52 protein-coding genes (2 of these 52 cut by a window edge) are annotated in these 57671 nt (G+C 43.4%); 30 read left to right on the top strand and 22 right to left on the bottom strand.

Going from position 1 to position 57671, the window contains the following annotated elements; translation table 11 throughout:
* On the bottom strand, positions 1-1294 hold the 5' portion of the coding sequence (locus tag AOC03_RS07725) for an McrC family protein (RefSeq protein ID WP_227514209.1). Its footprint begins 188 nt before the window's first position; the window shows 1294 of its 1482 coding nt (coding positions 1-1294); the start codon lies at positions 1292-1294; the stop codon falls past the left edge of the window.
* A gap of 34 nt (positions 1295-1328) precedes the next feature.
* Positions 1329-2768, bottom strand: coding sequence for an McrB family protein (locus AOC03_RS07720; protein ID WP_062534804.1), 1440 nt, complete (start codon positions 2766-2768; stop codon positions 1329-1331).
* A 290-nt stretch (positions 2769-3058) separates the two neighbouring features.
* Here AOC03_RS07720 and AOC03_RS07715 point away from each other — a divergent pair, with 290 nt between their 5' ends.
* Together AOC03_RS07715 and AOC03_RS07710 are read left to right on the top strand one after the other, a co-directional pair.
* Complete coding sequence (locus AOC03_RS07715) at positions 3059-3745, top strand: DUF4442 domain-containing protein (RefSeq protein ID WP_062534802.1); 687 nt, start codon at positions 3059-3061, stop codon at positions 3743-3745.
* Between the two features lie 48 nt (positions 3746-3793).
* Positions 3794-4282, top strand: coding sequence for a RidA family protein (locus AOC03_RS07710; protein ID WP_062534800.1), 489 nt, complete (start codon positions 3794-3796; stop codon positions 4280-4282).
* Positions 4283-4317: 35 nt separating this feature from the next.
* Here the strand turns inward: AOC03_RS07710 and gspE are convergent, their stop codons facing one another.
* Positions 4318-5841 (bottom strand): type II secretion system ATPase GspE, encoded by a 1524-nt coding sequence (gene gspE / locus AOC03_RS07705; RefSeq protein WP_062534798.1) that lies wholly within the window; start codon positions 5839-5841, stop codon positions 4318-4320.
* Positions 5842-6192: 351 nt separating this feature from the next.
* Here gspE and AOC03_RS07700 point away from each other — a divergent pair, with 351 nt between their 5' ends.
* Both AOC03_RS07700 and AOC03_RS07695 read left to right on the top strand, forming a co-directional pair.
* Positions 6193-7029, top strand: coding sequence for a thiazole synthase (locus AOC03_RS07700; protein ID WP_062534796.1), 837 nt, complete (start codon positions 6193-6195; stop codon positions 7027-7029).
* A 127-nt stretch (positions 7030-7156) separates the two neighbouring features.
* The gene (locus AOC03_RS07695) at positions 7157-8551 is read left to right on the top strand and encodes a WS/DGAT/MGAT family O-acyltransferase (RefSeq protein WP_062534794.1); all 1395 of its coding nucleotides are present in this window, start codon (positions 7157-7159) and stop codon (positions 8549-8551) included.
* A 186-nt stretch (positions 8552-8737) separates the two neighbouring features.
* Here the strand turns inward: AOC03_RS07695 and AOC03_RS07690 are convergent, their stop codons facing one another.
* Entirely contained in the window at positions 8738-9565 is an 828-nt protein-coding gene (locus tag AOC03_RS07690) for an inositol monophosphatase family protein (protein WP_062534792.1), read from the bottom strand.
* 387 nt (positions 9566-9952) lie between these two features.
* Positions 9953-12040 (bottom strand): 1-deoxy-D-xylulose-5-phosphate synthase, encoded by a 2088-nt coding sequence (gene dxs / locus AOC03_RS07685; RefSeq protein ID WP_062534789.1) that lies wholly within the window; start codon positions 12038-12040, stop codon positions 9953-9955.
* 530 nt (positions 12041-12570) lie between these two features.
* Between dxs and ribA the strand changes: the two genes are divergently transcribed.
* The 3 genes from ribA (at position 12571) to AOC03_RS07670 (ending at position 15077) form a co-directional block, all read left to right on the top strand.
* On the top strand, positions 12571-13287 hold the full coding sequence (ribA, locus tag AOC03_RS07680; protein WP_062534787.1) for a GTP cyclohydrolase II: 717 nt from the start codon (positions 12571-12573) through the stop codon (positions 13285-13287).
* A gap of 53 nt (positions 13288-13340) precedes the next feature.
* A complete protein-coding gene (hemF, locus tag AOC03_RS07675) occupies positions 13341-14324 on the top strand; it encodes an oxygen-dependent coproporphyrinogen oxidase (RefSeq protein WP_062534785.1) in 984 nt (327 codons plus the stop codon).
* A gap of 288 nt (positions 14325-14612) precedes the next feature.
* Entirely contained in the window at positions 14613-15077 is a 465-nt protein-coding gene (locus tag AOC03_RS07670; protein WP_062534783.1) for a c-type cytochrome, read from the top strand.
* A gap of 197 nt (positions 15078-15274) precedes the next feature.
* On the opposite strand, the gene gloA is transcribed toward AOC03_RS07670, so the two are convergent.
* A complete protein-coding gene (gloA, locus tag AOC03_RS07665) occupies positions 15275-15838 on the bottom strand; it encodes a lactoylglutathione lyase (protein WP_062534780.1) in 564 nt (187 codons plus the stop codon).
* A gap of 87 nt (positions 15839-15925) precedes the next feature.
* Positions 15926-16564: a carbonic anhydrase gene (locus AOC03_RS07660; RefSeq protein ID WP_062534778.1), complete on the bottom strand. Its 639-nt coding sequence runs from the start codon at positions 16562-16564 to the stop codon at positions 15926-15928.
* Between the two features lie 441 nt (positions 16565-17005).
* On the opposite strand from AOC03_RS07660, the gene potA reads away from it, so the two are divergent.
* The 4 genes from potA (at position 17006) to AOC03_RS07640 (ending at position 20979) form a co-directional block, all read left to right on the top strand.
* A complete protein-coding gene (gene potA / locus AOC03_RS07655) occupies positions 17006-18265 on the top strand; it encodes a spermidine/putrescine ABC transporter ATP-binding protein PotA (RefSeq protein WP_062534776.1) in 1260 nt (419 codons plus the stop codon).
* Entirely contained in the window at positions 18265-19143 is an 879-nt protein-coding gene (potB, locus tag AOC03_RS07650) for a spermidine/putrescine ABC transporter permease PotB (protein ID WP_062534774.1), read from the top strand. Before potA ends, potB begins: the two co-directional genes overlap by 1 nt.
* Positions 19143-19982, top strand: coding sequence for a spermidine/putrescine ABC transporter permease PotC (gene potC / locus AOC03_RS07645; RefSeq protein WP_084785805.1), 840 nt, complete (start codon positions 19143-19145; stop codon positions 19980-19982). Before potB ends, potC begins: the two co-directional genes overlap by 1 nt.
* 106 nt (positions 19983-20088) lie before the next feature.
* Positions 20089-20979 carry a LysR family transcriptional regulator gene (locus AOC03_RS07640; protein WP_062534772.1) on the top strand — a complete coding sequence of 297 codons (891 nt, stop codon included), beginning with the start codon at positions 20089-20091 and terminating at the stop codon, positions 20977-20979.
* A gap of 39 nt (positions 20980-21018) precedes the next feature.
* Here AOC03_RS07640 and AOC03_RS07635 read toward each other — a convergent pair whose 3' ends face one another.
* The 4 genes from AOC03_RS07635 to AOC03_RS07620 form a co-directional block, all read right to left on the bottom strand.
* Complete coding sequence (locus AOC03_RS07635) at positions 21019-21390, bottom strand: CrcB family protein (protein WP_062534770.1); 372 nt, start codon at positions 21388-21390, stop codon at positions 21019-21021.
* A 68-nt stretch (positions 21391-21458) separates the two neighbouring features.
* Positions 21459-22508 (bottom strand): tRNA (adenosine(37)-N6)-threonylcarbamoyltransferase complex transferase subunit TsaD, encoded by a 1050-nt coding sequence (tsaD, locus tag AOC03_RS07630; protein ID WP_062534768.1) that lies wholly within the window; start codon positions 22506-22508, stop codon positions 21459-21461.
* Between the two features lie 174 nt (positions 22509-22682).
* A complete protein-coding gene (locus AOC03_RS07625; protein ID WP_062534766.1) occupies positions 22683-23207 on the bottom strand; it encodes a c-type cytochrome in 525 nt (174 codons plus the stop codon).
* Positions 23208-23467: 260 nt separating this feature from the next.
* Entirely contained in the window at positions 23468-24013 is a 546-nt protein-coding gene (locus tag AOC03_RS07620) for a c-type cytochrome (protein ID WP_062534763.1), read from the bottom strand.
* 428 nt (positions 24014-24441) lie between these two features.
* Here AOC03_RS07620 and rpsU point away from each other — a divergent pair, with 428 nt between their 5' ends.
* Complete coding sequence (gene rpsU / locus AOC03_RS07615; protein WP_010195908.1) at positions 24442-24657, top strand: 30S ribosomal protein S21; 216 nt, start codon at positions 24442-24444, stop codon at positions 24655-24657.
* Between the two features lie 152 nt (positions 24658-24809).
* Positions 24810-25259 carry a GatB/YqeY domain-containing protein gene (locus AOC03_RS07610; protein ID WP_062534759.1) on the top strand — a complete coding sequence of 150 codons (450 nt, stop codon included), beginning with the start codon at positions 24810-24812 and terminating at the stop codon, positions 25257-25259.
* A 45-nt stretch (positions 25260-25304) separates the two neighbouring features.
* Here AOC03_RS07610 and AOC03_RS07605 read toward each other — a convergent pair whose 3' ends face one another.
* Complete coding sequence (locus tag AOC03_RS07605; protein ID WP_084785804.1) at positions 25305-26930, bottom strand: M48 family metalloprotease; 1626 nt, start codon at positions 26928-26930, stop codon at positions 25305-25307.
* A 428-nt stretch (positions 26931-27358) separates the two neighbouring features.
* Here AOC03_RS07605 and AOC03_RS07600 point away from each other — a divergent pair, with 428 nt between their 5' ends.
* From AOC03_RS07600 to thiS, 4 genes are all read left to right on the top strand, one after another.
* Entirely contained in the window at positions 27359-27844 is a 486-nt protein-coding gene (locus tag AOC03_RS07600) for a sulfurtransferase TusA family protein (protein ID WP_062534757.1), read from the top strand.
* A gap of 237 nt (positions 27845-28081) precedes the next feature.
* Entirely contained in the window at positions 28082-28945 is an 864-nt protein-coding gene (rpoH, locus tag AOC03_RS07595; protein ID WP_157049348.1) for an RNA polymerase sigma factor RpoH, read from the top strand.
* Positions 28946-29021: 76 nt separating this feature from the next.
* On the top strand, positions 29022-29396 hold the full coding sequence (locus AOC03_RS07590; protein WP_062534753.1) for a DUF423 domain-containing protein: 375 nt from the start codon (positions 29022-29024) through the stop codon (positions 29394-29396).
* Positions 29397-29474: 78 nt separating this feature from the next.
* Positions 29475-29675 (top strand): sulfur carrier protein ThiS, encoded by a 201-nt coding sequence (gene thiS / locus AOC03_RS07585; protein WP_062534751.1) that lies wholly within the window; start codon positions 29475-29477, stop codon positions 29673-29675.
* A 341-nt stretch (positions 29676-30016) separates the two neighbouring features.
* Here the strand turns inward: thiS and hpf are convergent, their stop codons facing one another.
* Positions 30017-30397, bottom strand: a complete 381-nt coding sequence (hpf, locus tag AOC03_RS07580; RefSeq protein WP_062534749.1) for a ribosome hibernation-promoting factor, HPF/YfiA family — start codon at positions 30395-30397, stop codon at positions 30017-30019.
* 384 nt (positions 30398-30781) lie between these two features.
* Complete coding sequence (locus AOC03_RS07575) at positions 30782-32530, bottom strand: RNA polymerase factor sigma-54 (protein ID WP_062534747.1); 1749 nt, start codon at positions 32528-32530, stop codon at positions 30782-30784.
* Positions 32531-32856: 326 nt separating this feature from the next.
* Between AOC03_RS07575 and AOC03_RS07570 the strand changes: the two genes are divergently transcribed.
* Positions 32857-33732 (top strand): nitrilase-related carbon-nitrogen hydrolase, encoded by an 876-nt coding sequence (locus tag AOC03_RS07570; RefSeq protein ID WP_062534745.1) that lies wholly within the window; start codon positions 32857-32859, stop codon positions 33730-33732.
* A 44-nt stretch (positions 33733-33776) separates the two neighbouring features.
* On the opposite strand, the gene AOC03_RS07565 is transcribed toward AOC03_RS07570, so the two are convergent.
* The 4 genes from AOC03_RS07565 to lptM form a co-directional block, all read right to left on the bottom strand.
* Positions 33777-34730: a tyrosine recombinase XerC gene (locus tag AOC03_RS07565; protein WP_084785803.1), complete on the bottom strand. Its 954-nt coding sequence runs from the start codon at positions 34728-34730 to the stop codon at positions 33777-33779.
* A 12-nt stretch (positions 34731-34742) separates the two neighbouring features.
* Positions 34743-35657 (bottom strand): diaminopimelate epimerase, encoded by a 915-nt coding sequence (gene dapF, locus AOC03_RS07560; protein ID WP_062534741.1) that lies wholly within the window; start codon positions 35655-35657, stop codon positions 34743-34745.
* A 294-nt stretch (positions 35658-35951) separates the two neighbouring features.
* Positions 35952-37295: a diaminopimelate decarboxylase gene (lysA, locus tag AOC03_RS07550; protein ID WP_084785802.1), complete on the bottom strand. Its 1344-nt coding sequence runs from the start codon at positions 37293-37295 to the stop codon at positions 35952-35954.
* 79 nt (positions 37296-37374) lie between these two features.
* A complete protein-coding gene (lptM, locus tag AOC03_RS12785; RefSeq protein WP_062534737.1) occupies positions 37375-37731 on the bottom strand; it encodes an LPS translocon maturation chaperone LptM in 357 nt (118 codons plus the stop codon).
* A gap of 658 nt (positions 37732-38389) precedes the next feature.
* Here lptM and AOC03_RS07540 point away from each other — a divergent pair.
* The 6 genes from AOC03_RS07540 to AOC03_RS07515 all read left to right on the top strand — a co-directional run bounded on the left by AOC03_RS07540 (position 38390) and on the right by AOC03_RS07515 (position 45459).
* Positions 38390-39622 carry an acetate/propionate family kinase gene (locus AOC03_RS07540; protein WP_062534735.1) on the top strand — a complete coding sequence of 411 codons (1233 nt, stop codon included), beginning with the start codon at positions 38390-38392 and terminating at the stop codon, positions 39620-39622.
* A 178-nt stretch (positions 39623-39800) separates the two neighbouring features.
* A complete protein-coding gene (gene pta / locus AOC03_RS07535; RefSeq protein ID WP_062534734.1) occupies positions 39801-41948 on the top strand; it encodes a phosphate acetyltransferase in 2148 nt (715 codons plus the stop codon).
* Positions 41949-42145: 197 nt separating this feature from the next.
* Positions 42146-42949, top strand: a complete 804-nt coding sequence (locus AOC03_RS07530) for a nicotinate-nicotinamide nucleotide adenylyltransferase (RefSeq protein ID WP_062534732.1) — start codon at positions 42146-42148, stop codon at positions 42947-42949.
* 107 nt (positions 42950-43056) lie between these two features.
* Positions 43057-43458: a ribosome silencing factor gene (gene rsfS, locus AOC03_RS07525; RefSeq protein ID WP_062534730.1), complete on the top strand. Its 402-nt coding sequence runs from the start codon at positions 43057-43059 to the stop codon at positions 43456-43458.
* A 414-nt stretch (positions 43459-43872) separates the two neighbouring features.
* Complete coding sequence (locus tag AOC03_RS07520) at positions 43873-44529, top strand: MOSC domain-containing protein (RefSeq protein WP_062536597.1); 657 nt, start codon at positions 43873-43875, stop codon at positions 44527-44529.
* Between the two features lie 69 nt (positions 44530-44598).
* Entirely contained in the window at positions 44599-45459 is an 861-nt protein-coding gene (locus AOC03_RS07515) for an N-acetylmuramoyl-L-alanine amidase (protein WP_062534728.1), read from the top strand.
* Between the two features lie 90 nt (positions 45460-45549).
* Here AOC03_RS07515 and AOC03_RS07510 read toward each other — a convergent pair whose 3' ends face one another.
* Positions 45550-47175: an FAD-dependent monooxygenase gene (locus tag AOC03_RS07510; RefSeq protein ID WP_084785800.1), complete on the bottom strand. Its 1626-nt coding sequence runs from the start codon at positions 47173-47175 to the stop codon at positions 45550-45552.
* A 341-nt stretch (positions 47176-47516) separates the two neighbouring features.
* Here AOC03_RS07510 and AOC03_RS07505 point away from each other — a divergent pair, with 341 nt between their 5' ends.
* The 4 genes from AOC03_RS07505 to AOC03_RS07490 all read left to right on the top strand — a co-directional run bounded on the left by AOC03_RS07505 (position 47517) and on the right by AOC03_RS07490 (position 50354).
* Positions 47517-48263 (top strand): type 1 glutamine amidotransferase, encoded by a 747-nt coding sequence (locus AOC03_RS07505; protein ID WP_062534726.1) that lies wholly within the window; start codon positions 47517-47519, stop codon positions 48261-48263.
* Between the two features lie 23 nt (positions 48264-48286).
* Positions 48287-48484: a hypothetical protein gene (locus tag AOC03_RS07500; RefSeq protein WP_062534724.1), complete on the top strand. Its 198-nt coding sequence runs from the start codon at positions 48287-48289 to the stop codon at positions 48482-48484.
* A 90-nt stretch (positions 48485-48574) separates the two neighbouring features.
* Complete coding sequence (locus AOC03_RS07495) at positions 48575-49285, top strand: hypothetical protein (protein ID WP_062534722.1); 711 nt, start codon at positions 48575-48577, stop codon at positions 49283-49285.
* The gene (locus tag AOC03_RS07490) at positions 49275-50354 is read left to right on the top strand and encodes an XRE family transcriptional regulator (RefSeq protein ID WP_062534720.1); all 1080 of its coding nucleotides are present in this window, start codon (positions 49275-49277) and stop codon (positions 50352-50354) included. Before AOC03_RS07495 ends, AOC03_RS07490 begins: the two co-directional genes overlap by 11 nt.
* 89 nt (positions 50355-50443) lie before the next feature.
* On the opposite strand, the gene purL is transcribed toward AOC03_RS07490, so the two are convergent.
* Entirely contained in the window at positions 50444-54442 is a 3999-nt protein-coding gene (purL, locus tag AOC03_RS07485; protein ID WP_062534718.1) for a phosphoribosylformylglycinamidine synthase, read from the bottom strand.
* Positions 54443-54897: 455 nt separating this feature from the next.
* On the opposite strand from purL, the gene AOC03_RS07480 reads away from it, so the two are divergent.
* Both AOC03_RS07480 and AOC03_RS07475 read left to right on the top strand, forming a co-directional pair.
* A complete protein-coding gene (locus AOC03_RS07480; protein WP_062534716.1) occupies positions 54898-55392 on the top strand; it encodes a pyridoxamine 5'-phosphate oxidase family protein in 495 nt (164 codons plus the stop codon).
* A gap of 203 nt (positions 55393-55595) precedes the next feature.
* The gene (locus AOC03_RS07475; RefSeq protein WP_062534714.1) at positions 55596-56090 is read left to right on the top strand and encodes a pyridoxamine 5'-phosphate oxidase family protein; all 495 of its coding nucleotides are present in this window, start codon (positions 55596-55598) and stop codon (positions 56088-56090) included.
* 166 nt (positions 56091-56256) lie between these two features.
* On the opposite strand, the gene AOC03_RS07470 is transcribed toward AOC03_RS07475, so the two are convergent.
* Both AOC03_RS07470 and pgsA read right to left on the bottom strand, forming a co-directional pair.
* Positions 56257-57081 carry a hypothetical protein gene (locus AOC03_RS07470; protein ID WP_062534712.1) on the bottom strand — a complete coding sequence of 275 codons (825 nt, stop codon included), beginning with the start codon at positions 57079-57081 and terminating at the stop codon, positions 56257-56259.
* Positions 57082-57291: 210 nt separating this feature from the next.
* Positions 57292-57671: the 3' portion of a CDP-diacylglycerol--glycerol-3-phosphate 3-phosphatidyltransferase gene (gene pgsA, locus AOC03_RS07465; RefSeq protein ID WP_062534710.1), read on the bottom strand. The gene runs 301 nt beyond the window's last position; the window shows 380 of its 681 coding nt (coding positions 302-681); its start codon lies off the right edge, out of view — the gene reads right to left on this strand; its stop codon occupies positions 57292-57294.

The raw sequence follows: 57671 nt of genomic DNA, 5'->3' as shown, positions 1-57671 counted from the left end.
GATAGGCGTCACTGGCGCTGATATCGCGCGTCTGCGCGAGATGCTTCCATTTAATATCGATAACATGACTGCACTGTAGTACGTGATTGTCATTTTTGCTATTACTATCATTGCTAGTGATGTGAGGAGAATGTTTTTTATTTAACAGGATATTTTTCTTATTCTCATCATATTTATTCACCATGTGATAAATCAAGACATCAGGCTGAATAGACAAACAGGTCTGCCCGCTGTCATCACGCAGCCAAACGTCACGCGGCTGGTACAAGGTCTGATAGAGCGGCTGAGCATGCTCGTCACGCTGATTAAATAAAATAGCAATCCTTTGACTAGCCCACTGCTCAAACGCTTGATTCATATTTATCAATAAGCATAGCCGTAGCTGAGGCGTACTCTGTGTAGGCTGCTTGTCATCGTGTAGGCTGCTACTGGCATTGATCGTCGCTTGTTGCCCTTGCAGCAACCAATAAGCCATCTCTAATAGTTGCTGTGCTTGTTGTAATTGCTGCTGCGTCAACGGCTGACTGCGCAGTTGATGTTTCGCGGATAAGTACAATGGCTGCAATTGCCGCCATTCATGAGGATTCAGCGCGGTTACGTGTTGCCATGCGATTACTGTTTTGGATAATAAGGGCTTGGGAAATAAATTTGCGTTGAATAGCGGTGTCAGCAATAGTAAGGCACTTTTAATCAGGCGATTGCTCAGCATATCTTGGCTCAGCATACTGACTTCACTGACGAATTTATGCGGCTGCGCGCCATTACGGCGCATTTGTTCTTTAATCAATAACTTGCCTTGTAACCGCGACTGATTATAAACCTGCGTTTGGTAGTGTTTGCTCGGTTGGTAAGCAGACAAGCGCTGCAAAAACTGGGTGGCTAACCACTGCGATAAGGGTGGCGTTTGATTCAGCAATGGCGTCAGATGCTGACTGAATTGTCCGAAATTCTTGTTATGTGGCATCTTGCTAGGCGAGTCGCTACCGCCACTGATTAAATCCGTCAGCATCCGTTGTACCCAGTGGCGGGTCAGCGATATATTGTCCTGTTGAGCGCTATGAGTATCCTGCATACTGGCAACGGTTTTGGGTAATATCTCAAGCATCATGCCACTAGGTAGCATAATAATCCCAATATAATGCCCCACTTTTAGCTGCCACTGTCCACGCTGTCGCTTAATCGTAAAGACGGTAAACTCCTGCGCGACTAACCAAGCAAAATCAGCAGCCTGTAAAAAGTCAGTGACCGTTAAACGCTGATGCTCAAATACGGTAATCACTGAGTTAGTCCTCATGATGCCTCTCATTGACACTCTTCATTGATGTTCTTTATTCATACAAGCGCTGGTATATGGCAGCTTGCGCAAATTCACCAGTCTTGGCAATTAAATCGGGATTGATAACATAGCCATTGTTACTCATTTCTTGACCTAAGAATATCTGTTGACTGGCAAACATTTGACTATAATTATCGGTACTTGCCTGCTCACTAAGATGGCGTGATGGATTAAGTGCCGCTTGAATATCTTGAATAAACTGCTCACTAAACGTCTGCTGCTCATCATGAAATAAATACTGCAAAATATGCACTTGCCCAGCAGCAGCTTGCGCTAACTGTGGGATAATTTGCTCAGTTAAAGCGATTTGCAATTGTTCTAAGGTCTGTACTGAGCATAAAAAAGCATGACCCAGTTGCGCCTCTTGTCCTAAGGTTTGGATAATACGATGATTTAAACCCGATAATAGTTTTGCTAAATCAATTTCGTTTGTTGACTGCTTATCGGTGCTGTTATTGGTCAATCTACTATCAGAATTTTTATTGTCCAAGATATTAATAATGGGCAATAATTCAGGTCGTGGTGGACAATCTATGAAGCGAAAACGACGACGCAATGCCATATCAAGGGGCGCTAAAGAATGGTCTTGCGTATTCATGGTGGCATAGATATCAACGTTCGCAGGGACGCTAAAGGCACGCCCAGAATAGGCTAACTGCACCTGCATTTCATTGGCAAGACCAGCGCGTTTATCTGACTCAATCAAACTTAGCAGCTCACCAAATACTCGTGAGACGTTGGCACGGTTAATCTCATCAATGAGCATCGCATAACGCTGCTCTGAGTCATTAGCGGCGCGTTGGCACAGTTGTAAAAATGCGCCGTCTTGAATGTCATAGCGAATTTGCGCTTGGGTATTTGCACCAATAACTGGACGAATGCCTTCAACAAATTCTTCATAACCATACGCTTGATGAAAGCTAACCATGCTAAAACGCTGCTTATTGACGGGTACACTATCACGCTGTGCCTGCCGAAACTCCGCCAATCGCTCAGACAATTCTGCTAATAAACTCATGCTCTCAGCCAATAAAAACCATGCTCCGCTCTCATCTTTATCAAAATAGGCTTGGCTAGCACGCTTTTTATAATCGACCGTTTGAGAATGCATTGGACTATGCATTTGTAGCACTGACCATGCGGTATTGCTTAAATTTTTATCACGCTCGTTATTCATGGCTTTCGCCACAAAAAACTCATGTGCTAAAATTTCAGGCACTTTTACTAAATCCTGTTGCTGCGTTTTTAACTCTAAAAAAATTAAACAGATAACCTCTCGCCAGCTCAATTCGTATAGCAGTTGCGCCAGTAGTTGCTTAGCATCAACAGCCGCTAAATGATCGGTATAGTACTGAGCAATTTGCAGCAATTGGTAGGTTTTTCCCGTGCCAGCGACACCGGTATAGATGATATTGACAGGCGTATTTGGCATAACTTAACTCAGTATTAAAAACACATGATAACCATTTGATGGTTTATTAAATGATAATTAAAGCCATAAAAGGGTAATAACAATAGGGTATAAAAACCCATTAATAAGCACTCGCCGCGCGATTCGTTACGTGACTACTACTTTATGAGCGCACAAGTCTATGCTAATAATAGTGGCACTAGAGCGGTTAATGCTAACATGACTAGACGCAGATAGCCGCCCATTAACGGTTTTTGCTTTCAAGTCGCTACTTCTAAAATTGTCACCATCGTCATTTTGAGGAATATCGTATGTCAGGATTATTAAAAAAAATACCCACTACATCCAATGCTACCTTACCAGCCAAAACTGCTGATACGCTCAACCCTCAAATGGACACTGCCAACATTAAAGTCAAGCCAGTGAAAAATCAATTTACCAAGTTATTATCCGTCACTAAATATTTACCAGCTGCGGTACGCTCAACTGTTTTATCCAAAGCGTTTGGTAAAGTGGTGCCGTATGTGGGCACGACGGGCATCTGTTACGAAACCGTTGAACCCAATAAAGTCGTGGTCAGCTTAAATAATAGCAAGGCGGTGCAAAATCATATTGGCTCTATTCATGCGGTTGCCGTGACTTTACTTGCCGAAACCGCCACTGGTTTTATATTGGGGTTAAATTTACCCTCCGATCGGATATTGCTGATTAAATCCTACTCCGTTAATTTTTATCGCCCGCTTACCAAAGGTCAAGTTGCCGCTATCGCCACCTTATCCGATGAGCAGCGCTTAGATATTTTAAATACGCCTAAAGGTGAAATGGTCATTCCTTGCGTGATTAATGACCGTGAATCAGACCGTGAGCGTGATCCCATCGTGGTTGAGATGACGTGGGCGTGGATACCCAAATCTGAGTTAGAAGCACGCCGACAAGGCAAAGAGGTCAACCAAGAACAAGCCCCTGAAAATAAAGATGAGAATGCTCAGACAGCATGAATTGAACGCACATCAATAATAAAACACTCGAATAATAAGGAAATTATAATGTCTACTCATACTAAAACGCTTACGAGCACTTTATCATCTGTGTTACTGGCGAGCGCGTGTGCACTAACTATGACCATGAGCGCCACAGCGGCTCCGGCAGCAGCACCTATCGCTGTGAGTAAAACCGCCCCAATTTTTTATGGTGATGGCGGCAAGTATCCTTTTTCTGATGCGGTACGCGTTGGCGATACTTTATATATGTCAGGGCAAATTGGCTTTAAAGATGGCAAATTAGTCAAGGGTGGTATCAAAACTGAAACCAAGCAAGCATTAGATAATATCCAAGCGGTGTTATTACAATATGGTTATAAAAAGTCCAACATCATCAAATGTAGCGCTATGCTCACCGATATGGATGACTTTTCTGACTTTAATAAAGTCTATCAAACCGAGCTGGCTAAGCCTTATCCGGTACGCTCAGCCTTTGGTGTGGCAGAGTTAGCAGCAGGCGCGAGCGTTGAGATTGAATGTATCGCAGCAAAATAAGACATTCCATTAAAATATCGAATCAATGTCTTGAATTAAACTATCAAAGCGTCCTCAAGTAGGGCGCTCTCTTTGGTGACGCGCAAGACTTCTTCTAACGTTGTGCGCCCTGCAATCACTTTACGCAAACCATCAGCGCGAATCGAAGGCGTTTGCTTACGCGCATAGGCTTCTAGCTCATATTCTGCGGTATTGCTATGAATCATGCGCCGCATATCATCATCAATGGGCACCACTTCATATATCGCGGTTCTCCCTTTAAATCCTGACTGATTGCATTTATCACAACCAACGGCTTTAGGAAGATTAACCGCAGTCTCAGCGTTAATACCAATTTCAGTAAATAATTTAGCCTGCTCTGTATCCGCAAGTTGCCATGTCAGACAATGCGTACATAGCGTGCGCACGAGGCGTTGTGCCACCACGCCAATCAATGATGACGATAATAAAAAAGGCTCAATACCCATATCTTGCAAGCGCGTAACCGCTCCAATCGCGGTATTAGTGTGCAAAGTTGATAATACCAAATGTCCAGTGAGTGACGCTTGCACCGCAATCTCAGCCGTTTCAATATCGCGAATTTCCCCAACCATCACCACATCAGGATCTTGCCGTAACATCGCACGCAGACTTTTAGCGAAAGTCATATCGACTTTATTATTCACTTGCGTTTGCCCAATGCCATCCAGCTGAAACTCAATCGGATCTTCAGCGGTTAAAATATTGCGCGTTTGGTCGTTTAAGTCTGTTAATGCGGCATAAAGGGTGGTAGTTTTGCCAGAACCTGTCGGACCTGTGACCAAGATAATGCCGTGTGGTCGATGAATTAAGCGCTTCAGCTCATCATAGTCGTTATCAGCAAGCCCCAAATACGTCATATTAAGATGTCCGGCTTGCTTGTCGAGCAGACGCATTACTACCCTTTCACCAAAGCTTGACGGTAACGTCGATACACGCACGTCGACTTCACGCCCTGCCAACCGTAAGCTAATGCGCCCATCTTGCGGCACACGTTTTTCAGCAATATCGAGCTTTGCCATGACTTTAATACGTGATACTAATAATGGGGCTAATTGACGTTTCGGGGTAATAATTTCTTTTAGCTCACCATCAACACGAAAGCGCACCACTAACCTTTTCTCAAAGGTTTCAATATGAATATCAGAGGCATTTAGGCGAATGGCTTCGGATAATAGCGCGTTAATCAGGCGAATGATGGGCGCATCATCTTGCTGATCCATCAAATCTTCGGTCTCAGGAACGCTATCTGCTAAGCTATCAAGGTCAGGGTGATCTTCAAGACCTGCTGCGATATGCTGTGACTCACCCGTATTGCCCGCATACGCCGCGTTCATACGTTTTTCAAAATCGTCGGCGCTGACCCTTTCATATACTGGCACACTGCGTACACCTTGCTGCTGCAAAAACCGCGCTGCCTCATTAATCGCCGATAATGGCGTGGCTTTAGTCAGTAGCACTGTCGGTGGCAGCTCAGGATCCATCGCTAGAATAATCAACAGCTGATGGCGTTTGGCAAAACTGTACGGCAGTTGCATCATAATAAAGATACCCTAAAAGATAAATAGTGCAGGTTAAAAGGTCAAATTTCTTATTAAATAAACCTATAAGAAACCATTGACGCTTAGCCAATGAAACTGAATAATGAGTGCAGGTAAGCGCGCATGAGTTTGTTATACTAACATTTTGTTATGCATTTTGTGCTGTCTGATAAGCAAGGCTATCGCGCCATTTTATGATTTGAAAATTGTGCCTTATTAATGCTTAGCTATTAATTAGTTATAGCTTAATTATTGATTAATTATGGCTTATCAGCGCCCATTTTTACTGTGTTTTTTATTTTTCTGACTCTTTCTATCTTTTATACACCGCCCGTTATTAGGATTCCTGATATGTCACAAGTTTTGACGCCAACCCTAAGCCTTACTAATCATCAATCGCCTCTCGTCAATGATACTTTCACTGTTGGTAGTCGCACGTTTTCCTCGCGTTTGTTAGTCGGTACGGGGAAATATAAAGATATGAACGAAACCGGAGCCGCCATTGCCGCCTCTGGGGCAGAAATTGTCACCGTGGCTATTCGTCGCACCAATATCGGTCAAAATTGTGACGAGCCCAATTTGCTTGATGTCATTTCACCTGATAAATACACCATTTTGCCTAATACTGCCGGTTGCTTTGATGCTGATAGCGCCATTCGCACCTGTAAACTTGCTCGCGAGCTGTTAGGCGGGCATAATCTAGTGAAGCTTGAAGTGTTGGGTGATGAAAAAAGCCTATATCCGAATGTTATGGAAACGCTAAAAGCAGCAAAAGTATTGATTGATGATGGTTTTGAAGTGATGGTTTATACGTCGGACGACCCTATCGTCGCGCAAGAGTTAGAAAGTATGGGCTGCGTAGCGATTATGCCATTAGGTAGCTTGATTGGGTCAGGTTTGGGCTTGCTCAATCGCCATACGCTGAGCCTGATTATTGAAAATGCCAAAGTGCCGGTATTGGTCGATGCGGGTGTGGGTACGGCTTCTGATGCGGCAATTGCGATGGAGCTTGGCTGTGATGGTGTGCTGATGAACTCCGCGATTGCCAATGCGCAAAATCCAGTCATGATGGCACAGGCAATGAAACACGCGGTTTGGGCAGGACGCGAGGCATTTTTAGCCGGACGGATGCCGATGCGTAAAATGGCAACCGCCAGCTCACCGCAAACGGGTTACTTTTTCCAATAAATTTTTGTGATAACTTGATAGCTATAGAATAAAAAAATGGCTAAATACCATTTCATTTAACTGCTGTTCATCGCGCACAGCTCATTGATTTTAAAGATTGTTTCTAATCGTTTTTAAAGGACACGTTATGCGGTTGTTGACGGCAGTTGATCAGTTATTCTTACTTCTTGAGTCGCGTAAGCAGCCCATGCATGTCGGCGGGCTATTTTTATTTGAATTACCAGAAGATGCTCAAGGTGCGAATAGCGATTTTGTGTTTCAACTGGTTCAGCAAATGCAAACGTCTAAAGTACCGCCAAGTTTCCCCTTTAACCAAGTGCTTGAACATTTATTATTTTGGAAAAAAGACGAAGATTTTGTGGTCGAGCATCACTTTCGTCATGTGGCGCTACCTAAGCCCGCGCGCGTTCGTGAACTGCTCATGTATATCTCAAAGGAGCACAGCAGGCTGCTAGATCGTGAGATGCCGTTATGGGAATGTCACATTATCGAAGGTATTTGCCCAGAAAATGAACATAGCCGCGAACGCTTTGCGCTCTATTTTAAGATTCATCATTCGCTAGTTGATGGTATTGCTGCCATGCGTCTGATTCAAAAGTCGCTGTCGCAGTCTGCTACTGAACCGATGACCTTGCCCTTATGGTCACTCATGGCGCGCCATCGCAATCAAGTCGATGCGCTCATTCCTAAAGGACGCTCTGTTGGGCGTATTCTTAAAGAACAGCTTTCTACTATTAAACCCGTTTTTACTGAGCTGCTCGACAATATCAAGTATCGAGGCAATGAGGATTATGTGGGTTCTTTTGATGCGCCAATGAGCGTTCTGAATCAGCGTATTTCGGCATCACGGCGAATAGCGGCACAATCTTATGATATGCAACGCTTTCGCAAGGTTGCAGACGCGCTGAGCGTCAATATGAATGACGTGCTGCTTGCGGTATGTTCTGGTGCTATTCGGCATTATCTACAATCAATCAATGCGTTACCCAGTAAGCCGCTGATTGCCTTTGTACCCATGTCACTGCGTAACGATGATACGGCATCGGGCAATCAAATCTCATTTTTATTGGCTAATTTAGGCACCCATTTAGACGATCCAGTACGCAGGATACATCTGATTCATTGCAGTATGAACTGTGGCAAACGCCGCTTTAGACGTATGAATCAGGCACAAGTGATCAACTATAGTGCCATCGCTTATGCATGGGAAGGGCTGAATGTATTAACCGGCTTATTTCCAAAAAAACAAGCCTTTAACCTCATTATCTCTAATGTACCCGGTGTCCAAAAACCCTTGTACTGGAATGGTGCGCCTCTAAAAGCCTTGTATCCCGCCTCAATAATAGTAGATGGGCAAGCGATGAATATTACCTATACGACTTATTTAGATAAAGTTGAATTTTGTATTACCGCTTGTAGCAAGCTATTGCCTCATGTGCAAGATATACTGGCATTAGTTGATGAAGAGTTGAGCGTACTAGAAGCTATTAGTGAAGAAAAATATTTAGGCTTGCGTGAATAATGTTTGTTATGTGATAAGTCATATAATCAGTAATAAAAGTCGTAATGAATAAATATAGTGATAAAAACTCAATAAAAAAGCTGACTTCAATTATGAAATCAGCTTTTTTATTGTATAGCTTTTTAATAAAATTAAATTATTAGCCACAGCAACGTTGCAAATTTAATGCTTTTTCAAGCTCAGTGCTTAAAGCGCATCGCCCCATGCTGGAACAACCACTTGCATCAAAGGTTTTAGCAGTTTTACGTTACAAGCAAAGATAGAACCTGATTCCATAGAATTATGCGCGCCGGTATGGTCAACGACCACGCCGCGTGCTTCGGTGACAATAAGCTCGCCTGCTGCAATATCCCAAGGCTTGATTGACATCTCAAAATAGCCATCAAAACGACCAGCAGCCACATAACATAAATCAAGGGCAGCTGAGCCTAAACGACGAATTTGACCGCCCGCTTCAGTGATTTTTTGTAAGCTTTCATAGTGCTCTTTAGCGTAAGAGATGATTTCACCATTGCGTTTACGCTCAAGCGGATGTCCAGTGGTAAATAAGCCACCATCGATCGTTTTACGCTCACTGACATTGATACGGCGTTGGTTTAAACGCGCGCCTTTACCACGGCTAGCAGAGAACATCTCATCGCGGACAGGGTCATAGATAACGCCATGTTGAGTCACGCCTTTATGCTGTACCGCGATAGATACACAAAACTGCGGTACGCCGTGCACGAAGTTTTTAGTGCCATCTAATGGGTCAATAATCCAGCACCAGTCAGCATCTTCGCCGCGACCTTCCTGCATACCAAACTCTTCACCCAAATACGAGTGCGTTGGGTAGCTGGCTTTTAGCGTCTCAATCGTCAGTTCTTCACTAAAACGATCAATACGAGTTACCAAACCATCTAGTCCTTTAGACTCGATATCCAGCTCAATTTTATGACGGTTTTGATGCGCGTACAAAATTTCTTTACCGACTTTCTCGGCAGCACGCGCTGCGATGACGACCATGGGTTCCATAAATAACCTATTTGCTTGATGAATGAATACGACTAACTGCGTAATGTAACTAAAAAATACTGCGTAACAAAGTAATGTGCTATGTGATATACGATAGCGCTATAAGATAATTCATATCTCATAATCAATAATCTTGAAATCCGCCGTCATGGCAATCCGGCACGCCATACCTAATGGTTGCTGTCTGCTACTGCCCAAGTTGTCAAATAATTTACACCTACGGCAAGTAGGTGGCACACGTGCGCTTTATTTTCGCCATGCTATTTTATCAATTTTTTACCATGTATGGGTATTTATTATTAATTTTTCAAATTTATTAAAAAATTAAGGTATTTATTATCAATATATTAGCTGATTCAAACGGTTGTTTGTGAACGGAGGTGTTGGCTAAGACAGTAGTTGTTGCAACTGACGCGTTACCCCAGCGACGTCCAATCCACAATCTGTCAGCTGTTCTGCTTGCGAGCCATGCGCCACATAATAATCTGGAATACCAATATTGCAAATTGCTGGACGGCTCGTTTTAAAGGCGGCAGACGCGTTTAATAGATATTCATTTACCGCACTGCCCGCCCCGCCCATAATCATATGCTCTTCTAAAGTTGCGATATGAGTCACACCTTGCATCAATAAGCGCTCGATTAAGCTGCTATCTAAAGGCTTGACCCAACGCATATTCACGACGTGTATCTGACATTCTGTTTTTAAAATATCGTCTTTGATAACAATTTCAGCCGCTTGCTGAGCGGTTGCAACCATCGTCCCAAACGCTAAAATGGCGAGTTTAATAGGCGCAGTATCCACACCCAATACTGACTCTACAACGGCTTGCCCAATTTTATAATTCTGGAACGGTCGTTGAATCATGGCACCTGTACCCGTACCGCGAGGGTAACGTACTGCGGTGCTGCCTTGGTATTCATAGCAAGTATTTAGCAATTGGTAACATTCGTTTTCATCTTTTGGCGCGGCAATCAGCATATTCGGAATACAGCGTAAAAACGCGTAATCAAATACCCCAGCATGGGTCGCGCCATCTTCACCAACCAATCCTGCACGGTCAATAGCAAACATCACATCTAGATTTTGTAGCGCCACATCATGAATCAGCTGGTCGTAACCACGCTGTAAAAAGGTCGAATAAATAGCGACAATCGGTTTAACCCCTTGCGTTGCCATACCAGCAGCAAGCGTCACCGCGTGCTGTTCGGCAATTGCTACATCAAAAAAGCGCTCAGGGAACTGGCGGGCAAACTCAATCATGCCCGAGCCTTCTTCCATTGCCGGCGTAATAGCAAGCAACTTATCATCCTGTGCCGCTTTGTCGCATAAAAATTGCCCAAACACTTGCGAGTATTTTAAAGAAGGGGCAGCTTTTGGTTGGGTAGCAAGTTGGATATCAATAGCTTCATGACTAGCCACTGTACTGTCAGCAGTAGCCGTGTCATCGGCAGGTAACTTACTAATAGCATGATATCCAACAGGATCGGCTTCTGCTGGCGCGAACCCCTTACCTTTAGTAGTATAAATATGTACCAAAACTGGACCATGAACTTGCTTGGCAAGTGACAATACCCGCAACAGCTCAGGAATATTATGTCCATCAAAAGGACCAAAATAAGTAAAACCAACGGCTTTAAATAAATTATCTTCTAACTGTGGCACATAACGCTGCGCGCTGTGGCGCTTACGTCGATCAAAATCTTGCATCATTGGACGCTGGCGCAATACGGGTGCACCTGATTCCGAGATATCAACCTGATAACCCGACTCCCACAGCATGGCTAAATGCCGTGAAAACCCACCAATTGAGCAGGATATCGACATATCATTATCATTTAAAATCACTAGCAAGTCAGCGTCTTGTTGCACCGCATCGTTCATGGCTTCAAACGCCATGCCACCAGTCATCGCCCCATCACCAATCACACAGGCAACTGTCTGCGCCCGTCCTTGATAACGCAGCGCCAAACTCATCCCTAAACCTGCGGAAATAGCAGTCGATGAATGACCAACGCCAAAGGTATCGTAAACGGATTCTGCACGTTCAGGAAAAGCGGTGAGACCGTCTTTTGCGCGGATGGTATTTAGCTTATCTCGACGACCCGTCAGTACTTTATGCGCATAGGCTTGATGCCCCACATCCCAAACAATCTGGTCAAGTGGCGTGTCTAATAGATGATGTAGCACAATTGTCAGCTCGACCACACCTAAATTCGCACCAAAATGACCACCACTTTGACCCGCTGAATACAATAAAAATAAGCGCAGCTCGTCGGCTAAGGTAATTAGCTGTTCAGTCGTAAGCGATTTGAGATCGTCGGGTGTGTTAACAATATCTAGTAAGGGTGTAGTAGGACGTGTGCGTGGTATCTGCACGAATGTCTGTTGCAAGCCGGCTGGAAGTACAGCAGAATCGATGGCTGATGGCGCCGATGGCGCTGATGACTGTGAGGAATGAGTTGACTGCTGCATAAACCGTACAATACCTACCAATCTGCTGACAAGGGAAAGCCTCATCATATCCTAATGCGCCGATATCGTCTTGATATGGCATCATATAACACGCTACAACCTTCGCTTAGCCACCAAATTTGCAGCCCTTAACTCGTGATGTAGATATAACGCTATGCCTATTGCATCGCTGTTAATTATTAATATTATGCACTATTGTCGTGTAACTATATATCACAATAGTGACGACACAGTAATGTAGCGACAAAGACTTGTCACTGTATCTGTTAAAATAGTGTGGCATAATAACATTATTTTTTGACTATCGCTAAAATCATCGGTCGCAGTCTGTGCACTTTATGTGTTTTATAAACAAGCATTATAAATGGGCAATGTACTGTGGTCACCGAGACTATCATTACCCTATAAACTATCAGTACCCTATAAATGGTTCACACGATAAGAATAACAGCATAGCTATTATGCTATAAAATAGCTATCGCTATAACATACCCTCTACCGCCACGATAATCGGTCTATGCAGGACATTCATGTCATATCAATTTATTACCAGTGCCACATTACCGACTCGTCACGGCGAGTTTGATATTCATATGTTTGAAAATAAAGACGGTCAAGAGCATGTAATGCTCACCGTTGGGTTACCTGTCGTTGAGCCAAAGCTAACACAGGATATAACGGCTGATACGGTACTAAAAACCATAACAAATGGTGAGCAAACTAATAATACAGAAACGCCCATAGAAGCTAATAGTCCAGAAACTAAAACTCCAGAAAAATCAATTCCGCTGGTACGTATTCACTCCGAATGCTTAACAGGTGATGCGTTTAGCTCGCTTAAATGTGACTGTGGACCTCAGCTTAATGCAGCAATGCAAGCCATACAAGAAGCAGGTTGCGGTGCTATTTTATACCTACGTCAAGAAGGTCGCGGCATTGGATTGACCAATAAAATTCGGGCTTATGCCTTGCAAGATCAAGGGCATGATACCTTAGATGCCAACCTAATGTTAGGGTTTCCGGCGGATGCCCGTACTTACGAGATGTGTGGCGTTATGCTTGCCCATGTTGGCGTCACCGAGGTGCGTTTGATTACCAATAATCCGGATAAAGTGGCTTATTTAACGAAGCATGGTATTCGTGTCACCGAGCGCGTACCTTTATTGGTTGGCGTCAATGATATCAATGCCAGCTATTTGGCTACCAAGCGCGATCGTATGGGACATCTGTTCGATAAAGAGCTGTAAATAATGCTGTAAATAATAATAAAACCTCATCCATTCTGATAATAGATATTTTTATGAACATTGCTAATAAAAAACAGTCAACAACGACAGAAACCACCCCAACCGAGCAAGATATCGCGCGCGTACGGGCGTTTTTAGTCGATTTGCAAGCGCGTATTTGCCAAGCCTTAGCCGCGCAAGAAGCTGATGGTGGTGGCACGGCAACCTTTGTTCCTGATGATTGGGAACGCCCTGAAGGTGGCGGCGGACGTTCTTGTATTTTAGCCGATGGCGACGTTATCGAAAAAGCAGGCGTGATGTTCAGTCATATTCACGTGGATGACTTGCCTGCTTCTGCCACCGCGCGCCATCCGGATATCGCTGGACGCCGAGCACAAGCCATGGGCGTGTCGCTGGTGGTACACCCCAAAAATCCTAACGTACCGACCAGCCATGCCAATGTACGTTTGTTCGTTGCAGAAGCGGATAATAAAGACCCTATTTGGTGGTTCGGTGGCGGCTTTGATTTAACGCCTTTTTATCCAGTATTAGCTGACTGCAAGCACTGGCATCAAGTGTGTCACGACCTTTGTGCACCTTTTGGTGACACTGTTTATCCCGACTTTAAACAATGGTGTGATGAATATTTTCATTTGCGCCATCGTAATGAGCAACGCGGTATTGGCGGTCTATTTTATGATGACGTGAATACTGAAAGTCGTGGCTGGGACTTTGATACCTGTTTTGAGTTAATGCAAGCCGTTGGCAACGGCTATCTTGACGGTATCATTCCGATTTTTGAGCAGCGTAAAAACGAACCCTATACGGACGAGCAGCGCGAATTTCAACTGTATCGCCGTGGACGCTATGTGGAATATAACTTAGTTTATGACCGTGGCACGCTTTTTGGTTTACAAAGTAACGGGCGCATCGAATCCATTTTGGTAAGTATGCCACCCCTTGCCAGCTGGCATTATCGCTTTGAGCCTGCTGAAGGTACAGCCGAGTTTGAATTAACGGATTACTATTTAAAACCACAAGACTGGTTGACATTATAGTCTCGATTGGCATAATGATAGTCTCGATGTTAAGTAATAAAAACAAACATCTGTAAGATAATAAAGAAAGGTCAGCTGCTAATGCTGACCTTTCTTTATAGAAAAATGAATTTAGCGTAGCGAGCTATTTGTTTACTTATTTATTTTTTTATTATGCAATAATATATTTTGTCATGAGCATTGGTTTTACGACCTATATTCATAAAAAAGATAACTAATAGCCACTTACTTTTGAGCGCATAGTATTCTTATACGCCCATTGATAGCCAATTATAAAGGAGTCTTCATATGACACAGGTTCACACCAAACAAACACTAAAATCAATCTTCGGTATCACGCTGCTGACCGCCATCATAGGTCTAACGGCATGTACTAACCCTGACGTTAAAGCCCGTCAAGACATCATGAAAAACTATGGTGATGCGGCGAAAATGATGGGTGATATGGTCAAAGCACCAGATACTTTTGATATCGATGTCTTCAGAGAGCAAGCCGCGTTTTTAGACAAAGAATCTAAAACGCCTTGGAGTCACTTTGAAGATACCAAAGCCGTTGGTGAAGCTAAACCAGAAGTATGGAGTGATAATGCAGGTTTTATTAGCGCCTCAGAAGACTTCCAAAAAGCAGCAGCTGACTTGAATATGGTTGCTCAGAATTCAACGACACTTGCAGAAGTCAAACCGGCATTTGGTGCGGTGGGCAAAAGCTGTAAGTCTTGCCATGACGATTATCAAGTTAAAAAAGATGACTAATATCAGTACTTGAAGCTGTGTTTGTTATTAAGTCATATATTAAGAAAGCTGAAACCGTTAAGTATTAGAGAAATAAAAAAACCGCCATTTCTATATTGGAATGGCGGTTTTTTTATTTCTAATTTTTAAGTTTCTAATTTTTAAGCGTCCATATTTCTAACTATCTTTTTGACTATATTTCTAACTAAGGCTAAACGCTAACCCATCAAACCAGCTTGTACAATCTCAATCCAGTAGCCATCAACATCTTTAATAAAGGCGATATTTTTCATACTACCGTCTTCAGGACGTTTTTTAAAAGTGACATTATTCTCATCAAACCAAGTAACCGCCGCGTTTAGGTCTGGCACACTAAAGCAAATATGCCCAAAGCCTTGTGGCTGCTCATTACCATCATGATAGCTAAAGCCGTCTTGCGTCTCAGTGCCGTAATTATGGGTCAGCTCTAAAATACCGCGCTGACGAAAGGTATAAATCGCTAAGTCATCGCCCGCTGGCAAATTTTCACGCTCCTCATCAGTGAGCTTGGCGAGAAAATACAAATCAAATTCCATCTTTGGGAATTTCTTTATTGCGAGCAACGTCATACCCAATACACCGGTATAAAAAGCCAACGACTTTTCTGGGTCTTTTACCCGCAGCATGGTGTGATTAAAGGTAAAACCACTCGTCGCAGCAGCAATAGACTGCACGCCTGCCACCTGAATACTGCTCTCAGGTTGGACGATATATGAGGTTACATCAGAGGTAGATTCGGACATATAACAATACTCCAGATATAAAAGATATAAAAGATATAAAAATAGTGATAGTAAAATAAGATTAACGGTATATAAGATAAACCGCTATTAGGTTTCTAAAAAGCGTACTTTGCCCGTATCGATATCATATTCTGCACCAACAATGAGTAGCTGACCACTATTGGTTAATTCCTCTAGCGCCCGTGAGCTGTGCTTGAGCTGACTGACCGACATACGCACGTTGGCACGAATAGCACGATCGATTAAGGCATCGGTATCAACCTCTTTACCATTAGAAGTCGCCAGTTCGTGCAGGTTATAAACGCTTGGACGAATGCGATCAACGATAGATTGCAGATTTGGTGAGTAATTTTTTTCAGGGTCCATAAGCGTTTCTACACAAGCGGTCACCGCGCCGCAATGTGAGTGTCCAAGTACCACCACCAATTGCGTATCAAATTTTTCTGCCGCAAATTCGATTGAGCCAATTTGTGATGGCGCAACGATATTACCCGCCACGCGAATGACAAATAAATCACCCAAGCCTTGATCAAAAACAATCTCTACCGGAACACGCGCATCTGAGCAGCCCAAAATAATGGCTAGTGGATATTGGTCACTGGTCAGTTCAGGACGCCTTTTAGTCATGGGGTCAGGATTGGTCAGGCTGTCTACGTAGCGCTCATTGCCTTGTTTCAAAAGTGCCAGTGCTTCTTGACCTGTTCTTGGGCGAGTGTCTTCGGTCATGGGATATCCTTCTTTATAGTTTTGATTGATAGTGCTGATTAATAGTACTGAGTAGTCCGGTATTGGCAAAATATAAGCGGAGATATTTTTCGATTATAAAATGATTGTATAGCATTCAGCATGGAAACTTGATAAAAAATTTGATGCTAATGCAGCATTTTTAGGCTGATTGATGTTAGCAATCACATAACAATCATGTGCTTCTGATACTACAATATATTACGGATGCAAAAAGTATCATCCACGTAACGGTTTATGAATGCGCCTTAATTTGCGCAGCTGATTTGTTATAATGGATAGCATTAAGCTTGCCATTAAGATTGTCCTTACCTTTCTCACAATGCAGCTTACCTTTATTAAAATACACTTTTTATAAAATACCTGTCCTCAATAGCGATATAACAACGCTACTGAGTTTTTGGTATTTTAGGAATTTATCCCATGACTGACTCGCCTGCCCCGCTACAAACGCCCTCCGAAACTTCAAAAATAACCAATACCCATACCGTACCAGACGATGTGTTATTACAAATAACCCATCTTAAAAAAACGTACGATGACACGATAGTATTAAGCGATATCAATCTTAATATTAAGCACGGTGAATTTTTAACCTTACTGGGACCATCAGGCTGCGGTAAAACCACGTTATTACGTTTAATCGCAGGCTTTGAGCAACCCACGGCAGGCGCGATATATTTAGATGGCGTCCAAATGGCAGGACTGTCCGCTGATAAACGTCCTGTGAATACCGTGTTTCAGCAATATGCATTATTTCCGCATATGACGGTGGCGCAAAATGTCGCGTATGGTCTTAAACTTAAAAAAGTTCCGAAAGATGAGATTCAAACTCGCGTGCGCGAGATGTTGGCAATGGTACAGCTTGAGCATCTTGCCAATCGTCGCCCACAAGATTTATCGGGCGGTCAGCAGCAACGAGTCGCTATCGCGCGCGCTGTGATTAATCGCCCCAAATTGTTATTACTCGATGAACCTTTATCAGCGCTTGATTATAAATTGCGCCTGCAAATGCAATCGGAGCTGAAACGCTTACAGCGCGAGCTTGGCATTACTTTTGTTTTTGTCACCCACGACCAAGAAGAAGCACTGTCGATGTCAGACCGTATTGCGGTGATGAAAGATGGTAAGTTTCAGCAAATTGGTACACCGATTGAGATTTATGAAAATCCGGCAAATTTATTTACCGCCAAATTTATCGGTGAGACCAACCTGTTTAAAGCAGAAGTCAAAGGCATTTATCTCGACCAGCCTGACCGTGATGGCAAGGTGACTAACGGGCGCATTGAAGTTGCCGTCTGCGAAGCGCAAGAAACTCAGGCATCAGGAACGCCAGCAATCTTACGTAATTTACGCCGTCCAAAATTTGATAAAGCAGTTCAAGTCGGTGATATCGTTAATTTATTATTACGTCCTGAAGATTTGCGCATTTATGATGTTAATGACAGCACGCGCACGGGTCTGATTGGGCGCGTGATTGAGAGTAATTATAAAGGCAGCACCTTAGATTCTATTATCAAACTGGACAACGGACATATTATTAAAGCGTCTGAGTTTTTTGATGAAGAAGATCCCAGCTTTGATTATAAAATCAATGAGCCGGTAAAAGTCACTTGGGTTGATGGTTGGGAATGGGTATTGCCTAATGAAGAATCGCTAGCGCAGCATAAGGATAGCTTCTAATGGCGGGCTTTAATGCAAGCAATAAAAGTCCTTTTCGTACGGCAACCTTATGGCTCATATGGGGTTGGCTACTGATTTTTGCTTTATTGCCAAATATTTTAGTTATAGCGGTGAGTTTTTTAAGCCGCGATAGTAGTGCATTTATCAGCTTACCTGTCAGTATTGACAGCTACGTGCGCATGATAGACCCATTATATTTTGATGTATTTGTGCATTCCTTATGGATGGCAGGCATTACTACGGTGCTCTGTCTACTGCTCGGCTATCCGTTTGCATGGATTGTCTCGAAAGCCAAAGCACGTTGGCAGCCGCTGTTAATGATGATGCTCATTTTACCATTTTGGACGAACTCTTTAGTGCGTACGTATGCGCTAAAACTGCTATTTGCCAATAATGGCTTGATTAATAAAGCGCTACTGGCAGTCGGCATGATTGATGCGCCGATTGATATTTTATACACGCAAGGCGCAGTCATTGCAGGCTTAACGTATTTGTTATTCCCGTTTATGGTATTGCCGTTATATGCCGTCTTTACTGATTTACGCAATGATATGCTTTTAGCATCGCAAGATTTGGGCGCAACAAAAACACAGACTTTTTGGCATGTAATCTTGCCATTGACCACACCGGGGATTATCTCAGGTGTGCTGTTAGTCTTATTGCCGGCAATGGGTATGTTTTACGTTGCTGATATTTTAGGCGGTTCACGTAATCTCTTGGTCGGTAATATCATCAAAAACCAATTCTTAGATGCACGTGATTGGCCATTTGGCGCGGCAGCAAGTGTCCTGTTAACGCTGGCAATGGCAGTATTGTTACTTGCCTATCGCGCCAGTAGCCGCCGGATTGGCAAAACCGATTTTAATGAGGTGGCATAATGTCCAATCGTTCAATAGACCGCGCATCATTGGCTGAACAAGCGCCTAAAAAGCGAACATTTAAAATAGCAAGTGCTGGCAGCATCGCCGCTAAAAGTTATCTTGGGCTAATTTACACCTTACTCTATCTGCCTATTATCGTCTTGGTCGTCATGTCCTTTAACAAGTCTAAAATTGGCTATAACTGGGGCGGATTTAGCTTAAAGTGGTACGAATCATTATTTAATAACCAAGCCATGCTCGATGCATTTTGGCATTCTATTGTTTTAGGGTTAGTTGCAGCAACGGTTTCGACCTTGATTGGCACATTAACAGCATTGGCATTACATCGCTACAATTTTCGCGGTAAAGGTTTATTAAACGGGCTGTTATTCGTTTTGATGATGTCGCCTGAGATTGTGTTGGCAATATCGTTACTCGCGCTCTTTTTACTTATTGGGCTACAATTGGGCTTTGTGTCGTTATTACTCGCGCACATTACCTTTTGCTTACCATTTGTGGTAATTACTGTCTTTGCGCGCTTAAGTAGTTTGGATGAGCGCTTGATGGAAGCGGCGCGAGATTTGGGCGCGAGTGAATCCACGATGGTACGCACGGTTTTAATTCCGGTCATCTTGCCTGCAGTATTGGCAGGTTGGCTGTTGGCGTTTACTTTATCCCTTGATGATGTGGTGGTTTCGACCTTTATGACGGGTCCAAGCTATGAGATTTTGCCGCTGCGCATTTACTCGATGGTGCGGGTGGGACTAAAGCCTGAGGTCAATGCGATTGGTACGTTATTGCTTGCTGCCTCGTTGATATTGGTTATTATCTCGCAGTTGTTGTTGCGTCGACGCTAGTGTTTTATTGAGTTATTACCAAGCTTTGAGTGAAAAACATCTTCATATTACTTATAATGAATTTTATTCACCTTTATTTTTTTAAATTGAGTGGTTAGGTCATTTTATGCTAGAGCTTCGTCACCTTAATACCTTAACCGCGCTGCGGGCGCAGGGCTCACTTGCTGCCGCTGCCGATGAGCTGCACGTCACAGCTTCTGCAGTATCACATCAGTTGAAAGAGCTAGAGAGTTACTACGATATCCGTTTGGTCAATCGTCGTACGCGTCCACTCACTTTCACCCCAGCTGGCAAGACCGTATTGGCGCTCGCGGACAGTATCATGCCGCAAGTGAGCCGCACTAAAGCCAATCTAAAACGCTTGGCGCACGGGCAAGCGGGACGATTACGCTTAGCATCAGAATGTCACAGCTGTTTTGATTGGTTGATGCCGATACTGAATCAGTATCGTCGCGAATGGTCAGATGTGGAGCTGGACTTTGCCACAGGTTTTGAGCCGGAACCGCATCATTTATTGCTAGAAGGCGATATTGATTTACTGATTACCACCAGTAATTTACCGATTGACGGGCTCAGCTATCAGCCCTTATTTGAGTATGAAAGTCGTTTGGTACTGTCACCGATGCACGATTTGGCTGAACGAGCTTTTATAACACCGGAAGACTTAATTTCTGAAACTCTTATCGCTTATCCGGTTGAAGCCAAGCGTCTTGATATTATCGCCAACTTTATGACTCCAGCGCAGGTTACTTTTAAGCAAATCCGTACGACAGAATTGACTGCCATGCTAATTCAGTTGGTTGCTAGTGAGCGTGGCGTTGCTGCTTTACCTGATTGGGTGGTAAGCGATTATGAGAAAAAAGGCTGGGTCGTATCGCGTCCGCTCGGCGACGGTGTGCATTGTCAGCTGTATGCCGCTATTCGTACGTCCAGTCAGGATACGGCTTATATGCAGGGCTTTGCCAGTTTATTAGAAGGGATTGTGAAGCCGTTGTAGTAACGGCTCGTCTATTGCTAAATTTCAGACCATCAATAACTATAGAATCAGCTTAAAAAAGTAAAACCCAAGCGCGGTTGCCAATAAAGTCAAACCAACATGCAGCCCAATCAAACCCAATCCTGCCAATAATTTACCGGCACTGATAAAAGTAAATACTTCTGCGCTAAAGGTACTAAAAGTAGTCAGCCCGCCTAAAAATCCGGTGATAACAAACAGGCGAATATTGGGCGACAGACCGTGTCCCACGCGCTCAAACCACACTAGCGCTAGCCCGATTAATAAACCGCCCAACACATTAGCGCCAAGCGTGCCCAGCGGTATCCAGTGATGCAGCGGATTAAAACGTGCCAGCCAACCGCGCAAACATGCACCGAATGCCGCTCCTAAACCAATCGCGAGCCATTGCATGGTTTTATCCTTTTTTAATAACGCTCAGTAATCAGTGTGAATAAATGGGCAAGAATAAAAAATATTCATTAAACCGCGGGCAATTCTGTCATTGACCAACGTGGTACACAGCTCACTGCCAAGTCATCGGATTGTCCCGCTTGCAAACGCTCGTAACCGGCATAGGCAATCATCGCCCCATTATCAGTACATAACGCAGGCGGTGCATAATGAACGGTGGCATTTATTTTCGCCAATTCCGTTTCAAGAGTTTCACGCAAATGACGGTTGGCACTGACCCCACCCGCAATCACCAAACGATTCATACCTACTTGCTTTAATGCTTTGGTAGACTTTCTCACTAAGGTATCAACCATCGCATGCTGAAAACTGGCGGCAATATCAGCGCGGACTTGCGCATTACTATCAGCGCCATTTCCTGAACCATCGGTGTCTTTAATCAAATTATGCACGGCAGTTTTCATACCACTAAAAGAAAAGTCCAAACCACGATGCAACATCGGGCGTGGTAAATCATAGGCGTTTGGATTGCCCGATTCAGCTAATTTGGCAATATTAGGACCACCCGGATATTCTAAGCCCAGCATTTTTGCCGCCTTATCAAAGCACTCGCCAGCGGCATCATCGATAGATTCGCCCAATATTTCATACTGCCCCACACCTTTTGCCGCAATCAGTTGCGTATGACCACCGGACACCAATAACGAGACAAAAGGAAATGCGGGTGGATTAGCGCCCATTAATGGCGCGAGCAAATGCCCTTCCATATGGTGAATACCGATTGCTGGAATTCCTAATCCATAAGCCAAGCTGCGCCCGAATAATGCGCCCGTCATTAATGCGCCAATCAAGCCAGGACCTTTGGTATAGGCGATGGCATCAATATCATTTTTATTGATACCACATTGCTCTAATAACTCATGAAATAACGGCACTAATTTACGGATATGGTCGCGACTGGCAAGCTCAGGCACCACGCCACCATAGAGCGCATGCAGTTCTATTTGTGAATACAGCACTTGTCCGAGCAAACCGTTATTGTCACTGTCTATCAGCTCACTATCAAAAATCGCCAAGCCCGTTTCATCACACGAGGTTTCTAAACCCAATACTTTCATGCACTCACCTTCATAAATCATCTTTATAAAAAAACCGCCATTGCAAAACACAATGACGGTTATTTTAACAAATTTCAATAGGCTGCATTGCAGTCACTGCTATTTCAGTTACTGATACTTCAACGACTTGTATTTCAATAGCGGCTGCTTCAACGACTGCAACACTGACTGCTATTAGCTAGCAGCTGCAATCATGTAATCAACCGCTGCGTGTACTTTTGCTTCACTAACTTCAGCACTGGCTTGTGCTGGCATTTGGTTAAAGCCTTTAGCTGAGTGCATATGTAGCATATCTTTACCTTTAGCAATACGCGGTGCCCATGCTTCTTTATCACCAAATTTAGGTGCATTTAGCAAGCCAGCTGCATGACAAACTGAACACTGAGCATTATAAAGCTCTTCACCAGCATTGGCTGCCAATTCTTCAGGTTCAGCGGCTTCTTCTGCCTTTTCTGCAGGAGCAGCCTCTTCTGCAGGTGCTGCTTCGACAGCAGGCGCTTCAGCAACTGGTGCTTCTTCTGCTACAGGCTCGACGACTTCAACAACTGGTGTTTCTTCTACAACAGGTTCTTCTGCTGCTTTCTTGTCGCCGCTACACGCACTTAGAGCTAGCATGGCGCTTAGACCTAATACTGACCAGGTTAATTTGCCCGCTACGTTTAGCGATTTTTTATTCATAAGTGATTGAGTGATACTCATGTTCATTCCTTTGCCGGTTGGGTTAAGTGAGCTATTTTTTTGGTGCTGCTTTTTTTATTCCATGCTTACATGACGTCATCAATGCTATCTGCTATTGACTTACTGTGGGATTAACAGCTGCCGTAGAGACAGCCGTATTTTTCTTGATACCATTACTTTATGAATGGATAGTTTAACGATAATTAACTTAATAGTAGCTAGTTTACTAACAAATGTTTTAATAATAAAAACTCTCGTAAACACACTACTATTCATTCTGATTAACTGGAAGCGGCGACCATGTAGTCAACTGCTGCATGGATTTGATCTTCAGTGACACCATTGGCTTCCTGCGCAGGCATTTGATTAAAACCTTTTGCCGCATGCAAATATAAGGTGTCTTTACCCTTCGCAATACGCGGTGCCCAAGCGGTGGCATCACCATATTTTGGCGCATTTAACAAGCCAGCGGCATGACAAGCCATACACTGGGTATTGTAAAGTTGCTCGCCCGCATTGCCAGCAGCCGCTACAGGCACAGCCGCCGCAGTAGCTGTCTCTGCAGTTGCAGCGTCTGCACTAGCAGGTGCTGCCGCAGCCGCAGTTGCTACAGGCGGTGTTGCTTCAAATGCCATATCTTCAGCTTTAGGACCATTTTTAATAGCAAGCTCAGCGGCAGCATCGACACGATCGACCGCCATCACTTCACCTGACTTTGTGGCTGCTTCTTTATCATTGCTACAGGCACTAACGCTGACGCCAAGCGTAACCGCAAACACTGTCCCTATAATGGTACGTAGCGACGTGCTTAATACTGTTTTCTTCATCCCAATATCCTTAATAAAACTGACAAAAAAGCGTAAAAATGCTGACTGATATGACAAGGAAATGATAATAGCATAAACTGAAAGCAAACCGTTATAGATAGTCAGGGTTTTTATCAGTTATTTATTAACCATTTATCCCTACTTATCAATGATATATGCGTTATTAAGTACAAAAACATACTTCTATAGCTACCTTAATAACAAGCAAAAATAGAGGACAATACGCAGTGAATATTTTAAATAACACGAGCGGTATACACTAAAGACTTTGACTTTACTGGCTTTTTTTATTAGAATAATCGCCCTTGTGCTCATTGCGCAAGATTATCCTAATTTGAGCTGATGCCTGTAATCTTGAGATATTACGGCTAACTACTAATATACAGCCAAATTAATGCCTTTATATCTCATCCTCATAAGGAGTCTTCATGCCTGCAGTTAAGGTTAAAGAAAACGAACCAGTTGACATTGCTATCCGCCGTTTTAAACGTGCTTGTGAAAAAGCTGGTGTATTATCAGACGTGCGTAAGCGTGAGTTTTATGAAAAACCAACGCAAGTACGTAAGCGTAAGAAAGCTGCTGCTGTGAAACGTTATAAGAAAAAATTACAACGCGAAACTATCCGCACCACGCGTATGTACTAATAGTTAAGTACTAAGATTGATTTAGATACTTATATTGGTTATACCAGCGCCACTGCTATCGATTGATATCAGTGGCGTTTTTTGTGCTACACTTTTTATTATGATATTTTTATGAGCATTGATTTTTAATCATATAAGGAAGAATAACGATCATGAACCCACTTAAACAGAGTCTAGCAGACGATATTATCACTTCGATGAAAGCCCACAATATCGAGCGCGTTAAAGTGCTGCGTAATGTGCAAGCGGTCATTAAGCAAATCGAGATTGATCGCCAAACGGTACTCGATGATGCTGACGTCTTAGAAGTGCTACAAAAACAGCTCAAGCAGCGTCATGAGTCCTTGACGATTTTTACTGAAAATAACCGTGATGATTTAGCGGTTAAAGAACAGTTTGAGATTGATATTATTAATGAGTTCATGCCAAAGCAGATGGATGATGCTGAGCTTGCCGCTTTAGTGAATGCTGAAATTGCGGCACAAGGTGCAACGTCAATGCGTGATATGGGCGGCGTGATGGGCGTGTTAAAAACTAAAACCGCTGGTCGTGCTGACCCCGCAATCATCTCTAAATTAGTCAGACAGGCGTTGCAAGGTTAAGTTTTTATGTATCGTTAAAATAATTAGAATAATGAAAATAACCGCCTAAGGCTTATAGTCTTTGGCGGTTTTTACGTTTTTGATTTCCTGCTTAATATTTGCTAAGAGCGGACGGGCACTACTGCCTTGTTCAGCAGTTGGCATTTTCTCAGTCAATTGCTGAGCTTGGGTCAAGGAGGTCAGCGCGGCATCATAGCGCCCATTCCATAATTGGTCTTGGCTGCGATAGCGCAGCCCATTGATGGTAGCAATACGTGCCAGCTGCGCTGAGGACGAGGTTTTGGCAATTTTTTCATTGGCTAACTGTAGACTTTGCCATGCATAGCGGTCACTTGGCTGCTGCTGGGTCAGTGGTTTTAGTAGCGTTTGTGCTTCGGTGGGCTGGTTATTATTGGTGAATGCCTCTGCTAAATATAGGCGTAAATCACGACGCTCAGGATACAGGCGCTGTTGCGGCGCAAGCACGTCCACCGCTTGTTGCCATTTGTTTTGTTCACTCAATACTTGGCTATAGGTAATCGATAATAATGGCTCTAATGCTTGGCGCTTATCATTTGGCAAGGCATCTAATTGGGTCATAATAGTATTCGCCTCAGCGAACTGTTGCTGCTGTCCGTACCAATACATTAAGGCAACTTTTGCTCCGATACTGTTCTTCGCCGCGGTGGTCAGTACGGTTTTTGAGACATGCTTACCAGTTACTTGTACCCGCCAATATAGCAAATCAAATAACGCTTGATGACGCTGCTGTTGGGTCAGTGATAATGTCGGATAACGCTGGGCGCGACTTTGGGCTTCGGTTAAACGCTCATTACTCAAAGGATGCGAGCGCACAAAGCTGGGTAAAAATCTATTTTCGACTTGATTGAGTTGGCTTTGTTGATTCATCGTTGCAAAAAATCGGGGCATCGCTCGTGGATCATAGCCTGCTTGGTTCATTATCTGCATCCCCAAACGATCGGCTTCACGCTCATTACTACGACTAAATGCCATGCTACTATTCATCGCCGCCGTCTGACTGCCCATCAGTACCGCTGCGGCGGCATCGCCACCACCATCTGCTGCTGAAGCAGCAATCGCTGCTAGCATGCCGCCAAGTTGTATTAATAAGGCTTGGCGACGCTCCTCTGCCCCATGTTCATAATGGCGCTGACTGATGTGTGCGACTTCATGCGCCACTACGCTTGCCAACTCATCCATGCTACTTGCGGCAAGAATAGTGCCGGTATTGATACCGATGACCCCACCCGGTGCGGCAAAAGCGTTAATACTAGGATGATCAATAAGAACCACTCCAAGAGGCGCTTGCTGACGGGCTTGCGCATTGAGTCGCCACGTCATATCTTTGACCGTTTCTTGTACCCAAGGGTCGTGCTCCATTTTTGCTTGACCATTAATCTTTTGTAGTGACCACTCCCCGATGAGTTTATTTTGATACTGATCCGCGAAGCTTAGCCCTTGTCCTTGCAAACTTGGTAGCGCCAAATCTTCTATTAATGGCTGTCGCCACGAGCCATAATTCGCACTGGTATCGGCGCTTGTCACATTTGCATTTGCCATTGAAAGAACGGCATGACTGGACTGACTGAAACTACTAAATCCACCAACGACAGCGCTTAGAAAAAACCATCCAGCATAGCGCCGCGCCTGCTCTTTTACGCTTGAGTGCATCACGACACTATTTATTACGACACTCTGATACCTCGTAGAACAATTAAAATGGTTCACGTGCTTATCCTTTGCTAAGGGTCAACTCATTATTTTCGATAATACGAGCTTGGCAGCATGAGGTCAATTCTACCGTCAGCGTAACTACCAATCTCCAAGCAAGGTGTCATCTTTGCGCAACATTGAATCACTCATTAAGCTACTGGTTAAGCAATCATAAATTTTATACGCGCAGGGCTATGCTGATAACTTGGACTAATAAGGATGGCAACAGCATCATTAATAATTTTAATCATGGTGTTGATAACCATACTATCAATCGACCACAATGGCTCAGCATTGATTTGTTATAATAACCAATCAATGCTATTTCTGAGCTATGTTAAAAATGGCGATGTTAACGACTACAAACAGAATGTTAGGGTTTCATTATGTCCACTGACCATCAATCGACCACCACTTTGAGTGCCCCTTATCATATCCGTTTGGCTCAGACATTATCTGAAGCAGCGCAAACGACTATCGCCTCTTTACTCACCCTATTGCCAGCCGACTGTATTGATGACGTTCAGATTGATGCTAAAATCGTGGCTGAAAAATCTACGCAGTCTATCTCTACAATAGTAATTAAAAACATGGTGGACGGTCGCGGATTGGCGTGCCCGATGCCGTTACTAAAAACCAAGGTAGCACTGCGCAACGTTGATGTTGGCGAGTCACTGTATGTGGTCGCAACCGACCCCAACTCGCAAGCCGATATCAGGGCATTTTGTCAGCAGACTCAGCAAATGCTTGCGCCAAATACATTGTTGCTGGTGCTGAATCAAACCACCAGCGGCTTACCTAATGACAGCGCCTCGGCTTGTACATCCGATACAATATTTCACTTCATCATTACCAAAACCGATAGTAACTAAGCCACACTATCCTTTACAATTAAGACAATAAGATTTTTCATTTATGCTTTGTTTATTTATCCTATTTTAATCAAGGTCAAGAATATGGCTACTAACTTAACAAGAACGCAAAATAGCGACAGCCCTATTGCTGAAACAAACCCCGCCCGCGACGCCGCGTTGAAGGCAGCAGCAGAGCGTCCGCCGTATGATGCGGCGGCTTATGAAAGTACCAGTACCCGTGATTTAGTCCCTGCCATGCCCACGCATCTGTCTGCACCGGGGGTAAATGTGGGTGCATATATCAATACCGTGCATCAAATCCCTATTTTGACCCCAGTCCAAGAGCAAGAGCTGGCGCATCGTTATTATGACGAGGGCGATGTTGAAGCTGCACGTTTACTGGTGATGTCGCATCTACGCTTTGTGATTCATATTGCCCGTAGCTATTCGGGCTATGGTTTACCACAAGCGGATTTGATTCAAGAAGGGAATTTGGGCTTAATGAAAGCGGTCAAACGCTTTGACCCCAATAAAGGCGTACGCTTGGTATCTTTTGCAGTGCATTGGATTAAAGCAGAAATTCATGAATTTGTGATTCGTAACTGGCGCATTGTCAAAGTGGCGACCACCAAAGCCCATCGTAAATTATTTTTTAATTTGCGTAGCCTAAAAAAAACCAACAATCAGCTGACCTTAGAAGAAGCGGATGCCATCGCCCAAGACTTAAATGTCACACGTAAGCAAGTGTTAGAGATGGAATCGCGCCTGACTTCTTATGATGCGTCATTTGAGACCCAATCTAGCGATGATGATGACGGTCGTTATGCCCCGCAGCTATTTTTAGAGGACGGTTTTGACCCTGCCGAGATGGTAGAAGAAGCCGACTGGGAAGAAAACAACTCTTCCGCCCTCATAGCGGCAATGGATACCCTAGATGAGCGCTCGCGTGATATCGTTGAGCAGCGTTGGTTGTCCGAGCAAAAATCTACCTTGCACGAGCTTGCCGCGGTCTACTCGATTTCTGCAGAACGGGTACGTCAAATCGAGAAAAATGCCATGGATAAAATTCGTGAAGCCATGACCATTGAGAGTGTTATTTTGCCAGATGATATTCAGTAGCTTAATTCATCGCTAAGTATCTATATTTGATAGCTGATAATCGTTGGCGGAATGGTAAAAAAATAAAGGGTTAATAATGGTCAACTGGATAGCTATTGCAGCAATTAATCTTGCCATTGCAGTGGCATTAGGGGCATTTGGTGCGCATGGCATTAAGAGCATGGTGAATGCGCAGCAGCTAGAATGGTGGCATACGGCAACGCTTTATCTCTTTATTCATGCATTAGGGTTATTGTTGGTGGGTGTATTAATTCGTCTTAATATCGCTACTCAAACCACTGCATGGCTATTACAGATTGGCGTCATTATCTTTGCGGGTAGTTTATTTGCGATGACACTTGGCGCACCGCGTTGGTTTGGTGCGATTACCCCGATTGGCGGCGTACTGATGATTGCGGGCTGGGTATGGCTGGCAGTGACGGCTTTTCGCTTGGGTCATACAGCAAACTAAAATATCAAGTAACTCATTGATACCTCTGATCTGATATTTTCAATAAAAAATAACGACAATAATTAAGGAGTACCTATTATGAGTCTTATTAGTGTGAATGGAAAAACGTTACAGACAACGCATCAGACTGTGCAACTGGTGGTCAACGAGCTAGGCTTAAGTAGCGGACGTTATGCCGTTGAAGTGAATGGAGAACTGGTTCCTAAAAGTGAGCTTGGACAACTGCTTATCGTTGAAGGCATGGTTATTGAAGTCGTACAGGCAGTGGGCGGTGGTTAACGATTTATTTTTTTAAGATGCATTTTTCAGCATTCATTTAGCAAAAAAGACCGCAAACCTATAATAGGTTTACGGTCTTTTTTTATTCATATTTACGGTTAATACACTTTTACTGATAACGCTCACTTATCGTTATATTTAACTTATCACGATATTTCATAACTTAATAGTAATGGCTGGCTTAGTAGGATATTGCTTATGTATTTATTATACTTATCATAAGTTATTATCATTACCAAACCAGCCAAACTAATAAAAACAGGTGTTACAAGATTCTAATTCGTCATTATCTCCAATGAATGTTATTAGCCTTTATTATATTTGGCTTATTGGCTTAAAAACTAAGCCACTGGCTCAACATCTTCATCTGCGCTATCAACAAAGCGTGCATCACGACCTGCCCCTTTCACTTTATTGCGCTCTAGACGTGTTTTATATTTGCTCACTTGTCTGTCGAGTTTGTCTGCCATCTCATTAATGGCTTTATACATGTCATCTTCAAGCGCTTGCACAAACATTTCTTGACCTGAGACTCGCATGATGGCTTCAGCCTTGTGGCTCTTTTGACCACCATCACTAGCGCCACTATTATCTAGCGATAGAATCACTTGGATGCTTTGAATTTGATCAAAGTGACGGGCTATTTTGGTCAATTTGTCATGGACAGCGTTGTTCATGGCTTCAGTTACGGTGATATGGTGACCACGGATAGTAACATTCATATTATTGTCCTTATAGTTATCTCAGATAATACAACTGGTAATTAGAGCGTCCTGTCTTAACTACCTTTCCTTCTCAATAACGCCATGGGTTAGTCTTTATATTATAATGTGTCATGCCTTAAAATCTCTTATTATGGCGTCTTACTACACTATACTTATATCAATTAACCGCTTGGATTGTGTTATTGATATGACTCTAATTTGTCATGAAAACGTGTTAGTAGCAAGACTAAATAGTGTAATTAAATGTAAACAAAATATCTATTATTAACAGAAATCTATATAATCAAAAAATTTTATTTTTGCTATAAGGTTAATTATCATTGAGTTACGGTTAGCTATAGTAGCTTAATGGTTCTGATGTGCGCTTAGACTCTAATATAGTTAGTATTTTTGTTTGCGCTGGGTCGATGAGCCGATATTCATGGCTTCACGATATTTGGCAACAGTGCGGCGCGCAATATCAATGCCGTCAGCCAGTAATTGCGCTTGAATACGGCTATCAGAGAGTGGCTTTTTAGGATTTTCATCAGCGATGAGCTGCTTAATCATGGCGCTGATCGCCGTGGATGAGATGTCGCCATCGTTACTGCTCACGTGCGAGGAGAAAAAGTGTTTCAGGGAGAATAACCCTTGCGGCGTTAAGATGGTCTTACTGGTGGTCAGACGCGAGACAGTGGACTCGTGCAAGCCCACTTCTTCAGCCACTTCTTTTAAAATTAGGGGTTGCATCGAGGTTGCACCATGTTGCAAATATTCTTGCTGATGGCGGACGATGCTGGTCGCGACCTTTAATAAGTTCTGATTACGTTCTTCAATACTGCGGATAAACAGTCGGGCGTCAAGTAGATTATCACGCAAATATTGATTGTCAGGGCTATTATCACCACGTTTAACGAGGCTGGCATATTCTTGATTGACACGTAGTTTTGGTAAGGTTTCTGGATTCAGACGCACATACCAGCCCTCATTTTGCTCTGTGGCATTCGCTTCTTTATTCGTATTGTTATGCTTCATATTGCTAGGATTCATATTGCTAGAGGATATCGGTGATACTAAAATATCAGGGATATCGTAGCTGACAGGCGGCTGAGTATAGTCAGGCTGGCTACTCTGAAAAGATAGCCCCGGCGAAGGATTTAAGGTGCGGAGTAAGTTAAGCGCTGGTGTGATGTGCTCAGGGAGCAGTCCAGTAGCTTCCGTTAAGGCTTTAATATTATTACTCACCAAATGCTCACTTGCGGACAATAACGCTCGTGCATGGGCTAAATGTGGCGTATTGCGGTCAAGTTTGGAGAGCTGAATGGCAAGACATTCACTCAGATTACGCGCACCGACACCGAGTGGATCACAGGACTGAATGACACGCAGCACCGCTTGAATTTCGTCGTGTTCCACATGATCATCCCACTGGTAAAAACTTGCCATAGTAGCAAAACTTTGCAGTAACTCATCAATATCAAGCTGCACAAAGCCCATATCGTCCATGGAATCCATCAAATAATTGGCAATCAGGATATCAATGTCAGATAAGTGCTTAAAATTAAGCTGCCAACGCACATGGTCTTGAATGCTAGCGTTGGTACTGCCTTGATAGTCATCAAGCTCGCCAATAGTAGCACTGCCACCGACTGCCGCAGACGAGGCATAATTACCCGTAACAAAATGCGTAAAATCATTATCGATATCTTGATAATCGTTATTGATATCGCCGCTGTCCATCACGCTGTCATCAATACCAGACTGCTGTAATTTATCAAAACTGTCGCTAAATGAGTTATCGTCAGAGTCGTTATAAGCCTCAGAATCGTTATACGTATTGGAGTCGTTATAAGACTCAGCACCACTACTAAAATGGTCGTCAGCTGCTGCGCTGCTTGCGGCATTACTATTCCACATCTCAAGCGTTAAAGACTCAGCTATCGCTTCATGAAGGCTAGAGCTGTCATCGTTATAATGATCATCTTCATCGTCTTCGATACGCTCAAGCAGCGGATTACTATCTAGTTTTGTCTGAACCTCTTGTGCCAATTCGAGACTAGACAACTGCAATAGCTTGATGGCTTGCTGCATTTGTGGGGTGAGTTTTTGCGAGGTGCTTAGTGTGGCGACTAACCCAAACGACATATTCATGACTGGGGTTTACACTCCAATAGGGTTATTATTTTAATTATTATCAATTATAAATAGTACCGTCTTTTTTATCTAAATAGATGGACGGGGGCATATCGGATGATGACGATAGCATTTTTTGCTACATTGTTGCTATGATAATTTATATCAATGATTTTTCTATGCTGCAATGTGATAATTTTTTGAGGGGTTATTAATCATTTATCACTCATATCCTGCTGTAATGTTGGCACGCTGCCAAACAAGCAAGACGCTTTATTCTAATACCTGACAGTAGAACTTCAATAAAATAATAGTTAAGCCAATAAATATAACCGAGAATAGATATGAATCATAAAATGACTGTCGCTGCTGTACAGATGAATAGCCAACAGAATATTGAGACCAATCTTACCGCGATTAAAGCCGCGATTAGTGATGCTAGCGCACAAGGCGCGACGCTGGTGGTGTTGCCGGAGAATTGTTGTAGCATGGGTGAGCAGCGCGCGACAGCTGCGCGGTTTGATGCGCTATCAGCGACGATTGGCGATTATGCACGCAGTCATGGGATCTATGTGCTAGCAGGGTCGCTGCCATGCCCCTATCGTCCAGATGGCATGATTGTGCCTGATGGACGGATGCGCCAAGTCAGCCAGTTGTTTGCGCCTGACGGCTCGCAAGCCGCGCGTTATGACAAGATTCATTTATTTACCGCGACGGTGGCGGATAAGCAAGGCAGCTATAATGAAGCGGCGACCTTTGAGGCGGGCACGCAGACGGTGGTGACGCCCATTGAGGTTAATAATGCAGTTTTTCAATTGGGTATGATGGTGTGTTTTGATTTGCGTTTTCCTGCGCTTGCTCAGCGTTTACGACAAGCGGGTGCGGAGTTGCTCAGTGCGCCTTCTGCGTTTACGTATTTAACGGGGCAGGCAAATTGGTCGCTATTGTTGCAAGCGCGAGCTTTAGATAGCCAGTGTATGGTGATTGGCGCGGCACAAGGCGGTGAGCATATTTATAAAACCGGCAATCCACGCCAAACATGGGGGCACGCGACCATTACTACTTTTAATGGCTCAGTTGCGGATAGCTATGATTATAGCGTACTTGAGGGTCAAGCATTGGATAAAGGTTATGCCCTAGTCATGGCAACATTTGATAAAAATGTACAGGAGCAAGGACGACAACGTATGCCTATTTTTGATTGTCATCGCTTGGCGTAAATGATGATTCAGTTTTGATGCATATTAATTATCATTTAATACCATTAATCATCGTTATTTTTTGAATGTGTGGCGCGTGGATGGGCGCGGTCATAAACTTGGGTGAGTTTGGCAAAATCCACATGGGTATAAATTTGGGTGGTACTGATATCACTATGTCCGAGCATTTCTTGTACCGCACGCAAGTCACCGCTGCCCGATAGCATATGCGAGGCAAAACAATGGCGCAGCAAATGGGGATATAAATTTTGGGCAATACCGGCGCGCGCTGCTGCGACTTTAAGACGTTGTTGCACCGCGCGCGTCGATAATCGTGTACCTAGTTTTTCACTAATAAAAAGAGCGGCGTCAAGTTGCTCAACCCATAAATGCCGATGCGGCAGATAACGCGTGATAGCCGCTGCTGCTTTTGTCCCAATAGGTACAAGGCGCGTTTTATTGCCTTTACCAGTGACGCGCACGCGCAATTCCGAAATATCTATATCATTGACATCAAGCGCCACCAATTCACCGACGCGCAAACCACTGCTATACAGCAGCTCAAACATGGCTTTATCACGTAACCATAAGCGCGCTTGCTCTGGCGTATCAGGCGCAGGTTGGTCAAGCAGCTGGGTGAGTAAATCAATATCAGCAATCGATGGCAATGGTCTGGGACTGCGTTTTAACTGATAGCCTGTGGTCGGGTTAATACGTGCTACGCCTTCCTCAATCAGCCAACCATAAAAATGCCGAATAGCCGATAGCTCTTGCTGCACACTAGCAAGCGCCAACTTATCCTCATCCAAACGCTGACTGATATGCTGCGCAAGTTGGCGCTTATCACAGCGCGTCCATGTCAATTGCTTACCGCGCAAAAATAGCGCCAATTGACTGACCCCTGCAAAATAGGCGCTCAAGGTATGCTTGGAGTGATTGCGTACTGCCAAGACAGTTAACCAGCGTTCAACAGGTATGAATAGCGCCTGTAGCTCGGCATCGGATTCTATTATTGTCATAAGTTCAATGACTTAACTGGCATGGCTAGTATGGCTTTCACCACTGGTAGTGTTGGGCTTCATACCAGCTTGCGCCATCAGACCATCAGGACTAAAGACCCCTTCATAAACAAAGGCAGTCGGTCCGGTCATCATCACCGAATACCCTTGCTGCCAACGTATCATCATACTACCGCCATACAACTGCGCGCGTACGTCTTCGCCTTCATCGAGCCAGCCTTCACGAATACCAACTGCTACAGCAGCACACGCGCCCGTACCACAGGCTTGCGTTTCACCAACGCCGCGCTCATAAACACGCAAACGAATATGACGATTATTCATCACCTGCATAAAGCCGACGTTAACTCGTGCAGGAAATGCCGGATGCGACTCAATCGCTTTGCCCAATTTTTCGACTTCCGCATCTAACACGTTATCCACTTTAATCACCGCATGCGGATTGCCCATATTGGCGACATATAACTGCACTGGCGTACCATTCACATCCAAATGATAGGCATTTTGAATTTTGGTGGTGGCTTTTGGGGTAAAAGGAATCTCGTTGGGTTCAAACTTAGGCTTGCCCATATCGACTTCCACCCAGCCGTAGCGATCGGTGGTTAAAGAGATAATACCACTTGCCGTTTCAACCCGTAAACGCTGCTTAAATGACAGCTTACGCGCTTGTACAAAGCGTGCAAAACAACGCGCGCCATTGCCACATTGTTCGACTTCCGTGCCATCGGTATTAAAAATACGATAACTAAAATCCACGTCAGGACGCATCGGTGGCTCAACCACCAGCAATTGATCAAAGCCAATACCCAAATGCCGGTCACCCAATAACTGTACCAAATCGGTGGTTAACTCTAAACGCTGGGTCACCAAATCGATGACCATAAAATCATTACCCAGACCATGCATTTTGGTAAATTCTATCAACATATCCTTATTTCCTATTCTATTATTATGTGTGGCTTATAGTAGCACGCTGCCTATGACAATGATAATCATCGCCATTGATTTACTGTGTTGACTGACTACGTTGATTTGCGGCAGCAGTATGGTTAAAAATGGCATGAGCACGGTTAACAATGAGCCATAAAAAACCCATTGCTCTGATAGCAATGGGTCGTTTTTGAACCGTGAAATAAATAATAAGTGCAATGAGAAATAAGCCATCAGCCTAGTGACGTTTTTATAATGTCACTAACATTACTCTTTTTCACTGCTTGAGGGTTATTTCTCAGTTTGCCATAAGGTTTCGCCAGCATACAAATCAGCAATCGTTTCGCGTTTTCCAATCAGCTGATGTTGAGTGCCTACGACCATCACCTCAGCGGCACGCGGACGAGAATTATAATTACTACTCATCGCAAAGCCATACGCACCAGCACCAGTAATGGCTAAAATATCACCGGTTGCCAATGACAAGAGACGGTCTTTTGCTAAAAAGTCACCCGTTTCGCAAATCGCGCCGACAATATCCCACGCCTGTGTGCCATCGGTCTCGATACCTTCGCTTGGTAATACTTCTGGAATCACTGCCATTTCCGCTTGATATAATGCGGGACGAATCAAATCATTCATCGCCGCGTCAACGATGGCAAAGTTTTTATGCTCAGTTGGTTTTAGCACATCAACGCGAGTCAATAATATACCGGCATTGGCGACCATGCTGCGACCCGGCTCAAAAAAGACGGTTAAGCCAAGCTCGGTTAATTTTGGCAATAACGCTTGCGCAAACTCATCAATCGTTACCGGTTTCTCCTCGATATAGCGCACGCCCAAACCGCCACCCAAATCAACATGGCGCAGCTCAATACCTTTCTCACGTAAGCTATGAATCAGCTCAATGACTTTATCCAAAGCGGCAATAAAAGGTGCCACTTCGGTTAATTGCGAGCCGATATGACAATCAATACCGACGATATCAATATGCGATAACGTGGCGGCATGTTCATATACTGCCAGTGCTTTATCGTGCGCGATACCGAATTTATTATCTTTTAGACCAGTAGAAATATATGGATGCGTCTTCGCATCGACGTCCGGATTAACCCGTAGTGAGATAGGGGCGCGCTTATCCAGTTGTTTGGCGACCATATTGATGAGCGTCAACTCACTGATGGATTCAACATTAAAACAGCTGATACCTTGCGTCAGGGCAAACTCAATATCGTCACGCGTCTTGCCAACGCCTGAGAATACCACGCGGCTCGCCTGCCCACCGGCTGCTAATACGCGCGCAAGCTCTCCACGCGAGACAATATCAAATCCTGCGCCTGCTGCTGCCAACACGCCCAACACCGCAATATTTGAGTTGGCTTTGACCGCATAGCAAATTCGATGGTCAATCGCCGCAAAGCTCTCATTATAATCGTGATAGACGTCCAATATCGCCTGCTGCGAATACACATAGCACGGTGTATCGTAAGATTTTACCAACTCACTAATGCTCACATCTTCCATATATAGCGCATCATCGCGGTAGTCTAATGCGGATAAATGGGCAGTTAACGCTTCAGGATTAATATATAACCCTTGTTCGGTTTGGGTAGTTACTGGCTCAACATTACTCATATTAGTGTCTCTAAGGTCATCAATTTATCAAAATAAAAAGGTAAGGGTTAAAAACTAAGAATTGTAAAAAATTCAAATGTTAATAATCATTTGGGTCGTCAGTCACATCGGGCAATACCTGTTTTTGTTCTAGATAGCGCGTCTTTTGATAATCCGCATCATCAAGCCCTGCAAACGCGGCATCTTGTGGATCACTGGTACTGTCTAATACCTCCAAGCTACTCGTTACCATTTGGCTATTGCTATCAACTAAGTATAAATCCCCTTTTTGTCCGCAGCCTGTTAGTGCAACCATGACTGTCGCACTTAATACTAGCGTACAGACAAAACGCCCACCGGTATTAAGAATAGCTGCTGGTGATAGCACTTTTTCTTTGACATTTTTTATGGATAATTTGGCACGATTCATCGTGCTGAGCTGAGAAGTAGTAAGCATAAGGACAAACAACCTTGCAACAAAGTGGCGATAGTAAAAAGGTAATAAAAGACAGCATCAGATAATTAAGAATGATAGTAAATAAAAATATGGGGCTAAACATCAGCATCAGTATGAGCATCATAAAGCGCTGCTATTAGCATCCTTTGAATCATAGCATTATTCACGAAAGCTGTGCGCGTGTTGGCTTTATTTAAGCAAAATTTCCATAATATGCACACCATCAACTGATGGCTATCACGCAACATTGAGACGAATTATCTCATTTATTATACTTCTGACAAATTTCCTTACAATTTGGTGTCAACCCTATTGAGCCTCTATAGACGTGCGTCAGTGGCAATGGTAAAGGCTTGTTGACTGTCAATTTTAGCGCGGATGTTGGGTAAGCGTTAATCATTCAAATAGGTCATTTTATCTCTAGAACGCTTATCTACTATGGCTTCTATTATAATAAATATTATTAAATTGAGCTGTTTAGTATCGTTTTATACGGTCATCTGTATTAAAAACTTTTATTAAAAAACTATATTTTTGTTCATAAATTTAGCTATAAAACATGAAATTAGATGGCGCATTAATCGTGTGTTTATGTTTGTTCAATCGGTTTTAATCCGCTATGATTTAGGTCTTAACCAACATCATCTAAGGATAGAGCATGAGTGACAGCGTCAGCAATACCACTTTTAGTGATCGCAACTCGGGTAAATCAGATTTAATTAACCCTACTTTAGTTTTAAACTGCGGCTCTTCCTCCATTAAATATGCGCTTATCAGCGAAGATGAATCTACTCGTATCACTGGGCTTGCCGAAAACTTAGGTCTCGATACCGCTCGTATTAAACACACCACATTAAATGGCGAAAAGCTTGAGATTACCATTCCCGGTGGTCGTCATGAATTGGCATTGCAAAAAATCTTGGCATTATTAGAACAATACCACTTCGTCGCGGTAGGTCACCGCGTGGTACATGGTGGACGAGAATACTCGAAAGCGGTACGCGTTGATGCTCACGTCTTAGAAGAAGTTAAACGTTTAAAAATCCTTGCGCCACTACACAATCCTGCGAACGCATTAGGTATCGAAGCGGTACAAGCCATCTATCCTGATATCCCACAAGTGGTGGTTTTTGATACGGCATTTCACCAAACCATGCCAGCCGTTGCCTATCGTTACCCGATTCCAAAAGCCTTATATGAAGAAGAAAAAATCCGTCGTTATGGCTTTCACGGTACGTCACATGCCTACGTTTCAGAACGTGCCAGCCATATCACTACCGCCAAAGGTCCGCATGGTTGGTTGACCGCGCATTTAGGTAATGGTTGTTCTGCTGCTGCTGTTTATGATGGCAAAAGCTTAGATACCAGTATGGGCTTAACCCCGCTTGAGGGCTTAATGATGGGCACACGTAGCGGTGATGTTGACCCTGGTTTGCATATCCATCTAAAACGCCTACTGGGTATGAGCTTAGAAGAAATCAATGATATGCTCAATAACGACAGCGGTCTGCTTGGTATCTCAGGTTTATCAAACGATTTGCGGACGATTGAGCAAGCAGCTAATGAAGGTCATGTCGACGCCCAGCTCGCCATTGAGATATTCTGCTATCGTGCGGGTAAATACCTTGCGAGCTTAAGCTGTGCCCTGCCTGAATTTACGGGCATTGTGTTTACTGGTGGTATCGGTGAGAACTCTGTAACGACGCGCGCCCGTATTTTAGACGTAATGCGCCACTTCGGCATTAAATTCAGTGAAGATAAAAACAAATCTCTGTTTGGCGGCGGTGAAGGCAGTTTCCACGATGAAGACAGCAGCATTGAGCTGTGGGTCATTCCTACTGATGAAGAATGCCAAATTGCTAAAGAAACACGTCAAACCTTAGGTTTCTAATCTGTCGGGTTTCTAATAGGTCAGATTTATACTAGGTTAGGTCTGCAAGAGGTTATCTCTAAAATAAGTCATGAGTCTAATAAAGGGAGCGCTTCTGCTACGGAGCGCTGTACTTAACTTAAATAGCACGTGCTTTCAGCAGCTTCCCTCAAGAATATAATAAACAGTAGGATACGCTATGCAAACCATTTTACTTGTTCCCATTAGTCGCGGTATCGGTGTGACGTCAGCAGCGCTCGGTCTGATTCGGGCGATGGATTATAATGGCGTTAAAGCCGCCTTTATGAAGCCCTTCTTGCAAGACGATACCTTAGATAAACAAAACAGCCTAGATAGCTCAAGCGCATTGATTATGCATGCTTTTGGTCTAACGCCACCTAAGTCGATTAATCGTCAGCGCGTCGAACGGATGTTGGGTGATGATAATCTTGATGAATTAATGGAAGAAGTGGTCGAAAACTATCAATCCATTGGTAGCGATCAAGACGTGATTATCTGCGAAGGCTTAGTGCCGACCACTGAAGCGTCTTACGCCTCACAAATCAACCGCGCGCTTGCTCACGCGTTAGATGCCAAAATTATCTTTGTCAGCACCGTTGATACAAGCAGCCCCGCTCAACTTGCGGATAAATTGGATGTGCATGCGCGTGAATTTGGTGGTATTGCTAGTGACCGTATCTTAGGCTGTATTTTAATGCGCGTGCACGATGTGCCGAATACCTTTGAGACTCAGCCCGTAGCGCCAGGCGAAGCGGTGGTGAGTTTAGATAATGATTTTATGCAACAAATGATGCGTTTGTCGCCACATTTTAATACCGAGCAGTTCCGCCTTATCGGTGTCGTGCCGTTTAGTAACTCGCTGTCTGTGCCACGCACATGGGATATTGCCGCTGAGCTGGACGCGACTTGGTTGCACGTTGGTGAAGCCAAATCTCGCCGTATCACTCATATTAGCCTAACCGCCCGTTCAGTCGCTCGTATCGACGAAGTATTCAAACGCGGTACGCTTATCGTCGTGCCGGGCGATCGTGATGACTTGCTATTAGCCGCTGCATTGGCGTGTATTAATGGGATTCCACTCGCAGGTTTGGTGTTAACAGGCGGTGTTGTGCCCAATGCTACCGTTGCCGAATTATGGCAGTCAGCGCTAAAAACCGGTATTCCCGTTATGAGCGTGGAATCTGACAGCTTTGAAACCGTGCAAAGCCTGATGCACATGAGTGCTGAGATTCCCTCTGATGATACGGAACGCGCCCAAGAAGTCACGCGTTATGTTGCCGCGCATTTAGACCTCAGTTGGATTAAAGCCTATTTCAGTGGCGACCACAAACCGCGCTTGTCTCCTGCGGCATTCCGTCATCAAGTGGTCAAAAAAGCGCAACTGGCGAACAAACGTATCGTCTTGCCAGAAGGGTCTGAGCCGCGTACTGTCGAAGCCGCTTGTATTTGCCAAAGCCGTGGCATCGCCAATTGCGTACTGCTGGCTAAGCGTGCCGATGTTGAACAAGTCGCCAAAAATCGCGATTTAATCTTACCTGAAGGTCTTGAGATTATTGACCCTGATACGCTGGATATGAGCAAATATATCGCGGCTGTTGTTGAACGTCGTAAAGGCAAAACCACTGAAACTGTTGCGGCTGAACAGCTTAAAGATACCGTATTCTTAGGTACGACCATGTTACAGATGGACGAAGTTGACGGCTTAGTCTCTGGTGCCATCCATACCACTGCCAACACTGTCCGCCCAGCATTTCAGTTGATTAAAACCGCACCGCAGTATTCTTTGGTATCGTCAATTTTCTTTATGTTGCTGCCTGAACAAGTGGTGGTCTATGGGGATTGCGCCATTAACCCTGACCCAACCGCAGAAGAATTGGCAGAAATTGCCATTCAATCGGCTGAATCTGCTGCTGCCTTTGGTATTGAGCCCAAAGTTGCCATGATTAGCTATTCAACAGGCGCATCTGGTACGGGCGCTGATGTTGAAAAAGTCACTCGTGCTACCGAAATCGTCCGTGAACGCATGCCAAGTCTCGCGGTAGATGGACCCTTGCAATATGATGCCGCCTCAGTCATGAGTGTTGGCAAACAAAAAGCGCCCGACTCGCCAGTCGCCGGACAAGCCAACGTCTTTATTTTCCCTGACCTCAATACAGGTAACACCACCTATAAAGCCGTCCAACGTAGCGCCAACGTCATCAGCGTAGGTCCCATGCTGCAAGGCTTGAATAAGCCCGTAAACGACTTATCTCGTGGCGCCTTGGTCGATGATATTATCTATACTATCGCGCTGACCGCTATTCAAGCCGATAGCGATGCTATTTAATAAGTGCTTAAACGCGTAACTTAATAAGTGCTATAAGTAAGACTTTATACAGCCGATTCTCATATCATTATGAGGGTCGGCTTTTTATTGGCTTATTTTTCAACACCTATTTTTAAATAAGCAGCTTTTAATGACAAGCGCTCGCCTGCCCTCTACAATGGCGCATCCGTTTATTGATTACAGAGTATTTTATTTTAATGTCTACTGCGCCTGCGATTCGTGCCTATCTTGGCGGATCTTTTAATCCTGTACATTACAGCCATATCCAAATGGCAATGTACGTTTATCAGTGCCTTGCGCCCATCGCCGCCGCACAACAGCGCCCGCTACACGTCTCTTTACTGCCCAATGCTCGCTCGCCGTTTAAAGAACAAAGCCTAGATCCTGCTCATCGGCTTGCCATGTTAACGTTAGCGATTGAAAACACTCCGCTACAAATCAGTGAGCTTGAACTATGGCAAACGCCGCCCGTCTATAGCATAGACAGCGTACGTACGTTGCATGAGTGCTATCCCAATGACAGCCTAATATTTATTATGGGCATGGACAGCGCCCGCAGTTTGGATAAATGGAAAAATGGTCTAGAGTTGACCGACTATGTGCATTTATGGATTTTTAACCGAAGTAACAGCGCAAATTTTTTGCCCATGAATGATGTAATGACTGCAAATGAGAGGATAGATCATTTTTCTACTCAGGATATCGCGCATTTGATTACTGAGTTACCAAGCGCTTTACAAGGGCAAATTACTCACCGCCCAACAGAGTTAACACGAGTATTAAATACCTTCGCAGAAACTGGAAAACCCTTGCAAAACTGTGCCAAAGGACGCATTTATATAGACCCGCGACCCGTCACAGCGCTATCCAGTACCCAAATACGCAAACAACTGCACACAATCCCTACGATTACTGATAATCCGCCCAATTTATTAGCTAAATGGCTAAATCCTACGGTTTATCAATATATTATCGCCCATCAGCTATATTCTGCTGTCTAATTCCGTTAAAATCGCTCTATTGATGTCATTTTGCAAATTATTGCTTAACTGACCATTTATTATTTTATGTTCCAATGTTATTAATACGATTAAAGAGATCAAAATATATGTCCAACACCATGACGAACGAACGCTTAGAAGCTTGTCTGACCCTTGTTAAAACTGCCCTAGACGATATGAAAGCCAAAAATATCACTGTGCTCAATGTTGAGCATTTAACCGACGTGATGGAACGCATCGTTATCGCTGACGGTACGTCTAAACGCCATGTGCGCGCGATGGCAGACAGCGTTGGCGCTGAAGCGAAGCTTGGCGGCTTTATGCCCCTCGGTCGCGAAGGCGGTAACGACTCTGACTGGACGCTCATCGATTTAGGCGCGGTCGTTGTGCATATGATGACCCCGGCAGCGCGTGAGTTCTACGACCTAGAAGGTCTCTGGTCATCAGCTGAAAACTTAGCTGAGCTGGTCGCCGTACCACGTGAGAAAAAAGCCGGTCGCCGTAATTAATATCAAAGATAAATAGCGTGGCTTACCTAAAAAGACTGGATTTATTATCTGGTCTTTTTTTATGGCTGATTTTTGATAGTAAATTTTTTTAGAGCCTAACTTTTATACCTTAATTCTGAGCAATAATTAATACCTTTAAGTAGCATTACCTTTTAAACAGCTTTCTTCTTTAACCAACAAAACAGCCAATGATTACGCTAAGATAATGTTATGAAAAAAACAGTATTTACTGATTAAAACAACAATAATTTAGGATGACTTATGAGCAAAGAATTTAGTGAGTCACTACCGCAAACGTCTAACGCTAATATTGGCACTGGCACTGGCACTGGCACTGGCGCTGACATTAATGACTTTAATAAACCACTCCCGCTCCACATCGCCAATTTACTCTGTGTCCGCGCAGGCAAAGCCATGCCATTTGCGCGTGAACAAATGAGCGCTATTGATAAAGCACCGATTAAAGCGCCTGTTGCCGTCGACTTTATGGGATTGACTACCGATGAGCAAGCCGATCGCCGCCATCACGGTGGTCCACTCAAAGCCGTTCACCAATTACCACCTGCCACGTATGAAAAAGTTAATGCAGAGTTTGGTTTAAAAGTGCGGGTGGGTACATTAGGCGAAAACCTCACCACCGGAGCAGTGAATCATTTACCTGAAATGACCGAAGCCACCGTCTGTATTGGTGATGTCTTTCAATACGGTGGGCAGAATGAGAAATCCGATAACGATAGCGTGCAATTGCGACTCGTGCAACCACGACGACCCTGCTACAAAATCAACGACCAAATTGGACAATTTACCAAAGTACCAAATATTGCCTCGTGGGTCACCAAGCAAGGTATCGCTGGCTGGTATTTTGAAGTGGTGCGTGATGGGATGATTGATGCAGACCTGCCCGTATATTTAATCGAACGACCGTATCCGTTTGCTACTTTAGAGACGCTTTGGCAACTGACCAATGCAAAAGAGAAGTTTGCCGCCGACATTATCGAGCCGTGGCTGACGATTGAGTGTTTGGAAAATAGTTGGAAGACGGTTTTGGCAAAGAAGATTAAGCAAGATTAAAAATAGAATACCGAGAAATTTGTGCAGATTTCGCATGACCCTTTTCCTATTTTTCACACCGAGCATTTCATGGCAAAAAACTTCTCATTTTTAGCATTGGCATCCGCATTATATTTAACGCTGCCACTGACAGGCTGCGTATCCACCACAGCACCGCGCTATACGATTGACAGCCAAACCTATCAAGCCCAAGGTAAAAATGAGCGCATTCATTTTATCGTGCTGCATTATACCGTTGGCGATAACGAGAGATCTATAAAAACCTTAACGACAGGCAATGTCAGTGCACATTATCTAATTCTCAATAATGACGATGATAAAATTTATCGCCTAGTGTCTGAAAGCGAACGTGCTTGGCACGCGGGCGCAGGTGGCTTTGGAGGTAGAACGGTGTTAAATGACACCTCGATTGGTATTGAGATTGTCAACGACGGGATTGCCACACAATATCGCGATGCGCTAAAAAACGGCACGCTTGACTATCATCCTGCTGAGCACTATGTGGCATTTGAAGACTTACAGATTAAAAAAGTCGCGCAGTTGGTGCAAGATTTAGCCAAAAAATACAATATTTCCCCGACCAATATCATCGGACATTCTGATATGGCACCCTCGCGTAAAATCGACCCCGGTGCGAAGTTCCCTTGGCAACGACTGTATACAGAGTATGGTATTGGCGCTTGGTATGATGAATTTGATAAGCAATTCTTTATGAATCAAGACGAGTTTGCAGCGGCAACGATACCTGAGATTAAGCAAGCATTTAGGAAATATGGTTATCAAATCAATGATAATGATGCGTGGGATAAAGCCAGTCGTGATGTGATTTATGCGTTTCAATTGCACTTTCGACCGCAGCAGCCAACGGGTAATATGGATTTAGAAACCTATGCTATTTTAAAGGCGCTGAATAAGAAATATGCGGATTGATAATAGCGCGCGCCCTGTATCTTTTCATCTGTTTCTAAAGCTAATGGTTCAATTGGCATAAAGTGTTGATGTATGTCTACACACTGCTGATTACGACGTTGCTAGGCTGTAAAGCTTGAAACCCCTGCTCTCTAAATAATTATCAAGCACCGATATATCAGCATTAGCACAGACCACTGCAATATAGCTATCGGGTCGCAATAAATATATCGCATCCTTTGTGAGACCCGCTGTTGCAAACTCATCACGCCATACGAACGTTATTAGGTTAATATTATTGAACTCGCACCACTGTTGCAGCGCGGCTGTCGGCTCGCCATAGACGTGCAGTTGCCACGAAATCATTCTCAAAGAGTCGTAATTATCTTGCTTATCGAACTGTACATAAGGTAACCGCTCGCCAGCATGGATATCCCCTACTGTACCGAAACTTAATTCACTGTCAGCGTAATTCATTTGAGTTTGTGAAATGGTTTTGAACAGCATCTCCCGCACAAAGTCATTATGCCAACTAAATTTTACCACCGTTGGTGCTATATGTGTCCGAACAAAATCAGCCAATGCCCCTTGAGCAGTGACGAACTTGAATAATCTATCAGTAGTATCGACGAGTTTATGCGCGAATACTCTGCGCTCAGATTCAATACTATCTAATATAGTATCTGGTGCTTGCCCTTTTAAGACTGCCGCCAATTTCCAAGCTAAATTGATCGCATCACCGATACCAGTATTCATACCTTGTCCCCCTGCGGGACTATGAACGTGAGCCGCATCTCCGATCAAAAAGACGGAACCATGACGGAAATGATCCGTGACGCGGTGATGGACTTTATATGATGAGAACCAATTGACCGAGGTGACCTTGATGCCGATAGAATCAAGCGCAGTGGTATCGATATCTTTAAAGGTTAGCGCCTTGATATCAGCTTCTGTCGTTGGCGTGCGCTTTGGACTGACGCTGCTCACTAAGCGTATCGTCCCATGCTCGCCATACGGCATCACCAATAAAAAATCCGCGCCTTCAAACACGACTTGAATCTCGCCCTCAAATGGATTGACGCTAGTATCCACATCTGCCACAAAAAATATCTGCTCGTACGTGCCGCCTGCAAAATCAGCATTCAGTGTTTTACGTACCGTTGAGCTAGCGCCATCACAACCAACCAAAAAGCGACTGATCACAGACTCTTCATAGCCATTTTTGTGACGTATTTTTGCTGTGACTTTTGCTGTGTCTGTCGTATCTTGGGATACAAAATCTATCAGCTCGACTCCCCTTTCGACGATGATTTGACGGTTAGCTAGCTCTTGCTCTAATAGCTTCTCATGCTTGTCCTGCGGATATATCAAAATAAAAGGATATGGCGTGATAGTCTTCCCCATCTCACCTAGCGTAAGGTGTGCTCTTTTTTTCCCCTGCGACCAAAGGTTGATTCCTGCACTGCGATAGCCCTCCTGCACTACTTTGTCTGCAAGACCTAACTGACGATACAGCTCTAAGGTTCGAGCTTGAACGACTAAGGCTCTGGACTGCGAACCTGCCTGCGCTGATTTATCAATAATACGCACCTTTATGCCCTGCTCATTGAGCCAAAGCGCCTGTACCAGTCCTGTAGGTCCTGCGCCTACAATCAATACCTCTGTGGCGTTAGACTTAGTCTTACTGAGCGTGCTAGCGCCTTCAGGGGACGTGATATCGTTATTATAATGAGACATAACGCTCCTTTTGCAGATAGAGATATCAGTTCAGTATGAATGAGCTCATGGTCAAAGATATATTCAGTATATTCTTGGCGATATCTGCGTTGTATTGATTTTTGTTAAGGCTGGTAGCACTCTTTATGAAGATAAATATCCATGCAAAGAGGTAGTCTGTTTTATATTTAGGGAAAGTTGATGGATACTAGATCAGTCTAAGCGCAAAGATGAATTGGGAGATTTATGCTATTTTAAAGGCGCTGAATAAGAAGTATGCTGGACGTGATTATTTTTATTGAGGTCAATTTCTAGACATTTAAAACGTTCACTAGACGATTTTTATTAATCAGAGGTATTTTATGACGCTATGCATCCACGCCCTATTCCATACCGATTATGAAGACCTTAGCTTTATCAAACAGTGGGCTATTAACTACAACCATATGCTCACTATCACTCGCTCTTACAATAACGATTTATTGCCAGAGCACGATAGTTTTGATTGGCTCATCGTGATGGGTGGACCAATGAGTGTACACGATGAGGAAAAATATTCTTGGTTAGTCAATGAAAAACGCTTGATTAAACAGAGTATTGATAATGGCAAAACAGTTATCGGAATTTGTTTAGGGGCGCAACTTATTGCGCATTGTTTGGACGCTAACGTCCAGCCAGCTAACGTAAAAGAGATCGGTTGGCTGCCCATTCGATTAACGACAGAAGGACAATCACATCCCTTATTACAGGATTTATCTAAGCAAGATTTCACTGTCTTTCACTTTCATGGTGATGGTTTTGACTGTCCAGAAGGGGCTAGTATTATTGCAACATCAGAGGTTTGGGCGAACCAAGGATTTATCTACCAAACTCCGCAGCATAAAGCGCTTGGCACTTGGGTAATGGGCTGGCAGTGTCATTTTGAAGTGACCAAAGAAAGCCTTGCTAAGATGGTCGCAAATGGCAATGGCGCTATCCAAAGTGGACTTATCAATTATCCCGAAACTGTACAATCAACGGCTGAAATAATAGCGCGTAGTGATCAATATATTTCAGACAATAATGCAAAATTAGCCGCTATACTAAATCGGATGGCAAATAGCGGATAACTGAATAGTAAAGAGAATAACCCATGAATAACTCACAATATGACGAACAAGATGAGCTGCAAAAACATCTAGAAGAAAAAACCAAGCAAGAGAAGGAAAGAGAGCAAGAAGCTGAGCCGTTCTCTGCATACGATGCTTGTGTGCTAAAAGAGAGTGCTAAGATTCATGAGTTGATTGCGGAGGCGAAGAGAGAGGTTAAAGATTGCTCTTTAAGTAAGTAACTCATAAAAATTTTATTTATTACACCATTTTTATTTTTTACCACATCTAATGATGTTATAATTTATAAAAATAATATGGATGAGTTAGATATGGCATATCAAGCACCGCAGTATGAGATGTTCAGTGATTTAAATAGTCGTAATAAAGATGGCGAGCTCATAACTAACGATGCAGCTATAATAATTTTGAAGGAGAAATTCGGTTTTACTCCACAAATTATCTTTAGCGCCATTGAGAAAGCTGATCAGAATTTCAATATGAAAACTGCAGTGAACTGTGCAAGTGGTATAGCACGCTGGGGTGATATTGGGGAAAACATAGCTTTGCAGCTTATTTCTAATGAAATTAAGTTTAATCGAGATCAAGGACAACCTACATTAACTATCACCAATAATAATATTCAAATTATCATTATGTCTAGTAATCATAATTTGGGTAATGTGGATTTACCAATATCCTCTAACTGTTCAAAAGGTATTGAAACCAAGCATAAAATTGATATAAATAAATATAGAAATATGACTGGCGAGAAGCTGGAAACTTGGGTTTTATACTATCCGTCAAGAAAACACGAAATTTATCAAGATGATTCTCCGAGTCTAATCTATGAACTTGCAAGACCAATGTCTTATATAGAAATGGATGATGGGAAAATTTTTCCTACTGACCATGATTGTAGATTAATGTTTTCTTCAGATTCAGAAAGTGAAGTTCAGTCATATATGAGTGAATTTGCTGATGAATCAGTGAATGAGGACTCGTTTGAAATTGGGTATAAAAATGCGAGTAATGAAGAGTAACTTTGAATTTAATAAACACCGGTTAAAAATAGCTAAGGATTTAAAGGGTAAAACAAATAAAGATTTAGCTAACATTTTGTCTTGTACAGAAGTTACTATTTCAAACTATCTGAATGAAAAAAAATCTTCAATTCCTGACTTTGAAAAAGTAGTGGCTTTAAGTGAATCATTAAATTTACCCTTTAGTTTTTTTAACTCCACTTTTAAAACACAAGTAATAGATGAGCAGATATTCTTCCGTTCCTATAGTCGCATAAAAGCTCAACATAGGAATTCTGCGCGGGCTTATAGTGAATTTGCAATTCAAACTTTAGAGTATTTTGATAAGAGAATTTCTAACCTTCCTACTTTTCAAGGTTTTGATATTGATACTCTAGTGAATGAGCCTGAAAAATCTGCTTTAACGCTCCGTGGTGATTGGCAATTAGGCATTTTACCGATTAAAAATATTATAGCTTTACTTGAATCACACGGTATCGCAGTATTTCGTTTACCGATTGAAGTAAAAGAGGTTGACGCATTTTCTTTTTATCATGATGGACGACCTATAGTATTTTTGAATACAGCCAAGTCAGCAGAAAGAATGCGTTTTGATGCTGCTCATGAGCTTGGTCACTTAGTTCTCCATAGTGATGATAAAAATGTACTTGAGAATATGAAAGACAAAGAGCACGAAGCTGATAGGTTTGCATCCAGCTTCTTGATGCCGAAAGAAGCATTTATTGCTATGGCTCCAAATAATCTAAATCTAGCTAACTTAATAAGCTATAAGAAATATTGGAAAGTATCTCTTGCGGCTATGAATTATAACTTACACACCAATGGATTATTAACCGATTGGCTTTATCGTTCTAATTGTATAGAGTTTAGCAAGCAAGGATATAATAAATCAGAACCCGAACCTATTGAACGTGAGAAACCTATTCTATTGAATAAGATCGTTAAAGTTCTTTTAGAAAAGGAAGGTAGGAACTTCTATGAGAATATTGATTTTGGTTATCAAATTTTAGATGATATAACGTTCAAATTAATCAGTGAAAACACTAAGCCCAAGCTAAGATTACTGTAGGATCTTTCAATTAATCACAAACATAAAAAAGGTGAGCCGAAGCCCACCTTTTTTATTATCTACAATAATTCAAATTATCTTAACGAAACTTATCTTACCCAAGCCCGCGCATTACGGAACATACGCATCCACGCGCCGTCCTCATCCCACGCTTCTGGTTTCCAGCTATGGTTGTAGGCACGTAGCGTACGCTCAGGGTGCGGCATCATGAGGGTGACGCGACCGTCAGTGCTACACAGACCGGTGACACCGCCGACCGAACCGTTGGGATTGAGCGGATAAGTCTCAGTTGACTGACCTTGGCTGTCGACGAAGCGCATGGCAAGTTGACCATGTTTTTCCATACCGTCGATTTCAGTAGCATTAAGCGTGGCATAGCCTTCACCATGAGCAACCGCAATCGGTAAGATACTGTCTTGCATACCTTTAAACAAGATAGACTTGGTACGCTCAACTTTTACGTTGACCGTACGCGCTTCAAAGCGAGCTGACTTATTAGCGATAAAGCGTGGGAAGTTTTCCGCGCCTGGGATAAGGTCTTTTAGCTGCGCCATCATCTGACAACCGTTACAGACACCGAGTGAGAAGGTATCAGGACGGGCAAAGAAGCGTACAAACTGCATACGCAACTCATCATGGAACAAGATAGAGTTCGCCCAGCCAGAGCCTGCGCCCAATACGTCGCCGTAACTAAAGCCACCACAAGCGACCAAACCATCGAAGTCACGTAGATTGATGCGACCGCTGAGTAAATCACTCATGTGCACGTCGACCGCTTCAAAGCCTGCTTGAGTAAAGCCTGCTGCCATTTCGGTCTGACCGTTGACGCCTTGCTCACGCAAAATAGCGACTCTTGGTTTGCTTTCACGGCTGTTTAAATACGGTTCTTCAACCTTTTGATTGAGGTCAAAGTTTGGCGCAGCGATAAGCCCTTGATGGCTGGCATCGCTAATCAAGTCATACTCTTGCTGAACGCAAGCTGGGTTATCACGGCGGCGCGCGATTTGATAGCTGACCTGACTCCACTCGCACTGCAGCTCGCTACGGCTAAAGCTAAGCGTTTTATCACCGTTTAGCGTTGGCGTTTGTATAAGTAAGCTGTCTTCTTCAATACTTTGACCGACAAGGGTAAGCATTTCGCTGACATTAAACTCTTCTGCCAATTGCATTAAAGCGGCGACGTTCTCTGGTAATACTTGGATAACTGCACCCAACTCTTCACTGAACAATTGACCCAATAAGTTATCATCAGTCAATGACAGCTTGATACCTTGACGGCTGGTAAATTGCATCTCAGCAATGGTCGCAAGTAATCCGCCATCACCGATATCGTGATAAGCACTGATAACTTCTTGCTCATTACCCGCTTGGATAAAGTTAAAGAAATCGACCAAGTCGCTTGGCTGTGCTAAATCTGGGCAGTCATTACCTAATTGGCTAAGCGTTTGCGCGAGGATTGAGCCGCCTAGACGCAATTTGCCTTTGGATAAGTCAATACGGTAGAAGGCGCTATCACCATTAATAAGCTCAGGCGTTAGCGTTTTTGCAACATCAACGACAGGAGCAAAAGCAGTAATGACCAAACTCATTGGTGACACAACTGATTTATCAGTACTGCCCTTTTCATTACTGTCTGTCCAATTGGCGCGCATTGATAGCGAATCTTTACCGACTGGAATAGCGATACCAAGTGCTGGACATAGCTCTTCACCAACAGTATAGACCGCATCAAACAATGCCGCATCTTCGGCATCATCGCCACACGCTGCCATCCAGTTTGCTGACATGGTGATATCAGATAGCTTAGTAATGCGTGCGCCTGCGATATTGGTGATTGCTTCACCAACTGCCAAACGTGCAGAGGCTTTTGGACTAATCAGGGCAACTGGTGTACGTTCGCCAACACTCATCGCTTCACCGCTCATCAGCTGACCATCTAGCGCGATTAATCCTGATGCCGTTACCGCACAATCTGATACCGGTACTTGATAGCGACCAACATACTGATCGCGTACAACCATACCCGTGATAGAGCGGTCACCAATGCTAATCAAGAATGATTTGCTAGCGACAGTTGGATGACGTAATACGTCTTTAATTGATTCAGCTAGATTGACTTCGCTTAGCTCTAATGCTGGCAAGCTAGTCTCTTGACGCTCAAAGCTACGCTTCATCTGTGGCGTACCACCAAGCAATACTTGCATCGGCATATCAACTGGCTGCTCAGGGAGCAATTCGTCATTAACGACTAGCTGACGTACTTCAGTTGCTGTGCCTAATATGGCATACGGGCAGCGCTCACGGGCACAAATAGCATCGAACTGCGCTTCGCTTTCTGGACGAATTGCCAAGACATAACGCTCTTGTGCTTCATTAGACCAAATCGCCATTGGTGACATGCCGGCTTCTAACGATGGAATTTTACGTAGATTTAGTATTGCGCCCATTTCATGATCATTAACCAATTCTGGCATGGCATTCGATAGACCACCTGCACCGACATCATGTAGCGACACAATTGGGTTGCCATCTTTACCATTATTACTAGCATCAACATCATTACCAGCCAATGCCCAGCAGCGATCCATCACTTCTTGACAGCGACGCTCCATCTCAGCGTTATCACGCTGAACGGATGCAAAGTCTAAGCCTTCATCGAGTGAACCACTATCGACAGATGATGCTGCACCGCCACCTAGACCGATTTGCATGGCTGGACCACCAAGGACGATAAGCAAATCGCCTTGTTGAATGGCATTTTTTTCAATCAAGTTACGTTTGATATTACCGTAACCACCAGCAAGCATAATTGGCTTATGATAGCCGCGCATTTGACTGCCATCTTTTGCTGCTGAGGTATCCAACTGGAAGCTACGGAAATAACCGCATAAATTTGGACGACCAAACTCGTTAGAGAAGTTGGCTGAACCGAGTGGCGCTTCCGTCATAATTTCAAGACTGGTTGCCATACGATCAGGCGTACCATAATCCTGTGTGCTTACATTACCTGACTGCTCCCATTTTTCAGCAAGCTCAGGAATATGCAAATGTGATACGTGGAAACCTGTTAGACCTGCTTTTGGTTTACCGCCACGACCGGTTGCGCCTTCATCACGAATTTCACCACCTGCACCCGTTGCCGCGCCAGCATAAGGAGCGATAGCGGTTGGATGATTATGGGTTTCGACTTTCATTAAGATATCGATTTCTTCTTGATGAAAACTGTAAGGGTGTGCCGAATTGGCATCCGTAGCATCAGTAGGAACAGGATAAAAGCGCCAGCCTTCAGAACCTGCCATCACTGCCGCGTTGTCTTTATAAGCCGACAAAATCCCTTGTGGATTGGCTTTATAGGTATTTTTAATCATTTGGAACAAGGATTTTGGCTGTACTGCACCATCAACTGTCCATTCAGCGTTGAAAATCTTATGACGGCAATGCTCAGAGTTTGCTTGTGCAAACATCATCAGTTCAACGTCGGTTGGGTTACGCTTTAGCTCATTGACATAAGCATTCATTAAATAATCAATGTCTTCACTCGATAACGCAAAACCAAATTCTTTATTGGCAGACTCAAGCGCTGATTGACCTTGTCCAATGACATCAATATGATTCAATGATGCTGGCTGCTCATCGTCAAATAATTTATTCACATCATTTAAGTCATAGACCAAGCTTTGGGTCATACGGTCAAACAATAATTGCTCAGCGTCCACTGGCAGTTTTTCGCCTGCTTCACCATCAATCGTCAATGTATAAACAATCACGCGTTCAACACGCTTAATCGTAATTTCACAGTTATTAAAAATATCGGTCGCTTTACTTGCCCATGGCGAAATCGTACCAAAACGTGGACCGACGATGACTTGCAGCTGATTAGACTCTGCTGGCGCAAGCGTTATAGATGGGTCGACAGCAAACAAGTCGAGTGCCTTTTTATGCTCATCACCTTCGAGTTCACGTGATAACACATACACTTGCTGGGTATGAATTTGGCTGACATTTAGCGCGGTTTTTTGCTGAAACTGACTGATGAGTTGCTGCGTCTGAAAATCGGTAAGAAACGGTTGTCCGGCGATGGTCATCATAAAGGCTTGTTCCATAGACTATAGAATCGAGGGGGCATCACTGCCATACAAAGAAAAGGGTCGGTGCATTATAACAAGAAGACCTCTAATAATCAGGTATAAACCGCTATAAATTCAGGGTTTATCTGTTTATTAAAAACGTAGCACTTTATAAATAAGTACATTCGCTACCGAATTATAAACACAGTGGGCGCATACCAGCATCAGACTGCTACTCGTTTTACCTAACCACCGTATTCCTTACAAACATTCACATCCTCTTACTGGCAACCTATATAACTATGTCGACAAATCTCGCTATTCTAGACGCAGGTTTAAAGGCAAGAATCATTTATTAAAACCTTTACTAAGCAAAACTTTAATTTTAACGTTCTATTATTTACATACTAAGTATCGAAATACTAACAATAACTTATTAACACTAATTAATTAAAACCAATTAAAGGATAAACCTCATGAGTAGACAAGACCAGATTGATAAAGTTCAAGAAGTGGTAAAAGATGTAAAATTTGCCATGATGAGCACCACCAATAAAAAAGGCGACATTCACGCGTGGCCAATGACCACCAGTGAGACCAGTATTGGTGCCAAAGAGATTTGGTTTATTGGTAATAAAACATCCGACGTCGTCAAAGATATCCAAGATGATGCCAGAATTGGTCTGACTTATGCCACCCAAGATGCCAAAAATTATGTGTCTATCAGCGGTGATGCTGAACTATCAACCGATAAAGACAAGTTAGATGAGCTGTGGTCGCCTGTTTATAATGCCTTTTTTGCGCATGGTAAAGAAGACGAGAACGTACAACTAATTAAAGTCGTGCCTCATGGTGTCGAGTGTTGGATTAGCGGTAACTCAGTTGTCAATATGTTTAAGATGGCAACCGCAGCGGTACAAGATGGCAAAACGGCTGAAGATATGGGTGAAACTTTCTCCATCTCTTTATAATCTAAGAAGCTCGTAGCTTGTTGAGCTAATAGCTTGTTTAAAATAGTGTGCTGCCTGCATTGAATGAAGACATTAATAGATAAAGATTAACAAGCAATCATAATAAATATAATATCTGCTTATTTATTGAGTTTATTAATAAGGCAGCACACTATTATCCTATTTATTTATCATAAATTTTCATAACGACAAGGATGACTATTATGAGTAAGCAAGAACAGATGGACAAAATCCAAGCACTGGTAAAAGATATTAAATATACCATGATGACCACCCGCACCGCTGACGATCACTTGCATTCTTGTCCGATGAATACCACTGAAACCAGCATTGGCGCGAAAGAAATTTGGTTCATCGGGCACACGCCTTCTGATACCGTTGAGAATATTAAGAAAAATCCAGAAGTGAATCTTTCTTATGGAACTCACGATGAAAAGAATTATTTATCTATCGCCGGTAAAGCTGAATTGGTCGAAGATAAAGAAAAGCTTGAAGAATTATGGTCGACGATGTACAACGCTTATTTTGAGCACGGTATTAATGACCCCAAAATTCAACTGATAAAAGTGGTGCCTCATGGTGCAGAATATTGGGCGAATGGTAATTCATTTGCTAATGTATTCAAAATTACCGCTGCTGCGGTCACCGAAACTGCCGTTGGTGATAGTTTGGGTGAGAATTTTTCAATCACGCTATAATTCACTCACACTATAAACTGAGTATTAAATACCTTTTAATTCACAATTTAACTAACTCATAGCCCAAAGAAAAACGCCAGTAAGCATGATACTTACTGGCGTTTTTTGTTGTGCGATAACTTAAATAAGTCATTTTACTTTCATCATTTTGCTTCGATAGCAGCTATTACTTTGGTGGTTTTGCATAGCCATTATCCGCCGGAAAAGCTTTTGGTTGTTGCGATTTGTGCTGCGCAGGGTCATAAAGCTCATAAATAACCGTACCAATAATACCGGTATTCGTTATAGAACCGCTACTGGTATTAGCTGCATAGGCGCTATCGGGTTTACTAAAAATAAAGGAGGCGACAGCACTTTCGCTTTTTCGGAAGCCTTCGATGACCAAATTATCATGGGGACGTAACACGTAACCCCCATCATAAATACTGGCTGCACTACCATCGAGCACGTTTAAACCATCAACACTGGCAACGATTTCATAAGTATTGGCGCTGTTATTGTGATACACCAAACGATATGCTTGACCTGCTTTACCTTGCAGATAATAGTTACCCGCATCACGATAAAGGGGTAATTTGCCCGTATCGGTTGCTGCCGAAAACTCAACTTTACCTGCCAGTAATGACATGCTATTTACCGCGCGCCCGCTATAGGCTTTATCTGCATAACGCACTTGTATCTGCTCAAGCGGCTCGTCACTAACCCGTTCCAAATCGACAGTGGTCACCTCCGAGTCAACATCATCGCCCCATTGCGTACCCAAACGCTCAGATTCAGTCGCATCTTGCACCGATGTTTCTTGCCTATTCGATGCGGCATCTTGTACCGATTCATCCTGCATGGATTCTTCTTGCATCGGCTCATTTTGTGTACTAGATGCATCTGCCGATTTTTCTTTCGAATTTGGTGCTGATGAACAACCCGTCAATAGAGCAAGTAACAAAACGGCGCCAAACGACTGTGTGTTATATGATGTGTTATATGACTTCATACTGTCTTCCTCACCTGAATTATTATTAGTACCTTTGCGCTTGGCGGTTCTATATTTTGTTTACTATTTTGAGTATATCTTAACGCTATAAACAATCAAGATTTAAAGTAGATGAGCTATATCATTAGCTTAGAACAAAAAAAACCAGTAAGCATCAAGCCACTGGCATTTTTTTAATAAACTTAGAATGATAATAGCAGTTATAAAAAGCTAGCCGCTTTGTTTAAGATAAGGCCATGCCGCCTTTAGATAAATAAACATTGACCATAAAGTGAGTATGACTGCCGCCACCATTAAGAGATAGCCAATCATCTCTAGCGATTCCCAATTCAGTAGTAATACCGTAATTGCAATCATTTGAAAAGCGGTCTTCAATTTACCCACATACGACACCGCCACACTGGTGCGATTACCGAGTTCTGCCATCCATTCACGCAGTGCTGATACCGCAATCTCACGCGAAATAATGACAATCGCGGCTATTGCCATGATGATATTCGGATGCCACTGCACCAAGATAATCAGCGCCGCCGCTACCATCAGTTTATCCGCGACCGGATCTAAAAAGCGTCCAAAAGCTGACATCACAT

This window comes from Psychrobacter urativorans, assembly GCF_001298525.1.
In the GTDB taxonomy this organism is placed as follows: domain Bacteria; phylum Pseudomonadota; class Gammaproteobacteria; order Pseudomonadales; family Moraxellaceae; genus Psychrobacter; species Psychrobacter urativorans_A.
Note: the sequence above shows the minus strand (reverse complement) of the source record. Positions and strands in the feature narration are given on the sequence as shown.

What these genes read in the sequence shown, in the direction of transcription:
- AOC03_RS07470 (WP_062534712.1), bottom strand. Translation starts at nt 57,081, where the DNA reads ATGAAGTCATATAACACATCATATAACACACAGTCGTTTGGCGCCGTT.
- AOC03_RS07605 (WP_084785804.1), bottom strand. Translation starts at nt 26,930, where the DNA reads ATGCACTCAAGCGTAAAAGAGCAGGCGCGGCGCTATGCTGGATGGTTT.
- AOC03_RS07590 (WP_062534753.1), top strand. Translation starts at nt 29,022, where the DNA reads ATGGTCAACTGGATAGCTATTGCAGCAATTAATCTTGCCATTGCAGTG.
- AOC03_RS07575 (WP_062534747.1), bottom strand. Translation starts at nt 32,530, where the DNA reads ATGAATATGTCGTTTGGGTTAGTCGCCACACTAAGCACCTCGCAAAAA.
- tsaD (WP_062534768.1), bottom strand. Translation starts at nt 22,508, where the DNA reads ATGAAAGTATTGGGTTTAGAAACCTCGTGTGATGAAACGGGCTTGGCG.
- pta (WP_062534734.1), top strand. Translation starts at nt 39,801, where the DNA reads ATGCAAACCATTTTACTTGTTCCCATTAGTCGCGGTATCGGTGTGACG.
- AOC03_RS07530 (WP_062534732.1), top strand. Translation starts at nt 42,146, where the DNA reads ATGTCTACTGCGCCTGCGATTCGTGCCTATCTTGGCGGATCTTTTAAT.
- AOC03_RS07500 (WP_062534724.1), top strand. Translation starts at nt 48,287, where the DNA reads ATGAATAACTCACAATATGACGAACAAGATGAGCTGCAAAAACATCTA.
- rpoH (WP_157049348.1), top strand. Translation starts at nt 28,082, where the DNA reads ATGCCCACGCATCTGTCTGCACCGGGGGTAAATGTGGGTGCATATATC.
- rpsU (WP_010195908.1), top strand. Translation starts at nt 24,442, where the DNA reads ATGCCTGCAGTTAAGGTTAAAGAAAACGAACCAGTTGACATTGCTATC.
- ribA (WP_062534787.1), top strand. Translation starts at nt 12,571, where the DNA reads ATGTCATATCAATTTATTACCAGTGCCACATTACCGACTCGTCACGGC.
- AOC03_RS07625 (WP_062534766.1), bottom strand. Translation starts at nt 23,207, where the DNA reads ATGAGTATCACTCAATCACTTATGAATAAAAAATCGCTAAACGTAGCG.
- AOC03_RS07635 (WP_062534770.1), bottom strand. Translation starts at nt 21,390, where the DNA reads ATGCAATGGCTCGCGATTGGTTTAGGAGCGGCATTCGGTGCATGTTTG.
- AOC03_RS07515 (WP_062534728.1), top strand. Translation starts at nt 44,599, where the DNA reads ATGGCAAAAAACTTCTCATTTTTAGCATTGGCATCCGCATTATATTTA.
- hpf (WP_062534749.1), bottom strand. Translation starts at nt 30,397, where the DNA reads ATGAATGTTACTATCCGTGGTCACCATATCACCGTAACTGAAGCCATG.
- potC (WP_084785805.1), top strand. Translation starts at nt 19,143, where the DNA reads ATGTCCAATCGTTCAATAGACCGCGCATCATTGGCTGAACAAGCGCCT.
- lptM (WP_062534737.1), bottom strand. Translation starts at nt 37,731, where the DNA reads ATGCTTACTACTTCTCAGCTCAGCACGATGAATCGTGCCAAATTATCC.
- AOC03_RS07510 (WP_084785800.1), bottom strand. Translation starts at nt 47,175, where the DNA reads ATGTCTCATTATAATAACGATATCACGTCCCCTGAAGGCGCTAGCACG.
- AOC03_RS07715 (WP_062534802.1), top strand. Translation starts at nt 3,059, where the DNA reads ATGTCAGGATTATTAAAAAAAATACCCACTACATCCAATGCTACCTTA.
- dapF (WP_062534741.1), bottom strand. Translation starts at nt 35,657, where the DNA reads ATGTTGATAGAATTTACCAAAATGCATGGTCTGGGTAATGATTTTATG.
- AOC03_RS07570 (WP_062534745.1), top strand. Translation starts at nt 32,857, where the DNA reads ATGAATCATAAAATGACTGTCGCTGCTGTACAGATGAATAGCCAACAG.
- potA (WP_062534776.1), top strand. Translation starts at nt 17,006, where the DNA reads ATGACTGACTCGCCTGCCCCGCTACAAACGCCCTCCGAAACTTCAAAA.
- AOC03_RS07690 (WP_062534792.1), bottom strand. Translation starts at nt 9,565, where the DNA reads ATGGAACCCATGGTCGTCATCGCAGCGCGTGCTGCCGAGAAAGTCGGT.
- gloA (WP_062534780.1), bottom strand. Translation starts at nt 15,838, where the DNA reads ATGTCCGAATCTACCTCTGATGTAACCTCATATATCGTCCAACCTGAG.
- AOC03_RS07540 (WP_062534735.1), top strand. Translation starts at nt 38,390, where the DNA reads ATGAGTGACAGCGTCAGCAATACCACTTTTAGTGATCGCAACTCGGGT.
- AOC03_RS07600 (WP_062534757.1), top strand. Translation starts at nt 27,359, where the DNA reads ATGTCCACTGACCATCAATCGACCACCACTTTGAGTGCCCCTTATCAT.
- AOC03_RS07480 (WP_062534716.1), top strand. Translation starts at nt 54,898, where the DNA reads ATGAGTAGACAAGACCAGATTGATAAAGTTCAAGAAGTGGTAAAAGAT.
- hemF (WP_062534785.1), top strand. Translation starts at nt 13,341, where the DNA reads ATGAACATTGCTAATAAAAAACAGTCAACAACGACAGAAACCACCCCA.
- AOC03_RS07720 (WP_062534804.1), bottom strand. Translation starts at nt 2,768, where the DNA reads ATGCCAAATACGCCTGTCAATATCATCTATACCGGTGTCGCTGGCACG.
- AOC03_RS07620 (WP_062534763.1), bottom strand. Translation starts at nt 24,013, where the DNA reads ATGAAGAAAACAGTATTAAGCACGTCGCTACGTACCATTATAGGGACA.
- gspE (WP_062534798.1), bottom strand. Translation starts at nt 5,841, where the DNA reads ATGATGCAACTGCCGTACAGTTTTGCCAAACGCCATCAGCTGTTGATT.
- AOC03_RS07670 (WP_062534783.1), top strand. Translation starts at nt 14,613, where the DNA reads ATGACACAGGTTCACACCAAACAAACACTAAAATCAATCTTCGGTATC.
- potB (WP_062534774.1), top strand. Translation starts at nt 18,265, where the DNA reads ATGGCGGGCTTTAATGCAAGCAATAAAAGTCCTTTTCGTACGGCAACC.
- AOC03_RS07660 (WP_062534778.1), bottom strand. Translation starts at nt 16,564, where the DNA reads ATGACCGAAGACACTCGCCCAAGAACAGGTCAAGAAGCACTGGCACTT.
- AOC03_RS07475 (WP_062534714.1), top strand. Translation starts at nt 55,596, where the DNA reads ATGAGTAAGCAAGAACAGATGGACAAAATCCAAGCACTGGTAAAAGAT.
- thiS (WP_062534751.1), top strand. Translation starts at nt 29,475, where the DNA reads ATGAGTCTTATTAGTGTGAATGGAAAAACGTTACAGACAACGCATCAG.
- AOC03_RS07610 (WP_062534759.1), top strand. Translation starts at nt 24,810, where the DNA reads ATGAACCCACTTAAACAGAGTCTAGCAGACGATATTATCACTTCGATG.
- AOC03_RS07565 (WP_084785803.1), bottom strand. Translation starts at nt 34,730, where the DNA reads ATGACAATAATAGAATCCGATGCCGAGCTACAGGCGCTATTCATACCT.
- purL (WP_062534718.1), bottom strand. Translation starts at nt 54,442, where the DNA reads ATGATGACCATCGCCGGACAACCGTTTCTTACCGATTTTCAGACGCAG.
- AOC03_RS07695 (WP_062534794.1), top strand. Translation starts at nt 7,157, where the DNA reads ATGCGGTTGTTGACGGCAGTTGATCAGTTATTCTTACTTCTTGAGTCG.
- lysA (WP_084785802.1), bottom strand. Translation starts at nt 37,295, where the DNA reads ATGAGTAATGTTGAGCCAGTAACTACCCAAACCGAACAAGGGTTATAT.
- AOC03_RS07710 (WP_062534800.1), top strand. Translation starts at nt 3,794, where the DNA reads ATGTCTACTCATACTAAAACGCTTACGAGCACTTTATCATCTGTGTTA.
- AOC03_RS07495 (WP_062534722.1), top strand. Translation starts at nt 48,575, where the DNA reads ATGGCATATCAAGCACCGCAGTATGAGATGTTCAGTGATTTAAATAGT.
- AOC03_RS07520 (WP_062536597.1), top strand. Translation starts at nt 43,873, where the DNA reads ATGCCATTTGCGCGTGAACAAATGAGCGCTATTGATAAAGCACCGATT.
- AOC03_RS07700 (WP_062534796.1), top strand. Translation starts at nt 6,193, where the DNA reads ATGTCACAAGTTTTGACGCCAACCCTAAGCCTTACTAATCATCAATCG.
- dxs (WP_062534789.1), bottom strand. Translation starts at nt 12,040, where the DNA reads ATGCAGCAGTCAACTCATTCCTCACAGTCATCAGCGCCATCGGCGCCA.
- AOC03_RS07490 (WP_062534720.1), top strand. Translation starts at nt 49,275, where the DNA reads ATGAAGAGTAACTTTGAATTTAATAAACACCGGTTAAAAATAGCTAAG.
- AOC03_RS07640 (WP_062534772.1), top strand. Translation starts at nt 20,089, where the DNA reads ATGCTAGAGCTTCGTCACCTTAATACCTTAACCGCGCTGCGGGCGCAG.
- AOC03_RS07505 (WP_062534726.1), top strand. Translation starts at nt 47,517, where the DNA reads ATGACGCTATGCATCCACGCCCTATTCCATACCGATTATGAAGACCTT.
- rsfS (WP_062534730.1), top strand. Translation starts at nt 43,057, where the DNA reads ATGTCCAACACCATGACGAACGAACGCTTAGAAGCTTGTCTGACCCTT.